55 protein-coding genes (2 of these 55 running past the window's edge) are annotated in these 56838 nt (G+C 68.0%); 23 read left to right on the forward strand and 32 right to left on the reverse strand.

Annotation, left to right across the window (positions count from 1 at the left end):
- Positions 1–1089, reverse strand: the 5' portion of a protein-coding gene (locus tag RF701_RS03510; RefSeq protein ID WP_282596513.1) for an isovaleryl-CoA dehydrogenase. The gene continues 39 nt to the left of window position 1, outside the view; only the first 1089 of its 1128 coding nucleotides appear in the window; its start codon is at positions 1087–1089; the stop codon falls past the left edge of the window.
- A gap of 171 nt (positions 1090–1260) precedes the next feature.
- On the opposite strand from RF701_RS03510, the gene RF701_RS03515 reads away from it, so the two are divergent.
- Genes RF701_RS03515 through fghA form a run of 3 tightly spaced genes read left to right on the forward strand, consistent with a single transcriptional unit; the run spans position 1261 to position 3616 of the window.
- Positions 1261–2373 carry an S-(hydroxymethyl)glutathione dehydrogenase/class III alcohol dehydrogenase gene (locus tag RF701_RS03515; protein WP_210358583.1) on the forward strand — a complete coding sequence of 371 codons (1113 nt, stop codon included), beginning with the start codon at positions 1261–1263 and terminating at the stop codon, positions 2371–2373.
- Between the two features lie 23 nt (positions 2374–2396).
- Complete coding sequence (locus RF701_RS03520) at positions 2397–2780, forward strand: VOC family protein (RefSeq protein ID WP_203309972.1); 384 nt, start codon at positions 2397–2399, stop codon at positions 2778–2780.
- Entirely contained in the window at positions 2780–3616 is an 837-nt protein-coding gene (gene fghA, locus RF701_RS03525; RefSeq protein WP_308814100.1) for an S-formylglutathione hydrolase, read from the forward strand. The genes RF701_RS03520 and fghA overlap by 1 nt, the downstream gene beginning before the upstream one ends.
- 3 nt (positions 3617–3619) lie before the next feature.
- Here fghA and RF701_RS03530 read toward each other — a convergent pair whose 3' ends face one another.
- The 4 genes from RF701_RS03530 to RF701_RS03545 all read right to left on the reverse strand — a co-directional run bounded on the left by RF701_RS03530 (position 3620) and on the right by RF701_RS03545 (position 6560).
- The gene (locus RF701_RS03530; protein WP_308814101.1) at positions 3620–4141 is read right to left on the reverse strand and encodes a GNAT family N-acetyltransferase; all 522 of its coding nucleotides are present in this window, start codon (positions 4139–4141) and stop codon (positions 3620–3622) included.
- Positions 4141–4563, reverse strand: a complete 423-nt coding sequence (ndk, locus tag RF701_RS03535; RefSeq protein ID WP_115381414.1) for a nucleoside-diphosphate kinase — start codon at positions 4561–4563, stop codon at positions 4141–4143. The genes RF701_RS03530 and ndk overlap by 1 nt, the downstream gene beginning before the upstream one ends.
- A gap of 99 nt (positions 4564–4662) precedes the next feature.
- Positions 4663–5103, reverse strand: coding sequence for a DNA polymerase III subunit chi (locus RF701_RS03540; RefSeq protein WP_308814102.1), 441 nt, complete (start codon positions 5101–5103; stop codon positions 4663–4665).
- Entirely contained in the window at positions 5103–6560 is a 1458-nt protein-coding gene (locus RF701_RS03545; RefSeq protein WP_308814103.1) for a leucyl aminopeptidase, read from the reverse strand. Before RF701_RS03545 ends, RF701_RS03540 begins: the two co-directional genes overlap by 1 nt.
- Positions 6561–6724: 164 nt before the next feature.
- Between RF701_RS03545 and RF701_RS03550 the strand changes: the two genes are divergently transcribed.
- The 4 genes from RF701_RS03550 to rsmA all read left to right on the forward strand — a co-directional run bounded on the left by RF701_RS03550 (position 6725) and on the right by rsmA (position 12317).
- Positions 6725–8980: an LPS assembly protein LptD gene (locus tag RF701_RS03550; RefSeq protein WP_308815609.1), complete on the forward strand. Its 2256-nt coding sequence runs from the start codon at positions 6725–6727 to the stop codon at positions 8978–8980.
- Positions 8981–9074: 94 nt separating this feature from the next.
- A complete protein-coding gene (locus RF701_RS03555; RefSeq protein ID WP_308814104.1) occupies positions 9075–10439 on the forward strand; it encodes a peptidylprolyl isomerase in 1365 nt (454 codons plus the stop codon).
- Between the two features lies 1 nt (position 10440).
- On the forward strand, positions 10441–11484 hold the full coding sequence (gene pdxA, locus RF701_RS03560) for a 4-hydroxythreonine-4-phosphate dehydrogenase PdxA (protein ID WP_308814105.1): 1044 nt from the start codon (positions 10441–10443) through the stop codon (positions 11482–11484).
- Entirely contained in the window at positions 11481–12317 is an 837-nt protein-coding gene (rsmA, locus tag RF701_RS03565; protein WP_308814106.1) for a 16S rRNA (adenine(1518)-N(6)/adenine(1519)-N(6))-dimethyltransferase RsmA, read from the forward strand. Before pdxA ends, rsmA begins: the two co-directional genes overlap by 4 nt.
- An 88-nt stretch (positions 12318–12405) precedes the next feature.
- Here the strand turns inward: rsmA and RF701_RS03570 are convergent, their stop codons facing one another.
- Genes RF701_RS03570 through guaB form a run of 3 tightly spaced genes read right to left on the reverse strand, consistent with a single transcriptional unit; the run spans position 12406 to position 15592 of the window.
- Positions 12406–12906, reverse strand: coding sequence for a tetratricopeptide repeat protein (locus RF701_RS03570; protein WP_308814107.1), 501 nt, complete (start codon positions 12904–12906; stop codon positions 12406–12408).
- Positions 12907–12937: 31 nt separating this feature from the next.
- On the reverse strand, positions 12938–14110 hold the full coding sequence (locus tag RF701_RS03575; protein WP_308814108.1) for an RsmB/NOP family class I SAM-dependent RNA methyltransferase: 1173 nt from the start codon (positions 14108–14110) through the stop codon (positions 12938–12940).
- Positions 14111–14134: 24 nt separating this feature from the next.
- Entirely contained in the window at positions 14135–15592 is a 1458-nt protein-coding gene (gene guaB / locus RF701_RS03580; protein WP_210358575.1) for an IMP dehydrogenase, read from the reverse strand.
- A gap of 161 nt (positions 15593–15753) precedes the next feature.
- Here guaB and RF701_RS03585 point away from each other — a divergent pair, with 161 nt between their 5' ends.
- The 3 genes from RF701_RS03585 to RF701_RS03595 all read left to right on the forward strand — a co-directional run bounded on the left by RF701_RS03585 (position 15754) and on the right by RF701_RS03595 (position 17660).
- Positions 15754–16719, forward strand: a complete 966-nt coding sequence (locus tag RF701_RS03585; RefSeq protein WP_308814109.1) for an SPFH domain-containing protein — start codon at positions 15754–15756, stop codon at positions 16717–16719.
- A complete protein-coding gene (locus RF701_RS03590; RefSeq protein WP_308814110.1) occupies positions 16716–17168 on the forward strand; it encodes an NfeD family protein in 453 nt (150 codons plus the stop codon). Before RF701_RS03585 ends, RF701_RS03590 begins: the two co-directional genes overlap by 4 nt.
- A gap of 75 nt (positions 17169–17243) precedes the next feature.
- Positions 17244–17660: a thioesterase family protein gene (locus RF701_RS03595; protein ID WP_308814111.1), complete on the forward strand. Its 417-nt coding sequence runs from the start codon at positions 17244–17246 to the stop codon at positions 17658–17660.
- A gap of 105 nt (positions 17661–17765) precedes the next feature.
- Here RF701_RS03595 and RF701_RS03600 read toward each other — a convergent pair whose 3' ends face one another.
- Positions 17766–19382, reverse strand: coding sequence for a phosphoenolpyruvate carboxykinase (locus tag RF701_RS03600; RefSeq protein WP_374758587.1), 1617 nt, complete (start codon positions 19380–19382; stop codon positions 17766–17768).
- 192 nt (positions 19383–19574) lie between these two features.
- On the opposite strand from RF701_RS03600, the gene RF701_RS03605 reads away from it, so the two are divergent.
- Genes RF701_RS03605 through RF701_RS03635 form a run of 7 tightly spaced genes read left to right on the forward strand, consistent with a single transcriptional unit; the run spans position 19575 to position 24724 of the window.
- Positions 19575–20285, forward strand: coding sequence for a response regulator transcription factor (locus RF701_RS03605; RefSeq protein ID WP_210358573.1), 711 nt, complete (start codon positions 19575–19577; stop codon positions 20283–20285).
- Positions 20254–21825 (forward strand): stimulus-sensing domain-containing protein, encoded by a 1572-nt coding sequence (locus tag RF701_RS03610; protein ID WP_203309987.1) that lies wholly within the window; start codon positions 20254–20256, stop codon positions 21823–21825. Before RF701_RS03605 ends, RF701_RS03610 begins: the two co-directional genes overlap by 32 nt.
- Positions 21826–21844: 19 nt before the next feature.
- A complete protein-coding gene (locus tag RF701_RS03615; protein WP_210358571.1) occupies positions 21845–22279 on the forward strand; it encodes an HPr kinase/phosphorylase in 435 nt (144 codons plus the stop codon).
- Positions 22276–23190: an RNase adapter RapZ gene (gene rapZ / locus RF701_RS03620; RefSeq protein WP_203309989.1), complete on the forward strand. Its 915-nt coding sequence runs from the start codon at positions 22276–22278 to the stop codon at positions 23188–23190. Before RF701_RS03615 ends, rapZ begins: the two co-directional genes overlap by 4 nt.
- A 14-nt stretch (positions 23191–23204) precedes the next feature.
- Positions 23205–23612 carry a PTS sugar transporter subunit IIA gene (locus RF701_RS03625; protein WP_308815610.1) on the forward strand — a complete coding sequence of 136 codons (408 nt, stop codon included), beginning with the start codon at positions 23205–23207 and terminating at the stop codon, positions 23610–23612.
- Positions 23609–23881, forward strand: a complete 273-nt coding sequence (locus RF701_RS03630; RefSeq protein ID WP_203309990.1) for an HPr family phosphocarrier protein — start codon at positions 23609–23611, stop codon at positions 23879–23881. The genes RF701_RS03625 and RF701_RS03630 overlap by 4 nt, the downstream gene beginning before the upstream one ends.
- Before the next feature lie 39 nt (positions 23882–23920).
- A complete protein-coding gene (locus RF701_RS03635; protein WP_210358570.1) occupies positions 23921–24724 on the forward strand; it encodes an RNA methyltransferase in 804 nt (267 codons plus the stop codon).
- A 9-nt stretch (positions 24725–24733) separates the two neighbouring features.
- Here the strand turns inward: RF701_RS03635 and RF701_RS03640 are convergent, their stop codons facing one another.
- The 5 genes from RF701_RS03640 to recR form a co-directional block, all read right to left on the reverse strand.
- Positions 24734–24958 carry a hypothetical protein gene (locus tag RF701_RS03640; RefSeq protein ID WP_374758588.1) on the reverse strand — a complete coding sequence of 75 codons (225 nt, stop codon included), beginning with the start codon at positions 24956–24958 and terminating at the stop codon, positions 24734–24736.
- Positions 24959–25070: 112 nt separating this feature from the next.
- Positions 25071–25838 carry an AAA family ATPase gene (locus tag RF701_RS03645; protein ID WP_308814113.1) on the reverse strand — a complete coding sequence of 256 codons (768 nt, stop codon included), beginning with the start codon at positions 25836–25838 and terminating at the stop codon, positions 25071–25073.
- A gap of 1 nt (position 25839) precedes the next feature.
- Positions 25840–27282 (reverse strand): DNA recombination protein RmuC, encoded by a 1443-nt coding sequence (rmuC, locus tag RF701_RS03650; RefSeq protein ID WP_308814114.1) that lies wholly within the window; start codon positions 27280–27282, stop codon positions 25840–25842.
- A gap of 127 nt (positions 27283–27409) precedes the next feature.
- Positions 27410–27934 (reverse strand): peptide deformylase, encoded by a 525-nt coding sequence (def, locus tag RF701_RS03655; protein ID WP_210358567.1) that lies wholly within the window; start codon positions 27932–27934, stop codon positions 27410–27412.
- 48 nt (positions 27935–27982) lie between these two features.
- Positions 27983–28579, reverse strand: coding sequence for a recombination mediator RecR (gene recR / locus RF701_RS03660; protein WP_210358566.1), 597 nt, complete (start codon positions 28577–28579; stop codon positions 27983–27985).
- 54 nt (positions 28580–28633) lie between these two features.
- Between recR and fmt the strand changes: the two genes are divergently transcribed.
- Positions 28634–29545, forward strand: a complete 912-nt coding sequence (fmt, locus tag RF701_RS03665; RefSeq protein WP_210358565.1) for a methionyl-tRNA formyltransferase — start codon at positions 28634–28636, stop codon at positions 29543–29545.
- Entirely contained in the window at positions 29542–30282 is a 741-nt protein-coding gene (truA, locus tag RF701_RS03670; protein WP_308814115.1) for a tRNA pseudouridine(38-40) synthase TruA, read from the forward strand. Before fmt ends, truA begins: the two co-directional genes overlap by 4 nt.
- Here truA and RF701_RS03675 read toward each other — a convergent pair.
- The 15 genes from RF701_RS03675 to dapA all read right to left on the reverse strand — a co-directional run bounded on the left by RF701_RS03675 (position 30273) and on the right by dapA (position 47989).
- Complete coding sequence (locus RF701_RS03675) at positions 30273–31484, reverse strand: class I SAM-dependent RNA methyltransferase (protein ID WP_308814116.1); 1212 nt, start codon at positions 31482–31484, stop codon at positions 30273–30275. The two genes, truA and RF701_RS03675, sit on opposite strands and share 10 nt — an antisense overlap.
- Positions 31481–32872: an NAD(P)H-hydrate dehydratase gene (locus RF701_RS03680; RefSeq protein ID WP_308814117.1), complete on the reverse strand. Its 1392-nt coding sequence runs from the start codon at positions 32870–32872 to the stop codon at positions 31481–31483. Before RF701_RS03680 ends, RF701_RS03675 begins: the two co-directional genes overlap by 4 nt.
- Positions 32869–33276 (reverse strand): hypothetical protein, encoded by a 408-nt coding sequence (locus RF701_RS03685; RefSeq protein WP_210358561.1) that lies wholly within the window; start codon positions 33274–33276, stop codon positions 32869–32871. Before RF701_RS03685 ends, RF701_RS03680 begins: the two co-directional genes overlap by 4 nt.
- Positions 33257–34975, reverse strand: coding sequence for a dihydroxy-acid dehydratase (gene ilvD / locus RF701_RS03690; RefSeq protein WP_308814118.1), 1719 nt, complete (start codon positions 34973–34975; stop codon positions 33257–33259). Before ilvD ends, RF701_RS03685 begins: the two co-directional genes overlap by 20 nt.
- A gap of 43 nt (positions 34976–35018) precedes the next feature.
- Complete coding sequence (locus tag RF701_RS03695) at positions 35019–35933, reverse strand: glycosidase (RefSeq protein ID WP_308814119.1); 915 nt, start codon at positions 35931–35933, stop codon at positions 35019–35021.
- 10 nt (positions 35934–35943) lie between these two features.
- Entirely contained in the window at positions 35944–36723 is a 780-nt protein-coding gene (locus RF701_RS03700) for an SDR family oxidoreductase (protein ID WP_308814120.1), read from the reverse strand.
- A gap of 66 nt (positions 36724–36789) precedes the next feature.
- Entirely contained in the window at positions 36790–37140 is a 351-nt protein-coding gene (locus RF701_RS03705) for a response regulator (RefSeq protein WP_203310003.1), read from the reverse strand.
- Between the two features lie 56 nt (positions 37141–37196).
- Positions 37197–39578 carry a response regulator gene (locus RF701_RS03710; RefSeq protein WP_308814121.1) on the reverse strand — a complete coding sequence of 794 codons (2382 nt, stop codon included), beginning with the start codon at positions 39576–39578 and terminating at the stop codon, positions 37197–37199.
- A gap of 106 nt (positions 39579–39684) precedes the next feature.
- Complete coding sequence (locus tag RF701_RS03715) at positions 39685–41706, reverse strand: M13 family metallopeptidase (protein ID WP_308814122.1); 2022 nt, start codon at positions 41704–41706, stop codon at positions 39685–39687.
- A gap of 65 nt (positions 41707–41771) precedes the next feature.
- Complete coding sequence (locus RF701_RS03720) at positions 41772–42056, reverse strand: M13-type metalloendopeptidase (protein WP_308815611.1); 285 nt, start codon at positions 42054–42056, stop codon at positions 41772–41774.
- On the reverse strand, positions 41987–43783 hold the full coding sequence (locus RF701_RS03725) for a M13 family metallopeptidase (RefSeq protein ID WP_308814123.1): 1797 nt from the start codon (positions 43781–43783) through the stop codon (positions 41987–41989). Before RF701_RS03725 ends, RF701_RS03720 begins: the two co-directional genes overlap by 70 nt.
- Positions 43784–43867: 84 nt before the next feature.
- Positions 43868–45934 (reverse strand): M13-type metalloendopeptidase, encoded by a 2067-nt coding sequence (locus RF701_RS03730; RefSeq protein ID WP_308814124.1) that lies wholly within the window; start codon positions 45932–45934, stop codon positions 43868–43870.
- 60 nt (positions 45935–45994) lie between these two features.
- Positions 45995–46558 carry a DUF2062 domain-containing protein gene (locus RF701_RS03735; protein WP_308814125.1) on the reverse strand — a complete coding sequence of 188 codons (564 nt, stop codon included), beginning with the start codon at positions 46556–46558 and terminating at the stop codon, positions 45995–45997.
- Positions 46559–46569: 11 nt separating this feature from the next.
- On the reverse strand, positions 46570–47052 hold the full coding sequence (gene smpB, locus RF701_RS03740) for an SsrA-binding protein SmpB (RefSeq protein WP_115380282.1): 483 nt from the start codon (positions 47050–47052) through the stop codon (positions 46570–46572).
- 52 nt (positions 47053–47104) lie between these two features.
- On the reverse strand, positions 47105–47989 hold the full coding sequence (gene dapA, locus RF701_RS03745) for a 4-hydroxy-tetrahydrodipicolinate synthase (protein WP_308814126.1): 885 nt from the start codon (positions 47987–47989) through the stop codon (positions 47105–47107).
- A 150-nt stretch (positions 47990–48139) separates the two neighbouring features.
- Here dapA and RF701_RS03750 point away from each other — a divergent pair, with 150 nt between their 5' ends.
- The 3 genes from RF701_RS03750 to RF701_RS03760 all read left to right on the forward strand — a co-directional run bounded on the left by RF701_RS03750 (position 48140) and on the right by RF701_RS03760 (position 53889).
- The gene (locus RF701_RS03750) at positions 48140–50140 is read left to right on the forward strand and encodes a lytic transglycosylase domain-containing protein (protein WP_308814127.1); all 2001 of its coding nucleotides are present in this window, start codon (positions 48140–48142) and stop codon (positions 50138–50140) included.
- Between the two features lie 4 nt (positions 50141–50144).
- Positions 50145–50627 carry a transcription elongation factor GreB gene (greB, locus tag RF701_RS03755; protein WP_308814128.1) on the forward strand — a complete coding sequence of 161 codons (483 nt, stop codon included), beginning with the start codon at positions 50145–50147 and terminating at the stop codon, positions 50625–50627.
- Positions 50628–50979: 352 nt separating this feature from the next.
- The gene (locus tag RF701_RS03760) at positions 50980–53889 is read left to right on the forward strand and encodes a TonB-dependent receptor domain-containing protein (protein WP_308814129.1); all 2910 of its coding nucleotides are present in this window, start codon (positions 50980–50982) and stop codon (positions 53887–53889) included.
- A gap of 77 nt (positions 53890–53966) precedes the next feature.
- Here RF701_RS03760 and RF701_RS03765 read toward each other — a convergent pair whose 3' ends face one another.
- A complete protein-coding gene (locus RF701_RS03765) occupies positions 53967–55364 on the reverse strand; it encodes a methyl-accepting chemotaxis protein (protein ID WP_210358549.1) in 1398 nt (465 codons plus the stop codon).
- Between the two features lie 121 nt (positions 55365–55485).
- Here RF701_RS03765 and RF701_RS03770 point away from each other — a divergent pair, with 121 nt between their 5' ends.
- Complete coding sequence (locus tag RF701_RS03770; protein ID WP_308814130.1) at positions 55486–56250, forward strand: NYN domain-containing protein; 765 nt, start codon at positions 55486–55488, stop codon at positions 56248–56250.
- 35 nt (positions 56251–56285) lie between these two features.
- Here RF701_RS03770 and RF701_RS03775 read toward each other — a convergent pair whose 3' ends face one another.
- Positions 56286–56714: a ribose-phosphate pyrophosphokinase gene (locus RF701_RS03775; RefSeq protein WP_246848271.1), complete on the reverse strand. Its 429-nt coding sequence runs from the start codon at positions 56712–56714 to the stop codon at positions 56286–56288.
- Positions 56714–56838: the final stretch of an energy-dependent translational throttle protein EttA gene (gene ettA / locus RF701_RS03780; RefSeq protein WP_203310016.1), read on the reverse strand. Its footprint extends 1555 nt past the window's final position; 125 of the gene's 1680 nt are visible here — the last part of the coding sequence; its start codon lies off the right edge, out of view; it ends in the stop codon at positions 56714–56716. Before ettA ends, RF701_RS03775 begins: the two co-directional genes overlap by 1 nt.

The raw sequence follows: 56838 nt of genomic DNA on the forward strand, positions 1-56838 counted from the left end.
CCCGATCAGCATGCGGCGGATCTCGTTGGTACCCGCGCCGATGTCGAGCAGCTTGGCGTCGCGCATGAAGCGCTCGACCGGCCAATCCTTCGTATAGCCCGCGCCGCCCAGCGCCTGGATCGCCTCCAGCGCCACCTTCACCGCATTTTCGGACGCATAGAGGATCGCGCCCGCTGCGTCGAAGCGCGTCGTCTTGCCGGCGTCGCAGCTTTTCGCCACCGCATAGACATAGGCGCGCGCCGAATTGAGCGCGACGTACATGTCGGCGACCTTGGCCTGCATCAGCTGGAACTGGCCGATCGGCTGGCCGAACTGCTTGCGCTCGCGGACATAGGGGATGACGACGTCGAGGCAGGCCTGCATGATGCCGAGCTGGATCGCGGCGAGCACCGCGCGCTCATAGTCGAGGCCGCTCATCAGCACGCCGACGCCGCCATTCAGCGGGCCCATGACGTTCTCGCGCGGGACCTCGCAGCCGTCGAACACCAGCTCCGCCGTCGGCGAGCCGCGCATGCCCATCTTGTCGATCTTCTGCCCGATCGAGAAACCGGGCATGTCCTTCTCGATCAGAAAGGCGGTGATGCCGCGGCTTCCCTCGCCGGTCTTCGCATAGACGACGAGCGTGTCGGCATAGGCCGCGTTGGTGATCCAGAATTTCGTGCCGTCGAGCACATAGCCGCGATCGGTCTCCCGTGCGCGCAGCTTCATCGACACGACGTCGGAGCCGGCGTTCGCCTCCGACATCGCGAGGCTGCCGACATGCTCGCCCGAGATCAGCTTGGGCAGGTATTTCGCCTTCTGCTCCGGATTGGCCCAGCGGCGGATCTGGTTGACGCACAGGTTCGAATGCGCGCCGTAGCTCAGCCCGATCGACGCGGATGCGCGCGAAACCTCTTCGACGGCGACGACATGTTCCAGATAGCCGAGACCGAGGCCGCCATCGGCTTCGTCGACCGTGATGCCGTGCAGGCCGAGCTCGCCCATCGCGGGCCAGAGCTCGTCGCGCGGGAACCAGTCGTCCGCGTCGATCCTTGCCGCGAGCGGCGCGATCCGGTCGGTCGCGAACCGCTGCGTGCTCTCGCGGATCATGTCCGCCGCCTCTCCGAGGGCGAAATCGAAATCGGGTGTCAAACCGCCACCTCTCCAAATGTCGTTTCAAATGCGACTAGCAGGACGGCCGCCCGGATCAACCCTCGACGCTTGCGGCGCGCGCGCGCCTTGCCTACCGCAAGCGTCAATAACGTACCGGAGCCTGCCGCCATGAAGACCCGCGCCGCCGTCGCCTTCGAAGCCAAGAAGCCGCTGGAGATCGTCGAGCTCGACCTGGAGGGCCCGAAGGCCGGCGAGGTCCTGGTCGAGATCATGGCGACCGGCATCTGCCATACCGACGCCTATACGCTCGACGGCCTCGACAGCGAGGGGCTGTTCCCCAGCGTGCTCGGCCACGAAGGCTGCGGCATCGTGCGGGAAGTCGGCGCGGGCGTGACCAGCGTCGCGCCCGGCGACCATGTCATCCCGCTCTACACGCCCGAATGCCGCCAGTGTAAATCCTGCCTCAGCGGCAAGACCAACCTGTGCACCGCGATCCGCGCGACGCAGGGCAAGGGTCTGATGCCCGACGGCACGACCCGCTTCAGCTACAAGGGCCAGCCGATTTTCCATTATATGGGCTGCTCGACCTTCTCGAACTTCACCGTCCTGCCCGAGATCGCGGTCGCCCGGATCCGCGAGGATGCGCCCTTCGACACCAGCTGCTACATCGGTTGCGGCGTCACCACCGGCGTCGGTGCCGTCGTCAACACCGCCAAGGTCCAGCCGGGCGAGAACATCGTCGTGTTCGGGCTGGGCGGCATCGGCCTCAACGTGATCCAGGGCGCGAAGCTGGCGGGCGCATCGCGGATCATCGGCGTCGACATCAATCCCGACCGCGAGGCATGGGGTCGCCGCTTCGGCATGACGCATTTCCTCAATTCGAAGGGGATGTCGCGCGAGGAGACGATCGCCGCGCTCCTGGCGCTGACCGACGGCGGCGCGGACTATACGTTCGACGCGACCGGCAATACCGAGGTGATGCGCACCGCGCTCGAGGCGTGCCACCGCGGCTGGGGCACGTCGATCATCATCGGCGTCGCCGAGGCGGGGAAGGAGATCGCGACGCGACCCTTCCAGCTCGTCACGGGGCGCAACTGGCGCGGCACCGCGTTCGGCGGCGCGCGCGGCCGCACCGACACGCCCAAGATCGTCGACTGGTATATGAACGGTCTGATCGAGATCGATCCGATGATCACGCACCGGCTGACGCTGGAGGAGATCAACAAGGGCTTCGACCTGATGCATGCGGGCGAGTCGATCCGCAGCGTCGTGATCTACTGACACCAAGGATAGGGAGAGGATTTATGTTCAGTCACGTCATGCTCGGCGCCAACGATGTCGAGGCATCCAAGGCTTTCTATGATGCGGCGCTCGGCGCACTGGGCGCGGCGCCGGGTCGTGGCGACGACAAGGGACGCGTCGTCTATGCCAATGGCGGCGCCCTGTTCATGCTGACGCGACCGATCGACGGTCAGCCGGCGTGCCACGCCAATGGCGGCACGGTCGGGTTCAGCGCGAAGAACACCGATGCGATCGACGCCTGGCATGCCGCCGGCCTGGCGCATGGCGGCAGCGCGTGCGAGGACCCGCCCGGCTGGCGCCAGACGCCCTTCGGGCCGCTGTACCTCGCCTATCTGCGCGATCCCGCCGGCAACAAGGTCTGCGCGGCATTCCGCGAGGCGCGCTGATGGATATCGTCTCGACCGCGCGTGCGCATGGCGGGACGCAGGGCGTCTACCGTCATGCCAGCGCGGCGACGGGCACTGACATGACCTTCGCGGTCTTCGTGCCCGATCACGCGCCAGGCGCGACCCTGCCCGTGGTCTGGTATCTGTCGGGCCTGACCTGCACCCATGCCAATGTCATGGACAAGGGCGAATATCGCCGCACCTGCGCCGATCTCGGCCTGATCCTCGTCGCGCCGGACACCAGCCCGCGCGGCGAGGACGTGGCGGACGACCCTGCCGGCGCCTATGACTTCGGCCTTGGCGCCGGTTTCTACGTCGACGCGACGGAGGCACCCTATGCGGCGCACTACCGGATGTGGTCCTATGTCACGGACGAGCTGCCGGCGCTGATCGGCAGTGCCTTTCCCGCCGACATGGCGCGCCAGTCGATCATGGGACATTCGATGGGCGGACACGGGGCGCTGACCATCGGCCTGACGTTCCCGGAGCGGTTCCGGGCGGTGTCCGCCTTCGCGCCGATCGTCGCGCCCAGCCAGGTGCCGTGGGGCGAGAAGGCGCTGGGCGGCTATATGGGCCAGGATCGGGCGGCATGGCGGCGGCACGACGCGGTCGCGCTGATCGAGGACGGCGCGCGCGTCCCCGCCCTGCTCGTCGACCAGGGGGATGCGGATCAGTTCCTGCGGGAACAGCTGCGGCCCGAGCTGCTGGCGGACGCCTGCGCCGCGGCGGGCATCGACCTGACGCTGCGGATGCAGGCTGGCTACGACCACAGCTATTTCTTCGTCTCGACCTTCATGGCGGACCAGCTCGGCTGGCACGCGGCACGGCTGCGCTGAGGTTCAGAGGTTCCGCGCGTAGACGAAGTCGTCGCACCAGGTCACGCCGACCTTGAAGCGGCGTTCGGCGACGACGGCGAAGCCGTGGCGTTCGTAAAAGGCGCGGGCGCGGGCATTTCCCGCGAACACGCCGAGCAGCATGCGCGTCGCGCCGATCGCGCGCGCATCAGCGACCGCGCGGGCCATGAGCGCCGGGCCGAGGCCGGTGCCCTGCATCCGGGACAGCGTGTAGATGCGGCGCAACTCGATGTCGCCGACGCGCGTCTCGCCCACCTCCTCCGGCGGGGTCAGCAGCGAATAGCCGATCGGCGCGTGACCGGACGCATGCTCCGCCAGCGTCAGGACGCTGGCCGGATCGCGGCTCCAGGCGTCGAACCGGTCCGCGCTGCTCTTGGCGGCGAGATGCGCCAGGATGTCGACGCCCGCCAGCACGCCGGCGAACGTCTCCAGGAAGCTGGCCTGCGCGACCAGCGCGACTGCGGGCGCATCCTCGGGAGACGCACGCCGCAGCCGCCAGTCGGTCATCAGCCGACGATCTCTTCGGGCTTGAAGAAATAGGCGATCTCGATCTCGGCATTCTCGTCCGAGTCCGAGCCGTGCACCGTGTTCGCCTCGATCGATTCGGCCAGTTCCTTGCGGATCGTGCCGGGCTCGGCGTTCGCCGGGTTGGTCGCGCCCATGATGTCGCGGTTGCGCTGCATCGCGTTCTCACCCTCGAGAACCTGCACGACGACCGGACCCGAGATCATGAATTCGACCAGGTCGTTGAAGAAGGGGCGCTCCTTGTGCACCGCGTAGAAGCCTTCGGCCTGTTCGCGGGTCATGTGGATGCGCTTCGAGGCGACGACGCGCAGGCCGGCGTCCTCTAGCATCTTGGTGACCGCGCCGGTCAGGTTGCGACGCGTGGCGTCGGGCTTGATGATCGAAAAGGTCCGGTTCGCGGCCATGATGGTCACGGAGCTCCTGTGGTTGGGCTGTCGTTGGAAGTGGCGCTGCCCTAGTGGCCGGAACGGGACTTGGCAACAATCAGCGATCGGCAGGCGCGATCAGGCGGCGCGCTCCCAGCGGCCGGTGTCCGACTGTTTCCAGTATCGCCGTTCGACATCCGCCGCGTCGCCCAGTCCCCGCCAAGCCGTTCGGGCCGCCTGGATATGGTCTTCGCCGAAGAAGTGGAACGCGCGGTCGAAGGTCAGCGCCTCGTCGCGCCAGCGGCCGTCGACGATGGCGACATGGCGCGCGCCGTTCGCCGCATCGACGCTGCCCGCGATCAGCACCGGCTGCAGCGCATCCCCACCCCCGCCGGCCTGGGCATGCGGCAGAAAACTTTCGGGATCGTAGATCCAGAGCAGGCGGTCGAGCTGCGCCCGCTGCTCCGGATCCTCCGCAACGATCAGCAGCCGCGCGCCGCTCGCCACCACCTTCTCGGCGATCTGCGGCAGCGCGCGGTCGAGCGGCGTCGTGGTCAGGTGATAGAAATCGACCTGCATCAGCCCTCGAAATTGGCCGAGACGAACCGGTCGAGCAGGCGGACGCCGTAGCCTGTCGCACCCTTGTCGTGGTGGCTGCCAGGCTTGTCCGCCCACACCACGCCGGCGATGTCGAGATGCGCCCACTTCACGCCGTCGTCGACGAACCGCTTGATGAACTGCGCGGCCGTGATCGAGCCGGCGCCGCGCGGTCCGACGTTCTTCATGTCGGCGATCGGGCTGTCGATCAGCTTGTCATAGGCATCGGCGAGCGGGAAGCGCCACAGCTTGTCGCCGCTCGCGCTGGCCGCGGCAAGCAGCTGCTCGGCAAGGCCGTCGTCGTTGCTGAACAGCCCGGCATGCTCGTTGCCCAGGCTGATGATCATCGCGCCGGTCAGCGTCGCGAGGTCGACCAGCGTGGTCGGCTTGAACGTCCGCTGCGTCCAGGTGATCGCGTCGGCGAGCACGAGGCGCCCCTCGGCGTCGGTGTTGATCACCTCGATCGTCTGTCCCGACATCGACGTCACCACGTCACCGGGCCGCTGTGCGTTGCCGTCGGGCATGTTCTCGACGAGCCCGCAGACGCCGACGACGTTGACCTTCGCCTTGCGCAGCGCGAGCGTCTTCATGACGCCGGCCACCGCGCCGGCGCCGCCCATGTCCCATTTCATGTCCTCCATGCCCGCCGCGGGCTTGATGGAGATGCCGCCGGTGTCGAAGGTCACGCCCTTGCCGACGAAGGCGATCGTCGGCGCGCCTTCGCCGCCGCCGTTCCACTTCATTGCGAGGATGCGGCCGTCGCGCACGGAGCCCTGGCTGACGCCGAGCAGCGAGCCCATGCCGAGATCGCGCATCGCCGCTTCGTCGAGCACCGTGATATCGAGCCCGAGGCCGTCGACGTCCCGCCGGACATGATCGACGAAGCTTTCCGGATACAGGATGTTGGGCGGCAGCGTGACGAGCGTGCGCGTCAGCGCCATGCCCGCGGTGACCGCGGCGGCATCCGCCCAGGCGGCGTCGGTCCCCTGCGCCGAGCCGGCAATCGTCACGACGCGCAAAGTCGGCTTCTGCTTCTCGGGCAGCCTGGTCCGATAGGCGTCGTAGCGCCAGGCGCGCTGTGCGGCCGCGGCCGCGAAGGCGGTGACGGCGGCGGCCGTAACACCCGAGGCGGATACGTCGACCGCGACCTCCTCCACGCCCGACGTCAGCAGCTTGGCGACGAGCGCACCTCCGGCCTTCTGCCAATCCACTTCGCTGCCCGCGCCGGTGCCGACGAGCAGCACATGACGCGCGCCGGACCCGGCGGGCACGAACACGTCGACCACCGCGCCCGCATCGCCCTCGAACCGCGCCGCCCTTGCGGCCGCGGCGACGACCGCGCCGCCGCCGGCCAAGTCGGGCAGCCCGGCGCCCTTGGCGACGGGAACGGCCACGACGACGGCGTCGGGCGAAACGGCGGGAGCGAAACGAACGTCCATGCGAACAAATCCTGTGTCTTTATCGTTGAACGCCGATCTAGGACCCGCCGGCGATAAGCACAACGATTGCAGGGCCGCACGGGTGGTGCGATAGGCGAAAACCGCATGCGTGCCGTTCAGGGCGGCGCAACTGCGGCGTATTGAAGGGGTGAGTGTTTATCATCGTGTCGCGTCTGCAACTCCTGGCCGGCTGTGCGCTGCCGCTCGTCCTGTTCGCCGCGCCGGCTGTCGCCCAGTCGCTGAGCGACAGGCCCGTCTCCCCTGCCCCGGTCTCGGACGCAGCTTTGGCCAAACCCGCGCCGCCGCCGGCGGCGGGTGAGGACCAGATTCGCTTCAGCGCGGACGCGCTGGAGTATGACACCAACACCGACATCGTGACCGCGAGCGGCGAAGTGCGCATGTATCGCGAGACGGAACGGCTGCGCGCCGACCGCGTGGTGTGGAACCGCAAGACCGGCCGGGTGACCGCGACGGGCAATATCGCGGTGACCAACCCGCAGGGCGATACCGCCTATGGCGATTCGATCGAGCTGACCGACTCGCTCAAGGATGGCGTGGTCGACAACATGCTGATCGTGCTAAACCGCGGCGGACGCCTCGCCGCCGAAAAGGGCACGCGCGACGCCAATGGCGTGGTGGAGCTGCAGACCGCCGCCTACACGCCCTGCGCGGTCGCGACCTCGGCCGGCTGCCCGAAGGAACCGTCGTGGAAGATCACGGCGGTGCGCATCACCTATCGGCCGGACCGCAAGCGGCTCTATTACGGCGGCGGGTCGTTCCACCTCTTCGGCCTGCCCGCGCTGCCGCTGCCCGCCTTCTCTACGCCGGTAGGCGGCGGATCGGAGAGCGGGTTGCTTATGCCCGATTTTCAGATCAGCCAGTCGAACGGGCTGGAACTGATCGCGCCCTATTACGTCAAGCTCGCCCCCAACAAGGGGCTGACGCTGACGCCGCATATCTTCTCCAGCGAAATCCCCATGATGCAGGCGCAGTATGAGGCGCTGGGACAGACGGGCGCCTTCCGCATCACGGGCTATGCCACCGAAAGCCGGCGCAGCGACGACCTGACCACGATCACCGCCAACCAGACCGAACGCGCGTTCCGCGGCTATCTGGACGGCGTCGCCCGCTATCAATTGACCCCCGACTGGACGCTGAGCGGATCGCTGCGGCTGACGACGGACCGTACCTTCCTCCGCCGCTACGACATCTCGCGCGACGATCGCCTCCGCACCACGGCGTCGCTCGAACATATCGATGCCGACAGCTATTTCGCGATCACCGGCTGGTATGTGCAGACGCTCCGCGTGGGCGACGTCCAGGGGCAGCAACCGATCGCCCTGCCCGAGATCGACTATCGCCGCCGGCTCGACCTGTTCGGCGGCAAGTTGCAGCTGCAGGGCAATTCGCTCGCGATCACCCGCACCGCGGGCCAGGATACGCAGCGGGCCTTCGTTGCCGGTCAATGGGACCTGCGGCGGCTGACCAACTGGGGCCAGGAGGTGACGCTGACGGCCTATGCGCGTGCCGACGTCTACAATACCGACAATATCGCGAGCACCGCCGTCGCAAGCTATCGCGGCCTCGACGGTTTCCACGGCCGCGCGATCGGCGCACTGGCCGCGGACGTCAAATGGCCGTTCGTCGGCAGCTTCCTCGGCGGCACGCAGGTGCTGACACCGCGGGTACAGATCGTCGCTTCGCCCAAGGTCGCCAATCTCGACGTGCCCAACGAGGACGCGCGCGCGATCGACCTGGAGGATTCGAACCTCTTCGCGCTCAACCGCTTCGCCGGCTACGACCGGTTCGAGGACACGACGCGCGTGACCTATGGCGCGGAATGGGCGGTCAACATCCCCGGCGTGTCGTTCAATGCCGTCATCGGACAGAGCTATCGCCTGACGCAGCGTCCCACGATCCTGCCGCAGGGTACGGGTCTGTCGGACCGTTTCTCCGACATCGTGGGAAGGACCGAACTGCGCGTCCACGATTTCGTGTCGATCACGCATCGCTATCGCCTGGACAAGGACAGTTTCGCGGTACGCCGCAACGAGGTGGACGCGACGGTTGGCTCGCGCAGCACCTATGTCCTCGTCGGCTACCTCCGCCTCAACCGCAACATCACGCCCAGCATCGAGGACCTGCAGGATCGCGAGGAACTGCGCCTCGGCGGCCGCGTGCAGGTCACGCGGTTCTGGTCCGCCTTCGGCTCGACGGTGATCGACCTCACCAACAAGTCGGAGGACCCGCTGTCGCTGTCCGACGGATTCTCGCCGGTCCGGCATCGGTTGGGCGTGCAATATGAGGACGACTGCCTGCGGCTTGGCGTGACGTGGCGGCGAACCTACCAGGACACGGGCGACGCGCGCGGGGGCAACGCCTTCCTGTTGTCGCTGGCGTTGAAGAACATCGGTCGCTAAGCCCGCATTCAGCCGGCCGAGGGCATAGGTCGGATTCAAGCGGACGGATCAAGGCGCGCGGCCTGCGCGCACAGCTGTAGGATAACGGGAACACGTGACGCATCGAATTCGACCGGCGGCCCGGCTGGGCCGGATCATGGGGTGGGTGGCGCTGACGGCGATGGCCGGCGGCGCGGTGGCGCAAACGGTGACCGATCAGAGCACGCCCGAAACCGCGCTGGACATCCCGGCCAATCTGCAGATCTTCGGCAAGGTCGATCCCAACGTCCGCAAGCCGACGGCGATCGTCAACGACTTCGTCATCACCGGCACCGACGTCGACCAGCGGCTGGCGCTGATCATCATGAGGAACGGTGGAAAGGCGCCGCCAACGGAGCAGCTCGAACAGCTCAAGCTCGAGATACTTCGGCAGCTGATCGACGAGACGTTGGAGATTCAAGAGGCGAAGAGCGCCGATATCACCGTCACGCAGGCAGAAATCGAACAGGCAATGAACGGCCTGGCGAAACAGATGGGACGGTCCGTCAGCCAGCTACGCGGCGACTTGCGCGCTGCGGGCTCTTCGGAACGCTCTGCCCGCCGCGCGATCGAGGGCGAGCTTGCCTGGACCCGGTACCTGCGCCGCAAGGTCGAGCCCTTCGTCAACGTCGGCGACGAGGAGGTGAAGGCGATCATCGACCGCCTGCAGGCGTCGAAGGGGGCGGAGGAATATCACCTCCAGGAGATCTACCTCAGCGCCAACGACGCCAACCGCGAACAGATCGCGGCCAATGCGCGGCAGATCATCGGCGAGCTGCAGAAGGGGCAGCAGCCGTTCGAATTCTATGCTCGCAGCTATTCCGAAGCCTCGACCAAGGCGGTCGGCGGCGATCTCGGCTGGCTACGCTTGGCGACGCTGCCGCAGCCGCTCGCGGAAGCCGCGCAGCAGATGCAGGTCGGCCAGGTCGCCGGCCCGATCGCGACGCCCGGCGGCTTCTCGATCCTCTACCTGCTCGACAAGCGCACCGTCGGTGCGGCGGACCCGCGCGACGCGCGGCTCAGCCTCAAGCAGCTGACCATCCATTTCCCCGCCAACACGACGATGGCGCAGGCGCAGGCGCGCGCGGGTACGTTCGCCCAGGCGCTCAAGCAGATCCAGGGCTGCGGCAGCGTGGAGAAGGTCGCCGCATCGGTCGGCGCGGAGGTCGTCGACAACGATTCGGTGCCGGTGCGCAGCGTCCCCGATCCGCGGCTCCAGCAGATCCTGCTCGGCCTGCAGGTCGGTCAGGCGACGCCGCCCTTCGGCTCGCCGCAGGACGGCGTTCGCTCGCTCGTCCTCTGCGGTCGCGACGATCCGCAGCAGAGCAATCTGCCGAGCGCGAATCAGATCCAGGGCCAGCTCGAGCAGCAGCGTGTAAACCTGCGCGCGCAGAGCAAGCTGCGCGACCTGCGGCGCGACGCGGTCATCGAGTATCGCTGACGTGACCGACCCGGGCACAGCGCGCGTGGGATCGGCGACCGCCCCGCTCGCGGTGCCGCTGGGCGATCCCGCCGGGGTCGGGCCGGAGATCATCGGCAAGAGCTGGGCGGTGCGGGGAGTCCGCCGCCTGCCGCCATTCATGGCGGTGGGCGACCGGCGCGCGATCGCGCGGGTCTGGGACGGTCCGATCGCGACCGTCGCGGACGCCGCGGAAGCCCTGGCGGTGTTCGACCGCGCGCTGCCGGTGCTGCCCGCGCGCGAAGCGGGCGAGATCGTAGCCGGTGAGCCCGACGTCGCCGGGGCGCACGCCGCCTTCGACGCCCTGGAAGTCGCGACGCGCGCGGTGCGGACCGGCGAGGCGCGCGCGCTGGTGACCGGACCGGTATCCAAGGCGCAGCTGTACGGCGTCGGCTTCGACTGGCCGGGCCAGACCGAATTCGTCGCGGAACGGTGCGGCGTCGCGGAGGAGGACGCCGTGATGATGCTGGCCGGTCCGTCGCTTCGCGTCGTGCCGATCACCACGCACGTTCCGCTGGCCGAGGTTAGCCGCCTGCTGACGGTCGACCTGATCCTCGCCCGCGCGCGCGTCACGGCCGCCGGCCTGCGGACGGGGTTCGGCATCAAGGGACCGCGGCTCGCCTTCGCGGGCCTCAACCCGCATGCCGGAGAGGGCGGCGCGATCGGACGCGAGGAAATAGAGGTGATGGCGCCCGCGATCGCACAGCTGCGCGCCGAGGGGATCGAGGCGACCGGCCCCTTCGCGGCCGACACGCTGTTCCACGCCCGCGCGCGATCCGCCTATGACGTGGTCCTGTGCCCCTACCACGACCAGGCGCTGGTGCCGATCAAGACGCTGCATTTCGACGAAGGGGTCAACGTGACATTGGGCCTGCCGATCGTACGCACGTCGCCCGATCACGGCACCGCGTTCGGCCTTGCCGGGCGCGATACGGCGCATCCCGGCGCGATGATCGCGGCGATCGCCATGGCGGGCCAGATCGCCGACCGTCGCTTCCCCGCCGGCGTCGCCGCGGTCGCGGCGTGAGTGCGTCACCGGTCGGGGGTCCCCTCCCCCCGCTGCGCGAGGTGATCGCGCGCTACGGTCTCTCGGCCAGCAAGGCGCTGGGCCAGAATTTCCTCTTCGACGGCCAGCTGCTGGCGCGGATCGCGGCGGTGCCCGGCGACCTCGACGGCGCCGAGGTGCTGGAGGTGGGGCCGGGCCCGGGCGGTCTAACCCGGGCACTGCTGCTCGCGGGCGCGCAGGTCACCGCGATCGAGCGCGACCGCCGCTGCATCCCCGCGCTCGAGGAGCTGGGCGCCGCCTTCCCCGGCAAGCTGCGCCTGATCGAGGGCGATGCGCTCGCGGTGGACGCCCCCGCCCTCTTCACAGGGCGGCCGCACATCGTCTCCAACCTGCCCTACAATGTCGGAACCGCGTTGCTGGTCGGCTGGCTGACGGGACCGTGGCAGCCATGGTGGCAGTCGCTGACCCTGATGTTTCAGAAGGAAGTCGCCGAGCGGATCGTCGCGACGCCGGGAAGCGACCATTACGGCAGGCTCGCGGTGCTGGCGCAGTGGCGCAGCACGGCGAGGATCGCGATGCCGGTCCATCGCTCCGCCTTTACCCCGCCGCCAAAGGTGATGTCCGCTGTCGTTCATATCACCCCGACGGAGCCGCCGGCGGGCGTCGACGTGGCGGTGCTGGAAAGGGTGACAGCCGCGGCTTTCGGCCAGCGCCGCAAGATGCTGCGGCAAAGCCTGAAGGCGGTACCGGGTGCGCTCGCGGCAGCGGAGGCGATCGGGATCGACGCGTCCCGACGCGCGGAAACGCTGACCGTGGCCGAATTCGTCGCCATTGCGCGCGCGGCGGACGGCTGATCGCATCCTCCGCCCCGCTGCTAACAATCGCGAGATCGCGATACCCGATCCCGCCACCGCCTGCCCGCACACTCATACGGCGACAGCGTCAGTCCTTGGCGGCGGTCGGCTTCGCTTGCGTCTGCGCGGTGGTGACCGGCGGCCCCTTCGCGATGGCGGCCGCCAGCTGGTTCGCCTCCGGGCAGGCGCCCTTGCACAAGGTCCGGATCTTCGCGAGATTGGCCTTTGCCAGCGTCACCGCCCCCTTGGCGACCAGCGCCTCGCCCTGGCCCTGCAACGCGGCCACGTCGTTGGGTTCAAGGGACAGCGCCTCGCGGTAGAGGCGGATCGCGGTGCCGGGCAGGCCGCGTGCGTCCGCCGTCTCGGCCAACACGACATAGGCCTGGCGATTGCGAGGATCGACCGCGAGCGCGGTCTCCAGCAAGTCCGTGGCGCCGTCGAGATTGCCGGCCGCCTTCGCCGCCTTGCCCTGAGCCAGCAACTGCATCGAACGGGCGTCGATCTGGTCGTCCGGCCGCTGGCCGTGCAGCGAGGTCGACACGCACACCAGGGTCAACGTGGCGGCGATGGCGACGGAGGTCACGCGCATGAAGGTCTCCACAGGGGGCACGGCCCGCAAGCTAGCAAAGCCGGATCAGCCGCGCGACAAAAAAGCCGTCGGTCCCGTCGTGCGCGGGATCGAGGCGCAGGCCGCTGCCGCGCGGCCGGCCGGCCGGCAGATCGAGCGGCTCGGCACGCCAGCCGGGAGAGGTGGCGAGGAAGGCGTCGACCTGTGCCGCCCCCTCCGCATCAAGGAGCGAGCAGACGATGTAGACCAGCGCCCCGCCCGGCCGCACGAGCGGCGCCGCGAGCTCCAGGACGTGGCGCTGCTGCTGCGCGAATCGTTCCAGCCGCTGTGGCGTGAGGCGCCAGCGCGCCTCGGGATTGCGACGCCACGTCCCGGTCCCCGAACAGGGCGCATCCACCAGGACCGTATCCGCGGCGCCTGCAAAGGGCGCGAGCGCTGCCGCCTCGCGTCCCGCATCGAGCAGCAGCGGCCTGGCGATCGTGACCCCCGCCTTTTCCGCGCGCGGCGCCAGCCTCGACAGCCGGGCGCGGTCGACGTCGCTCGCGATCAACTCGCCGCGATTGTCCATCGCCGCGGCGAGCGCGAGCGTCTTGCCGCCGCCACCTGCGCACAGGTCGATGATGTTCTGGCCGGGCTCCGCGCGGGCGGCGAGGCTGACGATCTGGCTGCCCGCGTCCTGCACCTCCACGCGCCCGGCGAGCGGTTCGACGTTGGTGCCGTTGGGCAGGCGCAGCGCGTCGGGCAACCCGGCCACGGCTTCACCGCCGATCTCCGCACGGATCGACGCGACGTCCGTGCGAAGCCGGTTGACCCGGATATCGAGCGGCGCGCGGGCGACCAGCGCTTGCTGAGCCGAAACCGGGACGTCCGATGCGATCAGCGCCGCGCTGAGCCATGATGGCATGACCCCGGCAGCGGCGGCGGGCTCGGCCGGATCCAGCGAGGCCGGTCCATGCGCCGATCCGTCGAAAGTGGCAGCAAGCGCGTCGTCCTCCCGCGCCAGCCCGACCAGCGCGGCGCGACCATTCTCGGGCAGTTCCCCGGCGCGGCGGATCGCCGCATAGACGAGGTCGCGCACCGCGCGCCGGTCCTTGGCGCCGGCATAGCGACGGCTCGCGAAATAGCGCGCGACGAGCGTGTCCGCCGCCGCACCGCCGCCGCGTGCCGCGTCGACGACCTGGTCGAGAATGTCGATCGCGGCCTGGCTGCGCGCCGCGGGCGTCATCGGCCGACTCCCGTCACCGCTGCCTCATCGGGTCGGATAGTTCGGCGCCTCGCGCGTGATCGTCACGTCGTGCACGTGGCTTTCCTTCAGCCCCGCGCCGGTGATCTGCACGAATTGCGCGCGGCTCTTCAGGTCGGGGATCGTCGCCGAGCCGGTATAGCCCATTGCCGCCTTGATGCCGCCGACGAGCTGGTGGATGACGTCGCGTGCCGGCCCCTTATAGGCGACCTGCCCTTCGATCCCCTCCGGCACCAGCTTCATCTGGTCCTTGATATCGCCCTGGAAATAGCGGTCGGCGGAGCCGCGACCCATCGCGCCGACCGACCCCATGCCGCGATAGGATTTGTACGCCCGTCCCTGGTACAGGAAGGTTTCGCCCGGCGCCTCTTCGGTGCCGGCCAGAAGCGATCCGACCATGCAGGTGGCGGCCCCAGCGGCCAGTGCCTTGGCGAGGTCGCCGGAGGTGCGCAGGCCGCCGTCCGCGATCACCGGTACGCCCGACTTGGCGGCCTCTTCGGCGCAGTCCATGACCGCGGTGAGCTGCGGCACGCCCACGCCGGCGACGACTCGCGTCGTGCAGATCGATCCCGGACCGATACCGACCTTGATGCCGTCCGCGCCCGCGTCCACCAGCGCGCGCGTCGCCGCCGCGGTCGCGACGTTGCCCGCCACGACCTGAACCGAATTGCTCAGCTGCTTCACCCGCTCGACCGCCCGCGCGACGTCGCGATTGTGGCCGTGCGCCGTGTCGATCACGATCAGGTCGCATTCCGCGTCGACAAGGGCCTCCGTCCGCTCGAAACCCTTGTCACCGACCGTGGTCGCCGCGGCGACGCGCAGGCGGCCGGCCGCATCCTTGGTCGCGTCGGGATAGGTGACCGCCTTTTCGATATCCTTGACCGTGATCAGCCCGACGCAGCGATAGGCGTCGTCGACGACGAGCAGCTTCTCGATGCGGCGCTGATGGAGCAGGCGGCGCGCCTCGTCCTGGCCGACGTCGGTCGAAACCGTCGCGAGATTGTCGCGGGTCATCAGTTCGGCGACCGGCTGCTTCGGATTGCCCGCGAAGCGGACGTCGCGGTTCGTGAGGATGCCGACGAGCCGTCCGTCCGCCTCGACGACCGGGATGCCGCTGATCCGATGGTTGGCCATCAGCGCCTGCGCCTCCGCCAGCGTCGCGGTCGGGGCGATGGTGATCGGATTGACGACCATGCCCGACTCGAAGCGCTTGACCTGGCGCACCGCCGCCACCTGTTCCTCGACGGTCAGATTGCGGTGGAGGACGCCGATACCGCCGAGCTGGGCCATGACGATCGCCATGTCCGCTTCGGTCACCGTGTCCATGGCCGAGGACAGGATCGGGATGTTGAGCGCGATGCCCCGCGTCACCTGCGTGCGCGTATCCGCGCTGCTCGGCAGGATATCGGACTCCTGCGGCACGAGCAGGACGTCGTCGAAAGTGAGGCCGAGCCGGATATCCAAGATGCCGTTCCTCGCATGGCGTGGGGAAGTGGCGGGCCATGTAACCGCGGTCCGCCCGATTAGCTAGGGGGTCACCGACATGGCCTTACGGTTCGGCCGCGCGGGGTGCTATAGAGATATGGGGCACCGGCGCGTGAGTCGGCATCCCGGGGAGGGCCGACATGGGGATTACCATCGCAGCATTCGCCTTGGCACTGGTGCTGTTCTACCTGATGACCAGCATCAAGATCGTGCGCCAGGGCTACCAGTACACGATCGAGCATTTCGGCCGCTACACCACCACCGCCGCGCCGGGCTTCAACTTCTACCCGGCGTTCTTCTATCGCGTCGGCCGCAAGGTGAACATGATGGAGCAGGTGATCGATATCCCCGGACAGGAGATCATCACCAAGGACAACGCGATCATCTCGACCGACGGCGTCGTCTTCTTCCAGGTGCTCGACGCGGCAAAGGCCGCCTATGAGGTTTCGGATCTGTACGTCGCGCTGCTCCAGCTGACGACGACGAACCTGCGCACCGTGATGGGGTCGATGGACCTGGACGAGACCTTGTCGAAGCGCGACGAGATCAATGCGCGCCTCCTGTCGGTGGTGGATCATGCGACGGTGCCGTGGGGCGTCAAGATCACCCGCGTCGAGATCAAGGACATCCGCCCGCCGGCCGACATCGTCGCCGCCATGGGCCGCCAGATGAAGGCGGAGCGCGAGAAGCGCGCCAACATCCTCGAGGCGGAGGGCACGCGGGCCAGCGAGATCCTGCGGGCCGAGGGCCAGAAACAGGCGCGCATCCTGGAGGCGGAAGGCCGGCGCGAGTCTGCCTATCGCGACGCGGAAGCGCGCGAGCGCGCGGCGGAGGCCGAGGCGAAGGCGACGCAGGTCGTGTCCGACGCGATCGAGAGTGGGTCGACGCAAGCGATAAACTATTTCATCGCACAGAAATATGTCGAGGCCGTCGGCAAGTTCGCGACCAGTCCCAACGCTAAGACGATCCTGTTCCCGGTCGAGGCGACCAACTTGATCGGCACGCTGGGTGGCATCGGCGAACTTGCCAAGGAGGCCTTGGGCAAGCCGTCCGCGGCGGCGTCCGCCGAGCCGCGGCGCGGACCTTTCGAGCTGCCCAAGCCGTGACGCTCGACGGGATCGGCGGAGCGGCGGGCGCTTGGCTGATCGCGGCGCTGGCCCTCGGGCTCGCCGAGCTGGTTATCCCGGGCGTGTTCGCCGTCTTCCTGGCGATCGCCGCCGGGATCGTCGGGCTGACCCTGCTGGCTCTGCCCGAGTTGCCCGCCGCGGTGCAGATCGCTGCCTTCGCCGCGTGGAGCATCGTTTCGGTGCTGATAGGCCGTCGCTGGTATTGCGACTATCCGGTCGAAACCAGCGATCCGCAGCTCAACGACCGTGCCGCCCGCATGATCGGCCAGGTGGTGGTCGTCGAGCAGCGCGTCGATGCGGAGGGCGGCCGCGTACGGGTGGGCGACGGCAGCTGGCCCGCGCGCGGTGCCCCGGCGGACCGTGGCGCACGCGTCCGCATCAGCGCGATCCGCGACGGCGTCGCAATCGTCGAACCGCTGGCCGATTGATCGACAATTCCTCCACTTGGCGCATTCTAACCGATTGTCGCTGCGCTGCCATCAATGCGATGCTATATAAGACGGGTGAGCGACAGCATCCCCTTCGACGTGCCGATCGGCGTCGACCCCGCCGACATCGACTTCATGGGTCACGTCAACAACGCCAGCTATCTGAAGTGGGTGCAGGAAGCCGTGGTCAGCCACTGGCAGAAGCTCGCGCCCGCCGACGCGGTCGCCACCCACCTTTGGGTCGCGCTGAAGCACGAGATCACCTATCGCAAGCCGACCTTCCTCGGCGATGACGTGATCGCCACGGTGTTGCTCGAAAAGGTGCAGGGCGCGCGCGCGTTCTACGACACCGTCATCCGGCGCGGCGAAGAGGTGCTGGCGGAAGTGAAATCGAGCTGGTGCTGCCTGGACGCCGAGACGCTGAAGCCGGCGCGCCTCGCGCGCGAGGTCATCGACCGGTTCTTTCAGCCACCCGATCAGGCCAAGGCCTGACGGCGCGTACGCCGCCGCGACGGGCGGGCCGAAGCACCGTTCCCCTCCTCGTGCCGGCCAAGGGGAACAGCGCTTCGGTTTTCGACCGGCAGGCGGCGCCGAGGATCAGGCCGCCTCGGTGCTCCGGGGCGCAGCCTGGCGTACACCGTCGTCGACGTGATCGGCGAACTGCGCGAAATTCTCCACGAACAGATCGACGAGCCTTGCCGCCGCGGCGTCATAAGCGGCCTTGTCCGCCCAGGTCGCCCGCGGATCGAGGATCGCGCTGTCGACTCCCGGGACCGCGACCGGCACCTTGAACCCGAAGTTCGGATCGGTACGGAACTCGGCGTCCTTCAGCGACCCGTCTAGCGCGGCGTTGAGCAATGCTCGCGTGGCCTTGATCGGCATGCGATGCCCGACACCATATTGGCCGCCCGTCCAGCCGGTATTGACCAGCCAGCAATCGACCCCGCCCTTGGCGATCCGCTCCTTCAGGAGATTGCCGTAGATCGAGGGATGGCGCGGCATGAAGGGGGCGCCGAAGCAGGTCGAGAAGGTCGCGTCCGGTTCCGTCACGCCGATCTCCGTACCGGCGACGCGCGCGGTATAGCCGGACAGGAAGTGATACATCGCCTGATCGGGCGTCAGCTTTGCGATCGGCGGCAGGATGCCATAGGCATCCGCGGTCAGCATCACGATGTTGCGCGGCACGCCGCCCATATTCTCGTCGGACGCGTTCGGGATGAAATCGATCGGATAGGCGCCGCGGCTGTTTTCCGCGAGGCTGTTGTCGTCCAGATCGAGCTGGCGCGTGACCGGGTCCATCACGACATTCTCCAGCACGGTGCCGAAGCGCTTGGTCGTCGCGAAGATCTCGGGCTCGGCCTCCGGCGACAGGCGGATCATCTTGGCATAGCAGCCGCCCTCGAAATTGAAGACCGCGGTATCAGACCAGCCATGCTCGTCGTCACCGATCAGGGTGCGCTGCGGATCGGCGGAGAGCGTCGTCTTCCCCGTGCCCGACAGGCCGAAGAACACGGCGGTCGATCCGTCGGCGCCCATGTTCGCCGAGCAATGCATCGGCATCACGCCACTCGTCGGCAGCAGATAGTTGAGGATGCCGAACACAGACTTCTTCATCTCGCCGGCATAGCGGGTCCCGCCGATCAGGATCAGCTTCTCGGTGAAGTTTACCGCGATGACGGTTTCGCTGCGGCAGCCGTGGCGGGCCGGATCGGCGCGGAAGCTGGGCAGGTCGATGATCGTATATTCCGGCTCGAACCCCTTCAGCTCGTGCTCCTCCGGGCGGACCAGCATCGTCCTGATGAAGAGGTTGTGCCACGCGAGCTCGTTGATGACGCGCACCCGCACGCGGTGCTCGGGCTGGGACCCGCCGTACAGGTCCTGCACGAACAGGTTTTCCTTGTCGCGCAGCGCGGTCAGGAAATCGGCCTTCAGCGCTGCGAACGCGTCCGGGGTCATGCCCTTGTTGGTCTTGCCCCACCAGACCGTGGCGTCGGTCTCCGCATCGCGGACGATGAACTTGTCCTGCGCGGACCGGCCGGTGTGCGCGCCGGTTTCCACGACCAGGGGCCCGTCGGCGCTGAGCTTGCCCTCGCCGCGCGCGACGGCGGCTTCGACCAGCCTCGCGGTGACCATGTTCCAATGGAGATCGGCGCGCGTCTCGATACCCTGCCGGTCGAGACCTGCGTGCGGAATACGCTCGTTCACAGGCAACATCCTCCCACGTCAAAATCGCCTGCGCGCGCGTCCTGGGGAGGGAAAGTACGCGCGCCGGCCTGTACCTTCCCGCTTACGCAGCAAAACCGCAGGCGTCAAACCGGCGGTTTCCGTAACGTCATGTCCGATACGGTTGAGCCGGGCGCCGCTTTGACGTACCGCGGAGGCGATGATCAGCAAGGCCTGCCCCGCATGACCGCGACGATCGCGCTGGTCGACGACGACCGCAACATCCTGACCTCCGTCTCGATCGCGCTGCAGGCGGAGGGCTTTTTGACCCGCGTGTATAGCGACGGAGAGGCCGCGCTGAAGGCGTTGACCGACAATCCCCCCGACCTTGCGATCTTCGACATCAAGATGCCGCGGATGGACGGTTTGGAGCTGCTGCGGCGACTGCGCGAGAAGAGCCAGATCCCCGTCATCTTCCTGACCAGCAAGGACGACGAGCTGGACGAGGCGCTCGGCCTCGCCATGGGTGCGGACGACTATATTGCCAAGCCGTTCAGCCAGCGGCTGCTGATCGCCCGGATCCGTGCCATTTTGAGACGGACGGACCTGGCGATGCCGCAGGAGAGCGGCAACGAGACCGTGGAGCCGACCCAGCCGATCGAGCGGGGACGGCTGAGCATGGATCCGGCGCGGCACCGCACCACCTGGGCCGGCGACGTGGTGACGCTGACGGTCACGGAATTCCTGATCCTGGAGACGCTCGCGCAGCGCCCCGGCATCGTAAAGACGCGCAACCAGCTGATGGACGCCGCCTATCACGACGACATCTACGTCGACGACCGGACGATCGACAGCCACATCAAGCGCCTGCGCCGCAAGTTCCGCCAGGTCGACCCCGAATTCGACGCGATCGAGACGCTCTATGGCGCCGGATACCGATTCTCCGAAGAGTGACGGCGGCGAAGGGCGCGACCTCGCGCTCCGCTGGTCCGGCCACATCTCGCTCACGCGGCGTATCCTCGCCGTCAACATTGTTGCGCTGCTGCTGCTCGCGGGCGGCTTCTTCTATCTCGATTCCTACCGCAGCCGCATCGTCGACAGCCGCGTCGCGCAGACGAGCCGCGAATCGGAGCTGATCGCTGAGTCGCTGGCGATGGTGGAGCCGGCACAGCGCGACGCGTTGATCGAACGCCTGTCGCGCGACACCGGCACGCGCCTGCGCATCTTCGACCGCAACGGCGCGACGGTGGCGGACAGCCGAGCGCTCGGCGTCCGCAATGCCGTGCTGCTCGATCCCGACAAGCAGCCCTGGAACCAGACGGTCGCACGTTTCCTCGATGCCGTGATCGACACCGTCGTGGGCGCGGCCCGGGCGCCCCTGTACCGCGAACGGACCGATGGGCGGCAGTGGCCGGACGTCGCCGCGACCGCCCGCAACGTCGTGTCGACCAGCGTCTGGCGTGCGCCGGACCGTACGCCGGTGATCACCTCCGCCGCACCGTTGCCGCAGGGACAGGCGGTGATGACCACCGTCAACGCGCGCGACATCACCCAGACGGTGCGCATCGAGCGGTTCCGCCTCAGCCTGGTGCTGGCCGGCGTGACGCTGGTCTCGATCCTGCTGTCGCTGTTCCTCGCGCGGACGATCGTGCGCCCCTTGCGGCGCCTTGCCCGTGCCGCGGTGCGAGTCCGGCTGGGACGTGCGCGCGAGGTCGTCGTTCCCCGCCTTCCCTCACGACGCGACGAGATCGGCAGCCTGGCGCGCGCGCTGTCCGACATGAGCCTGGCGCTGCGGGCGCGGATCGACGCCACCGAAGCCTTTGCCGCGGACGTGACGCACGAGCTGAAGAACCCGCTGGCCTCGCTGCGGTCGGCGGTCGAGGGGCTGGGCCATGTCAAGGACCCGGCCTTGCAGGAGCAACTGCTCGCGATCGTGCGTGACGACGTCCATCGGCTGGACCGGCTGATCACCGACATTTCGGAAGCGTCGCGGCTGGACGCGCAGCTCAGCCGGGCCAAGTTTGAGGCCGTCGACGTCGGTGCGATGATCGCAGGGCTGGTCGCGCAGCGTCAGGCACGCGGGCTCGCGCACGGCGTGCGCCTGGTCTTCGATCGCGCGGAGGGCGACTTGGTCGCGAACGGCGAAGGCGCGCGGCTGGAGCGCGTATTCGACAATCTCATCGACAACGCCCTGTCCTTCTCTCCCGACGGGGGCCTGGTCGCGATCTGGGCCGGCCGGCAGGATGCGATGATCGTCGTGCGCGTCGAGGACGAGGGCCCCGGCGTCCCCCAGGAGGCGCGCGACATGATCTTCCGGCGCTTCCAGTCGATCCGGCCGTCGACCGAGGCGTTCGGCCAGCATTCGGGACTGGGCCTTGCCATTGCGCGCACCATCGTCGAGGCGCATCAGGGCACGATCGCGGTCGAATCGCGCGAGGATCGCCTGAGCGGCGCGCGATTCGTCGTCCGCTTGCCGGGCGCCGAGGTTCAGTAGAGGCGATTGAACGAAGAGCATGGCCATCCTTTCGTCGGAGACGCTTCACGCGACCGCGGTCGCCATCGATGGGCACGCCGTGCTTCTCGAAGGGCCGTCCGGCGCGGGCAAGTCGGATCTCGCGCTGAGGCTGATCGACCGCGGCGCGGTCCTGGTCAGCGACGATTACACGCTGCTGGTCCGACGGAACGGCGATCTGGTCGCGCGCGCACCTGACACCATCCGCGGCAAGATGGAGGTCCGCGGAGTCGGCATCGTAACCTTGCCGCACGTCGAGGACCTGCCGGTCCGCCTGGTCGTGCGGCTGGACGGGCAGCCGGTCCGCTTGCCGGAACGCCGAATTCGGCGGATCGCGGGCGTCGCTGTTCGCGAGATCAGTCTCGACCCGCACCACGCGTCGACCCCGATCAAGGTCGAAATGGCGCTGCGCCAGCCCGAAGCGACACCGGCATGACCGATCGCAAGGACATCCTGCTCGTCACGGGCCTCTCCGGCGCGGGCAAGTCGACCGTTCTGAAGACGCTGGAGGACATCGGCTGGGAGGTCGTCGACAATCTGCCGCTGCTGCTGCTCGACCGCCTGCTCGACGCGCCGCTCACCGAGGGGACCGGCGACGCCGGACAACCGCTCGCGATCGGCATCGGCACCCGCACGCGCGACTTCGATCCCGTGCGGATCGTCGAGCGTATCCGCAGGCTGCGGGACGTGCACGACCTCGACATCGGCATGTTGTTCCTCGATTGCGCCGGCGCGGAGCTGGAGCGGCGCTATTCGGAAACGCGGCGCCGCCATCCGCTCGCGCCGGATCGACCGGCGAGCGACGGCATCGGCCGGGAGCGCGAATTGCTCGCACCGCTGCGCGACTGGTCGAATCGCCTGATCGACACGACCAATCTGTCCAGCCACGCCCTGGCGCAGCAGATTCGCGAGACGTTCGCACGCGCCGGCAACGACGAACCCGTGCTTTCCGTCCTGTCCTTCGGTTTCGCCCGCGGGCTGCCGCGCAACGCCGATCTCGTCTTCGACATGCGTTTCCTGCGCAATCCGCATTGGAACGCCGCGCTTCGCCCCGGGACAGGGCTCGACGCGGACGTCGCCGCCTATGTCGCGGCGGATCCCGCCTATCCCGAGGCGATGGACCGGATAGAGGGGCTGCTGAAGCTGCTGCTGCCTCGATATCGGGCGGAGGGAAAAGCCTATGTCACCGTCGCGATCGGCTGTACCGGGGGACGCCACAGATCGGTCCATGTCGCGGAGACGCTCGCCAGCCGGTTGCGCGCGGACGGTTTTTCGCCCACCATCACGCATCGCGACCTGGGGGCCGCGCCGCAGGACTCGCTCGAAGGGCCACCGGCCAAAGCATGAGTAATACGTCTGAGATGATTGGTCTTGTACTGGTGACCCATGGGCGGCTTGCCGAGGAATTCGTCGTGGCGATGGTCCACGTCGTTGGTCCGCAGGAGCGGATCGCGACGATCTCCATCGGCCCCGACGACGACATGGAGACGCGGCGCGCCGACATCGCGGCGGCGATCGCAGCGGTCGATGCCGGTCGCGGCGTGATCCTCCTGACCGACCTGTTCGGCGGTACGCCGTCGAACCTCGCCATCTCGCTGATGGAACGCGGACGCGTCGAGGTCATCGCGGGCATGAACCTGCCGATGCTGATCCGGCTGGGTTCGGCGCGCAAGTCGATGAAGGTCGTCGATGCGGTTGCCGCGGCACGCGAGGCTGGCCGCAAATATATCTCGGTCGCGTCCGAGGTCTTGGGGGAGGCCGCCGCATGAGCGCGGTGGAGCGCACGGTGCTGATTACCAACAAGCGCGGGCTGCATGCCCGCGCCAGCGCCAAGTTCGTCACCCTTGCCTCAACGCAACCGTGCGAGGTGCAGGTGCGCAAGGACGATGGCGCCGTCACCGGCACGTCGATCATGGGCTTGATGATGCTGGGCGCGGCCAAGGGCGATTCGATCACGATCAGCGCCGCGGGCGACGGCGCGGATCAGGCGGTCGCAGCGCTCTGCGAGCTGGTCGAAGCGAAGTTCGGCGAAGATTGAGCTTGCGGACCCGCCCGCCGATGCGGGAGGGACCCGGACATGCCGCGAGAGATCACCGCCTTTTCAAATCCCCTCGTCAAGCGGGTCCGGGACCTGCGGGACAAACGCCATCGCCGCGCCGCGCGCCAGTTTCTCGCCGAGGGCCTGCGCATCCTGACGGAGGCGCGCGAGACGGGGCGCATACCCCGGCTGCTCTTCTATGCGGTGCAGAGCGCGGGCCATCCGCTCGTCCATGCCCTGTCCGTCGAGGTGGAGGCGGCCGGCGGCGAGTCGATCCAGACCACACCGGACATCCTGTCGAAGCTGAGCGGCAAGGATAATCCCCAGGCGGTGGTCGGCGTGTTCGACGAATTCGACGTGGCGCTGTCCGATCTCGACCGTACCGAATCGGGCATCTGGCTGGTCGCGGAGCGCCTTCGCGACCCCGGCAACCTGGGCACGATCCTGCGGACCGGGGACGCGGTCGGTGCGGGCGGGCTCATCCTGATCGGCGAATGCGTCGATCCCTTTTCGGTGGAGGCCGTCCGCGCGAGCATGGGGGCGCTGTTCACCATGAAGGTGGTGCGCAGCGAATGGGCACCGTTCCTCGCCTGGCTGCGCGCGGGATCAGGACAATTGGTCGGACTGAGCCTGGATACGGAACAGGATTATCGCCGCGCGGTCTATGCCGCGCCAACCTTCCTGCTGACCGGCAACGAGGCGCAGGGCATGCCCGCGGATTATGCCGCCGCGTGCGACACGCTGGTCAAGATTCCGATGCTGGGCAAGGCGGACAGCCTGAACGCCGCGGTGGCGACGGCGGTCATGGCCTATGAGGTGCTGGCGCAGCAGCGCGGCGGCTGAATCGTCGGGTCAGGCGAGCCCGGTCACGAGCACGCGCCCGCCGTCCTGCATCACGCGCCCGGCGATGAGGCCCGATACCTCGGCCTGCGCGCCCTGCTCGACATGCAGGTCGCCGCTTATCATCGCCGAGATCCTGACTCTGCAACCGCGTCGGACGATGACGTCGCCGACGATGCGACCCTCCAATTCGCCGTCGTGATCCATGACGACGGTGTCCCGCTGCATCCCGCTCACATCGCTCTCCTAAACCGTCAGAATTGCTGACTGGTCACCGTCGAGAACGTCGGTTGCGGCAAAAATATCCGGCAGCTGCGGAGCCTTTTGCCTTGAGCGAAGTTATGGCGCGCTATTCGTCGAGCATCGCGGCGATCGTCCCGGCGGGATCCAGCGCGAATTCCCGAATCAACCGGTAATGCGGCGTCTCCGCCAGGATCATGCGATCAAACCCACCACGCGTCATGCCGACGAGGTCCGCGCCGGGAAGGGCCATCAGGATCGGCGAATGCGTCGCCATGATCACCTGCGTTTCGCCCCCGGGCTGCATGCGTCGCAGCAGTTTCAGGAAGTCGAACTGGCGCGTCGGCGACAGCGCCGATTCGGGTTCGTCGAACAGAAAAATGCCCCGCCGCTCGCAGCGCTCTTCGAAGAAGCGAAGGAAACCCTCGCCATGGGAATGGGAGAGGAAGTCGGGCGGCGCGGCGTTAGAGTCGCGTGCCGCCTCGTCCAGATAACGCGCAACCGCGAAGAAGCTTTCCGCGCGGAAGAACCACCCCTGCCCGACCTTCGGCAACCAGCTCGCCCGCAGAACCGAGGCAAGCGCGTCGCCGTTGCATTCGACGGCACGCGAATGATCGAGCGGCCTATACCCCTGGCCGCCACCCGCCTGATCGAAGCCCGCAAGCGCGGCCACCGCCTCCAGCAGCGTCGATTTGCCGACTCCATTTTCGCCGACGATGATCGTCACCGATTGTTCGAAGGTGAATTCAAAATCGTCATCCCGCAGGACAGGCAGCGAAAAGGGATAGGCGCGGCGATCGATCGCGACGTCGGGGCGGAAGGCGATGCGCTTCAGGAACGGGGGCGGCAACCGCGCCGGCCGCTGCCCCCTCGCCATGTCACGCAGCCTCGTCCGACAGCGGCACCAGCTTCGTCAGCGGCCGCGCGGTCTGTTCGCCGACGGGAAGCGCGTCGATCGCCTTACCGCCGGTATCGATGTTCAGCGCCTCGAAGCGCTTTGCGCTGGTGAGCACCTGGCTCTCGAGGCTGCCGACAAAGGCGTTGTACGCCCCCATCGCGGTATCGAGGTTCTTGCCCAGCCGCGCGACATGCCCCCCCATCACCGCGAGGCGCTGGTACAATTCCTTGCCGAGGGCACCGATCTCACGTGCCTGGCTCGCGAGCTTTTCCTGCCGCCAGACCGCGGACACGGTGCGGGCGATCGCGATCAGGTTGGTCGGCGTCGCGAGGAGCACGCGCTTGTCGAACGCAAAGTCCCACAGCGTCGGATCATGTTCCAGCGCTGCGGAGAGGAAATGCTCGCCCGGCACGAACATGATGACATATTCGGGCGTGTCGTCGAATTGCGACCAATAGGCCTTGTTGCCTAGGCCGTTGACGTGGACGCGCATCGACTGCGCATGGGCGGCCAGGCCGATCTGACGCTCCGCCTCGTCCACCGCGCCAAAGGCGTCCTGATAGGCGTTCAGCGAAACCTTGGCATCGATAATCAGCGACTTGCCGCCGGGAACGCGGACGATGGCGTCGGGGCGGAGCCGGCCGCCGTCGCCGTCGGCAACGCTGACCTCCATGGCGAAATCGGTATGCTCGGCGAGCCCGCACGTCTCGAGCACGTTGCGCAGCTGCTGCTCGCCCCAGCGACCACGCGCCTTGGGGGCATTGCGCAGCGCATTGACCAGCTTGGCCGCCTCACCCGACACACGCTCCTGGCCGAGGCGCATCTGCTCGATCTGTCCCTTGAGGTCGCCGAACGCGTCGCGGCGCTCCGCCTCGACCTTGGCGACGCCCTCCTCATAGCGTGCGAGGCGCTCGTTGACCGGCTGCAGCAGCGCCTTGAGGTTCTGACCGGCCGATTCCTCCGACTGGCGAAACCGCGCGTCGGCGCGCTCGAGGAATGCCTTCTGCGCGTCCGAAAGCAGGCGGTTGGCCACCTCGCCGAACTGCGCGGACAGCACCTCCTTCGCCTCGCGCAATTCGACCAGCCGCGCCTCGAACGCCTCAGTCTGCGCCCGCAGCCCGGCGATCTCCGCGCGGGCCGCATCGCGATCGGTCCGGATTGCCGCGAGTTCGGCATGGAGCCGATCGGCGAGCCCCGCGCGCTCTTCGTTCTGCGCACGCAGCGACGCGGCATCCCGCATCGCGTCGTTGCGTTCGCGCTCGACCGCGTCGCGCGCCTGCCGGACGAGGTCCGCGTCCCGTGCCCGTGCCTCGGCGACGGCGAGATCGGCGGCAATCCCGGCAGCGCGACGACCGGCAATCAGCCAGCCGAGAAGCAGCCCGACAGCCAGCGCCAATATCGCCACGACGACCAGTTGCTCCACGCCTATTCCCCAAAAGTCTCAAAAGTCACGGTGACCGGACACTCTCCACGCAGCCGAACCGCGTTGGAGCATGCCGGACCAGCGAGAACATAGATCGAACGACGGGACGGGGACAGCGGTTTTTGGATCAGCCTGCCTTGCGCGTCTTGTTCAGCTTCTTGAGCAGCATATCGCGCTTCAGGCGGCTGATGTGATCGATGAACAGCACGCCGTTCAGATGGTCGATCTCATGCTGCATGCAGGTGGCGAGCAGGCCGTCCAGCTCTTCCTCGTGCGCCGTCCCCGTCTCGTCCTGCCAGCGGACGCGACACCGCGCCGGGCGCTTCACCTCGGCATATTGCTCCGGGATCGACAGGCAACCCTCGTTGTACGTCGACAGTTCGTCCGAGGTGGATAGGATTTCGGGATTGATATAGGCATGGGGCTTGCGGACCGGCTTGCCCTCCTCGTCCTCTTCCTCCTGCAGGTCGATGACCAGGATGCGGCTGTCGACGCCGACCTGGATCGCGGCAAGACCGATGCCATGGGCATCGTACATCGTATCGAGCATGTCCGCGACGAAGGCGCGGGTTTCATCGGTGACCGCCTCGACCGGCTTGGAAACGAGGCGGAGACGCGGGTCGGGAATTTCGACGATGGGAAGAACGGCCATGGCGGGTCAGCTATGGCGCGGCCGGCGGGGCGTCAAGCCGTGCGGCGGTCACGCGACCGGGCGACGCGCACGCAACGCCTGGGCAAGCGTGCCCTCGTCGAGATAGTCGAGTTCGCCGCCCACCGGCAGGCCATGCGCGAGTTGCGTCACGCGGACGGGAAATCGCTCGATGCGATCCGCCAGATAATGCGCCGTCGTCTGCCCCTCCAGCGTGGCGTTCATCGCCAGCACGACCTCGTCGATTCCCCCGGCCTCGATCCGGCGGACGAGCGCGTCGATGGCGAGATCCTCCGGCCGGACGCCCTCGAGCGCGGACAACCGCCCCCCGAGGACATGGAAGCGACCCGGGAACAGGCGCGAGCGTTCGAGGGCCCAGAGGTCGGCGACCTCCTCGACCACGCACAGCGCGCGCTGGTCGCGGCGCGGATCGGCACAGATCGCGCACGGGTTCGCCGTGTCGACATTGCCGCAGACGGCGCATGTCTCGAGCCGTTCATCGACAGCCTCCAGCGCGGCGCGCAGCGGCCCCAGCGCCGCCTCGCGCTTCTTCAGGAGATGCAGCACCGCCCGTCGTGCCGAGCGGGGGCCGAGGCCGGGCAACCGCGCCAGCGCCTGGGTCAGGGCTTCGATTTCGGGAGACGCCATGAAGGAACAGATAGGGGGTTGCGCCGTCCGCCGCCAGCGCGTTGAAGGGCGGCCATGCGGATCGTTTTCATGGGCACGCCGGAGTTCGCGGTGCCGACGCTCGACGCGCTGGTCGCGGCTGGTCACGATGTCGTGGCGACCTACAGCCAGCCGCCGCGGCCAGGCGGACGGCGCGGCAGGGAATTGGTCCCGTCCCCTGTGCATCGCCGCGCGGAGGCGCTCGGCATCGTGGTGCGTACGCCCACGTCGCTGAAGGATGCCGATGCGCAGGCGGCCTTCGCCGCGCTCGCGCCCGATATCGCGGTCGTCGCGGCTTATGGCCTGATCCTTCCCAAGGCGGTGCTCGCGGCGCCCGTACATGGCTGTCTGAACGTCCATGGCTCGCTGCTGCCGCGCTGGCGCGGGGCGGCGCCGGTCCAGCGCGCGATCCTGGCGGGCGATGCGGAAACGGGTGTCGGCATCATGCAGATGGAGGCCGGGCTCGACACGGGCCCCGTCCGGCTGGAGGGGCGCGTCGCGGTCGACCGAAAGACGACCGGCGAACTGACGGCGGAACTCGCCCAACTCGGCGCGCGGCTGATGGTGACGGTGCTCGCCGACCTCGACGGCCACCCCCCGGTCGCGCAGCCCGAGGAGGGCGTCACCTATGCCGCCAAGATCGACAAGGCGGAGGCGCGGATAGACTTCACCCGAAGCGCAGTGGCGATCGAGCGATTGGTGCGCGCGATGAACCCGGCGCCCGGTGCGTGGTTCGAGCTGCGCGGCGAACGGATCAAGGTGCTGGCGTGCGAGGCGCTACCCTTCACCTTTCCCGGCGGCGCCGGAGAGACGGTGGACGATCGGCTGACCATCGCCTGTGGCGATGGCGCCATCCGGCCGGTGCTGGTGCAGCGCGCGGGGCGGGGCGTGACGAGCGCCGAAGAGCTGTTGCGCGGATTTCCGATCGCGTCGGGCACCGTGCTTTGACGCGGTTCGCGCTGACGGTGGAATTCGACGGCCGCCCCTTCATGGGCTGGCAGCGGCAGGCGCATGGGCCGAGCGTGCAGGGCGCGATCGAGGCTGCGGTGCTCGCGGTGACCGGCGAGCCGGCCGGCGTCCATTGCGCGGGGCGGACCGATGCCGGGGTGCACGGCCTGGCGATGCGCGCGCATGTCGACATCGACAAGGCCATTGCGCCGTTCCGCCTGATGGAAGCGCTCAACGCGCGGCTTCGCCCCGCCCCCGTCGCCATCCTCGCCTGCGACACCGTCGCGACGGATTGGCATGCGCGCTTTTCCTGTGTCGGCCGGGCCTATGCATATCGCATCGTCAACCGGCGCGCGCCGCTGACCTTCGAACGCGGGCTCGCCTGGCAGGTGCCGCAGCCGCTCGACGAGGTGGCCATGCAGCACGCCGCGCAGCGACTGGTCGGTCGTCATGACTTCACCACGTTCCGATCCGCGCATTGCCAGGCGGACAGCCCGATCCGCACGCTCGACCGGCTAGACGTGGTGCGCGCGGACGACCGCATCACCGTCCATGCGGAGGCGCGATCCTTCCTGCATCATCAGGTGCGCTCGATGGTGGGCTGCCTGGCGATGGTCGGCATGGGGCGATGGAACGGGGACGATCTCGACGCGGCGCTGGCGGCACGTGATCGCGCGCGCCTGGGCCTGAACGCGCCGCCTGACGGCCTGTTCTTCGTGCGGGCCGTCTATCCTTGAGGTCGGCGGACGAATCGCGCTGCTAGCTCCACATGCGTCGACCAGCGGAACTGGCCGACGGGCTTCACCCAGTCCAGTCGCCAGCCGCCGTCGCAGAGGATCTTCGCATCGCGGGCGAAGCTGCTGGGATTGCAGGAGACATAGCCGATCACTTTGGTCTGGCAGGCGGCCAGTGCCTCGACCTGTTCGCGCGCGCCGCTGCGCGGGGGATCCAGGACGATCGCATCGAACCTGTCGAGCTCCGCGACGGTGAGCGGGCGGCGATAGAGATCGCGATGTTCGGCGAAAATCGGGCGCTGGGCGAGTGCGGCTGCCGATTTGAGCGCCATGATCGCATCGCGCGCGCCTTCGGCGGCATAGACGCGACCGAGCATGGCGAAGGCGAATGTGCCCAGCCCGCTGAACAGATCGGCGACGGTCCGCGCGCCATCGACCGCCTCGCGCATGGCGGCGACCAGCGCCGCCTCCCCCTCCCGCGTCGCCTGCAGGAAGGACGCGGGCGGCAACGGCACGGGCACGCCACCCAGCGTGACCGTCACCGCCTGCGGCTCCCAGCGCGTCTCCGGCCCCATGCCGTCGTCGAGCGCGAACCGCGCGATCCGCTGCGCCTCGCAGAAGGCGGTGATCGCCTCCGCTGCCGCAAGCCCATCAGCCGCGATGCCACGGACGAGCACGTCGACACCCTGGTCGGCGAGCGTCAGGTGAATGTCGGCGCGACGCCGCAGGCCGAGCCGCTGCAACAATCGCCGCAACGGCGCGACGAGCGCGAACAGTTCGGGCAGCAACACATGGCATTCGACGATATCGACGATGGCATGGCTCTTCTCGCCGGTGAAGCCGAGCTGGATGCGGCCGCCCTTCGCCTCCGCATGGAGGGTCGCGCGGCGGCGGGTGCCGGGCGGCGATACCAGCGGGGCGCGCAGCGGCGCGGCGAGCCCCTGCGCATCCAGCGCCGAGGCGATGCGATCCGTACAGAAGCCGGCGTAGCTCGCCTCGTCGAGATGCTGGAGCTGGCATCCGCCGCAGGCGGGGAAATGACGGCAGGGCGGCGTCTGATGGTGCGGGCCGGGAAGGACGAGGCCATCGCCGGTCAGCGTGTCGCCGGGCGCGGCGAAGGCGGCGTGGCGCCCGTCGGCGGTGATTCCGTCGCCGCGCGCGGCGACGCGCAGGATCGTGCTGCTGTCGGAGGTCTTGTCTGTCACGCCCCCGCTCTGGCGGGGGTGAGCGCGCTTGCCAAGTCGTCAGCGATGAAGCTTTTGCCTGCGATCTGCGCGGCGCGTGCATGCAGCCAAACGCCCGCGACCGCCGCCTCGAAGGGATCGGCGCCGGGATGGGCAAGTTGCGCGGCGATGGCGCCGGCCAGAACATCGCCCGTTCCGGCCGTCGACAGCCAGGGATTGCCGGTCTGCGTGACGATCGCGCGCCTGCCATCGGCGATCACCGTCGTCGGCCCCTTCAGCACGACGACGGCGCCTGCGCGGCGCGCGGCGGCGGCGGCACGGTCGATCGCGCTGCCTTCCCCCACGCCGAACAGACTGGCGAATTCACCGGCGTGCGGCGTCAGCACCGTCGGCGCGCGCCGGCGGCTAAGCGCCTCGGGCGTGACCAGATGGAGCGCGTCGCCGTCGACGAGCAGAGGGGTATCCGCACGCGCGAGGGCGGTTTCCACCCTGCGTCGCGCCTCGTCATCGCGGCCGAGCCCCGGTCCGATCACGCATGCACCGATGCGGCGATCGTCCAGCGCGTCGGGCGCATAGGGGCGGTGGACGATCGCGGCAGGTCCTCCCTGCCCCGTATCACCGTAAAGCGCGACATAGCCTGCACCCGCGCGCAACGCCGCCTCGCCGGCGAGCCGCGCGGCCCCCGCCATGCTGCCGGTGACGATCGCGACCATGCCACGACTGTATTTATGCGAATTCGGTCCCGGTTCCGGCAAGCATGGGTGCCCGGCGACGTACGTGGTCGCATCATGGTCAGAGAGGCCGATGTCGATGAGGCGCACCGTGCCGCAGGCGCGGGCGCCGGGCTGAAGAACGTGTGCCGGCTTCACCACGCCGAGCCCCAGCGTCAGGTCGACCGACGCTTCTGCCAGCCACGGGGGGAGGCGCCCGCTGTCCGCCTCGACCCCGGTCGGCAGATCGACCGCGATCATGAATCGGGCCGCCGCCCGACAGCGGGTGAGCACGCCGTCGAGCGCCGGATCGAGCGGCCGGTCGGTGCCGATGCCGAGCAGGGCGTCGACGACGACGGGCGCGGCGGGGGCATCGGCGAGCCTTTCGATCCGGCCGGACCAGGCAGCGCGCGCGCGGGCCGCGCAGGGCGTGCGAGGCTCACCAGCCGCCGCGACACGGACGGCATGGCCCATGTCGGACAGCCGGCGCGCGGCGACATAGCCATCGCCGCCGTTGTTGCCGTTGCCGCACAGAACGAGGATTTCGTCGCCGCCCGCGAAGCGGCGAGCGGCCCGCGCGATCCCCTCGCCCGCCCGGTCCATGAGCGTATCTGCATCGGTGCCGGCGGCGAACAGCCGAGCCTCGGCGTCGCGCGTCGCGGCCGCAGTCAGGATCGGCCGACCGGCAACGTCGATCATCGCGCGCGCCGGACCGTCGCGGGTAGACGATAGCGGTCTCCGCCGATCACCACCTCGATCCCGTCGCCCGCGATGGCGACGACGGCACGCTCCGCCCCGTCCGCCGCGACAACCCCGCGTCCGTCGCGGGTGACGAGCAGACGGTGAAAGCGCCCGTCGTCCGCGTGGCGCACGGTCAGCATCAGCCCGCTGCCCGTCTGCATCTGCTCCACCGTGCAAGTACGCGCCAATCCGGCATCGCCGTGCGCGCAGAGAATGCGACCGTCGTCGCTCGCGGCCTCGCGCTGCTGCGTCTCGAAGCGGGCGACCGCCTCGGTATTGGCGGTGCGGTCGGCGGGGCCGGAACAGGCGGCGACCAGCAACAGGCCGCTGCCCGCGACGAGGTCAGATATCCGCGTAGACATGGGTTTCGGCGCGCGCTCCCGGGTGGGTGACGGCGCCCTTGTAGGCCGGGCCGACATTCTGGGCATAGCGCCACAATGCGCCCGAGCCGTAATCGTTCACCCGTCGTGTCCACTGCGCACGGCGTTCGGCGAGTATCGCGTCGTCGACCAGAAGGTCGATCGTCCCGGCTTCCGCATCGATGCGGATCGCGTCCCCGTCCTCGACCAGCGCGATCGGACCGCCCTCCGCCGCCTCAGGCCCGACATGGCCGATGCAGAACCCGCGCGTGCCGCCGGAAAAGCGACCGTCGGTGATCAGCGCGACCTTCTCACCCATGCCGAGGCCATAGAGCGCCGCCGTGGTCGACAGCATCTCGCGCATGCCGGGACCACCCTTCGGCCCTTCATACCGGATCACGATGACCTCGCCCTCCCGGATCGCGCGCGCCTCGACCGCGGCAAAGGCGTCCTCCTCGCGATCGAAGCAGCGCGCCGGCCCTTCGAACTGGAGCCGGTGCATGCCGGCGACCTTCACGATCGCGCCGTCCGGCGCGAGGCTGCCGCGCAGACCGACGACGCCGCCGGTCGGCGTGATCGGCGTGCGGACGTCGTAGATCACCTTCTGGTCGGGATTCCAGGTCACCTGGTCGATGTTCTCGCCCAGCGTCCTGCCGGTGACCGTCAGGCAGTCGCCGTCGAGCAGGCCGCCTGCCAGCATCGTCTTCATCAGCATGTATACGCCGCCCGCCTCGTACATGTCTTTCGCGACATACCGGCCGCCGGGCTTGAGGTCGGCAATATAGGGCGTCGATCTGAACGCCTCCGCCACGTCGAACAGGTCGAAGTCGATGCCGGCCTCGTTCGCCATCGCCGGCAGGTGGAGCGCGGCATTGGTCGATCCCCCCGTCGCGGCCACGACACGCGCCGCGTTGACGAAGGCCGCGCGGGTACAGATGTCGCGCGGCCGCAGCTGGCGCGCGACAAGCTCCATCACCTGCGCGCCCGCCGCCACCGCGATCTGTTCGCGGCTGGTATAGGGTGCGGGCGTCATGTTGCTGTTGGGCAGGCTGAGGCCGATCGCCTCGCCGACGCAGGCCATGGTATTGGCGGTGAACTGCCCGCCGCAGGCGCCATGGCCGGGGCAGGCGACCTTTTCCAGCTCGTGCACCTCGGACAGGGGACAGGCACCGGCGGCATATTTCCCCACCACCTCGAACACGTCGACGACCGTGACGTCGCGATCGCGGAAGCGGCCCGGCAGGATCGACCCGCCATAGACGAAGATCGAGGGGATGTTGAGGCGCAGCATCGCCATCATCATGCCGGGCAGGGACTTGTCGCAGCCTGCGAAGCCGACGAGCGCGTCGTAGCAATGGCCGCGCACCGACAGTTCGACCGAATCGGCGATGACCTCGCGGCTGACGAGGCTGGCCTTCATCCCCTGGTGCCCCATGGCGATGCCGTCCGTGACGGTGATGGTGTTGAAGCGACGCGGCAGGCCGCCGCCCTGCACCACGCCGGACTGGGCCGCATCCGCCTGCGCATCGAGCGTCGTGTTGCACGGCGCCGAATTGTTGCCGGCGCTGGCCAGCGCGACGAACGGCTTGGCGATGTCCTCTTCGGGAATGCCCATTGCATAGTAATAGGACCGGTGCGGCGCACGCTCCGGGCCGACGGACACATGGCGACTGGGCAGGCGGGACTTGTCGAACTGGGTCATGGCGCAGCCCTATGTCGCGGGACCGCCCCTCAACGCAAGCTTATTACGCGTAATAGCGTATGCGCGCCCGCCGCAGCGTGCGATCCTCGAGCGAATAATAGAGCGAGATCATGCCGTCCTCGACCACGGTCGACGCGGCGAAGGCGATATCGGTCTTGCTCCGCTCCACCGGCGGCGGCGGCAGGATCACCGGTTCGAGCCCGCGTCCGGTCACCGTCGCGAAGTCGGCCGAGAAGCTGACCCATCCGATGCGCCAGCGGGCGTCGAGGGTCGCGCCGTTGTAGAACATTACCGGATCGGCGCCCGGCAGCTGACAGATCGGGCCCGTCGACAGGTGCCAATTGTCCCAAGAATCCGTGCGGATCGGGAAGGGATCGGCGAGCGACACCCAGCGATCGTGAAGCTGCGCCGCGCTCGCGACGCCAACGCGGGATGCACCGATCCCCTGCTCTTCCGCCGCGGCATATTCGTAGAACAGCCGCCAATCCCCGGCCGGTGTCCGGACGACGGTGGCTTCCTTGATGTTGCCCTCTCCGGGCGGCGCGGCGAGCACGATGCGCTGCTTCTTCAGGCTTTGCAGCGTCGGACCGGTCGCGACGATCATCACGCCCTGCGAGCGTGCGGCATCGACGCCCGTGTAATAGACGACGTAATCGCCGTTACCGTCGATCAATACGGTGGGGTCCTCGCACCCGCCGGCATCCGCATCCGCCGGGTCGTCGCCGGGCGCGATCGCGATCGTGTCGTCCAGCGTAAAGGCCAGCCCGTCGTCGCTCCAGCCGCTGGCGATCAGGCCGGTGGGATCGTGCGGGCCGAGCGGGTCCGGCACGCCGCGCACCAGCATCCGGTAACGTCCGCCTTCGCGCCAGACGAAGGGGCTCATCAGATCCATGCCGTCGAGCGGCGATCCGGCGGCGATCGAGACGGTGTCGAGCTGTTCTACGGCATAAGTCGGCATTGTGTCGCGCTCAGGCTCCCTGTGCGATCACCAGCGACAGCGCGCCGTCGATCGTGACGGTGGTGCCGGTGATATAGTCCGCCGCCGGCGACAGGAGGAATGCGACCAGCGTCGCGACCTCGTCCGCCGTCCCCGCACGACCCCAGGGTATGTTCGCCTCCAGCTTGTGCCGATAATCCTGGTCCTCGACGGCGTGCTGGTTCATCGGCGTGAGGATCATGCCCGGCGCCACGCCGTTGACCGCAATGCGCTGCGGCGCGAGCTCCAGCGCGAGCGTCGCGGTCAGCTGCGCGAGGCCGCCCTTCGCCGAATCGTAATCGACCCCGCCAGGCCGTGGTGCGCGCTCGTGGATCGACGAGATGTTGACGATCCGCCCGCCGGTCTTCGACGGCGTCAGCGCGCGGACGAAGCGACGACTGGTGAGGAACGGGCCGACGAGATCGGCGTGCAGCACGCGGTCGAACTGCGCGAGTTCCATGTCGACCAGCTTGACACCGCTCATGTTTAAACCGGCGGAATTGACCAGCCAGGTGACCGGCCCGAACGCCCGCTCCGCGGCGGCGAACAGCGCCTCTACCTGCGCCTCGTCGCCGACATCGCATTGCACGGCCAGCGCCTTGCCGTCACCGCCCGCGGCGGATGCGACCTTGGCCGCGGCATCGGCGTCCTTGAAATAGGTGAAGGCGACGCGCGCGCCGGCAGCCGCCAGCGCGTGGACGCAGGCGGCACCGATGCCCGATTCGCCGCCGGTGACGATGGCGACGGGCTGTGGCTTGGATGGCTCGGTCATGTCGGCCGAGCGAACAAGGTCCCCTGCCGGTTCCGTGACATTCACGTCACGAGCCGGCGAAGGCGATCAAAGCGCTTCGAGGGCCTTGGCGACACCGTCCATGGTGAACGGCTTCTGCAGCACGGGCCGATCGCGGAACTGGGCGTCGACGCTGTCGTCGCCACCGCCGGTCGCGAACACGAATGGAATGTTCTGCGCCGCCAACGCCTCCGCGACGGGCGTACTCTTCTCGCCGCCACGCAGATTGACGTCGAGGATCGCCGCGTCGATGCCGCCGCTCGCCACGCGGTCGAGCGCGCCCGCGACCGTGTCGACGGTGCCGACGTGTTGCTTGTCGAGCACCTCGAGGAAATCCTCGAGCATCATGGCGATCAGCGGTTCATCCTCGACGATGAGGATCTGTGTCGGCGATGGCATCTGCCGGCCTTACCGTCGCCGACCACGCATTGCCACCATCTTGTTGCGCAGCCGGTTCAACGCGCCGCGAGCACGTCCCGCGCGGCTTCGGCCAGCTGCTGCACCGAAAAGGGCTTCGGCAGAAAGGCGACAGCATCGATGTCGATCGACTTGCGCAATTGCTCCTCGGCATAGCCCGACATGAAGATGACCGGCAGGTCGGGATAGCGGTCGCGCGCATGCCGGACCATCGTCGGCCCGTCCATGCTGGGCATGACCACGTCGCTGATCAGCAGGTCGGGCCGCCCGTTCTGGTCGAGGAGGTCGAGCGCGGCCTCGCCGTTCTCCGCGGTCATGACCGTATAGCCCTGCCGGGTGAGCGCGCGCTCGGCGACGGCCCGGACCATGTCCTCGTCCTCGACCAGCAGGATCGTGCCCGTACCCCACATTTCGACCGGCTTGGCCGCGGGCTTCGGCGGTTGCGGCCTCGCCACCGTCCCGGCCGCATGGACTGGCAGGTAGATGGAGAAGGTCGCGCCCTGGCCGGGCTTTGAATCCGCGAAGATCCAGCCGCCCGACTGCTTGACAATGCCGTAGACGGTGGAGAGGCCGAGGCCCGTGCCCTTGCCCACTTCCTTGGTCGTGAAGAACGGCTCGAAGATCTTCGGCAGGACGTCCGGCGAGATGCCGGTACCGGTGTCGCTGACGACGAGCGCGGTATAGTCCGCCACGGGCAGGATGTCGGACGCCATCGCCCGCACCTCGGCGGCGGTCACCGCCTTGGTCTGGATGGTCAGCGTCCCCCCGCCACGCGGGTTCGCCGCGAGCATCGCATCGCGCGCGTTGACCGCGAGATTGACGACGACCTGCTCGAGCTGTCCGGGATCGGCGCGAACCGCGCCAAGGCCACGGCCATGGCTGACGTCGAGCCGGATCTGCTCGCCCATCAACCGCTTGAGCAGGTTCGATACCTCGGCCACCACGTCGGGGAGTTGCAGGACCTGCGGCCGCAGCGTCTGCTGACGGCTGAAGGCGAGCAGCTGCCGGGTCAGGCTGGCCGCGCGGTTCGAGTTGGTGCGGATCTGCTGAATGTCGTCGTAATCGCTGTCGCCCGGCGAGTGGCGCATCATCATCAGATCGCAATGGCCGATGATCGCGGTCAGGATATTGTTGAAATCGTGTGCGACGCCGCCGGCGAGCTGGCCGACGGCCTGCATCTTCGTGGCCTGCGCGACCTCGCGCTTCAGCCGGCTTTCCTCGCTATTGTCCTTCAGGCTGAGCAGGACCGCCGCATCGCCGAGGCCGCGCGCGCCTGCGATCGTCAGCGCAACGGGTTCCTCCGGATGGTCCTTCAGGCGCACCGCCATGTCGGACGAATGCGTCGCGCCCCCCGCGAAGCGGCGGATCGCATCCGCGACCGCCGCCTTGTCCTCGCGCACCACCAGATCGCCGGGGTAGAGCGGCGCCGCCTTGGGATCGACCTGCGCGGCGCGCAGGAAGGCGTCGTTCATCTGGAGGAACCGCCCCTCGCGATCGACGAGCGCCATGCCGAACGGCATCAGGCTGACGAGACTCCGGACGTGCGCGGACGCGCTTGCGCCGATCGCGGGCGCGGTATCCTCGTCGTCGAGCAGGGCGACCAGAACCGGGGCGTCCTGGCCATCCAGAAACGGTATCTGCAGCACGCGCAGCGGCGTGCCGTCGAGACCCTCGCGCTCGAAGCGGACGAGGCCGCGACTGTCGGTGATCAGCAGGCGCCCGAAATCGCGCCCGATCAGCGTGCCCGGCTCGCCCAGTGCGCGCAGCGCGAGGACGCGATTGGCGGCCCGGACGCGGCCGTCCGGTCCGAGCAGCGCGGCCATGACGCCTGCACCCCCCAGCCGATCGCCGGTTGGTCCGCCGATCAGCTGCTCCGCCGAGGCGGCAAGGTCACGTTCCTTGACCACGGTAAACCGCCACACCAGCATGTCGCCGTCCTCGCCGGCGCGCATGACCCTGGCGACCAGTTGGCGGTCGTCCGTTCGCAGGCCGGCCGTCTCGCCCTGCCCCTCCCGCCAGGCGGTGCGGCCGGCATCGCCCAGCCGCGCCACGCCTTCGTCGCCCAGCGGCAGTCCCGGCGGGGTCGGAAAGCCCGCGAACAGCTGTTCATAAGCATCGTTGGCGCAGACCAGCCTGCCGGCGCGATCGGTGATCGCCACCGCGTCCGCGCTCGCCTGCGCAACCGCCCGGGTAAAGTCGCAGTCGACGCTGCGCACCGGCGCGACGGGCCGCGGGACCAGCAGCCGCAACGCGATCGCGATGCCCGCGACGACCAGCGCCGCGGCGAAGAAACCGGCGGCAAGGACCGCGTTGCCGACGAGCGCGAAGACGACGAAAGTCGCCGCCACCGCCGCTCCGCCCGCGACGGCAAGCGCGATACGGGTCGATGAGGAACCGGCGGAAAGCGGAAGCGAAGCCATCCCCGCGTTCTTCGGGTGGATCATGGCGATCCGTCAAGCGATTGCAGGCGATCACGATCCGGACGCGCCCATGGCGGACACATCCGGATCGCTCGTCGCGACATGCTTACCAGATCCGAACGCGCTTCTCCGGCGGCAGGACCAGCTTGCCGGTCGGGGCAGGATTGAACGCCCCGTACCAGGGATCGAGATTGCGCACGACCCAGGCGCGCTGCTGCGACGGCGCATGCGGATCGGTCAGCAGCCGCTGCTTCAGATTGGCCTCGCGATAGTTGCGCCGCCAGACCTGCGCCCAACCCAGGTAGAAGCGCTGATCCGCCGTATAGCCGTCGATCACCGGCGCGGCCTTGCCGCCCAGCGATGCCTTGTACGCATCATAGGCGACCGAGAGGCCGGCGAGATCGGCGGTATTCTCGCCCAGCGTCAGCGCGCCCTTCACATGCATGCCCGGCAGTGGCTCATAAGCGTCATATTGATCGACGAGCTGCTGGGTCAGCGCCTTGAAGCGCGTGACGTCCTCCGGCATCCACCAGTCGGTCAGCTGGCCGTGCGCATCGTATTTCGAACCCTGGTCGTCGAAATGATGGCTCAGCTCGTGGCCGATCACCGCACCGATGCCGCCATAGTTGACCGCGGGATCCGCCTTCGGGTCGAAGAACGGCGGCTGCAGGATGGCGGCCGGGAAGACGATCTCCACCATGCCGAAATTGGCATAGGCGTTGACCGTCATCGGCGTCATGCCCCATTCCCACCGCTGCAGCGGCTTGCCGAGATGCTGCACGTTATAGTCGTGTGCCCATTGCCGCGCGCGTTGCGCGTTGCCGAAGGCGTCGCCGGGCACGATCTTCAGCGCGGCATAATCGCGCCACCGGTCGGGATAGCCGATCTTCGGCGTGAAGGCGGCGAGCTTGGCATGCGCCTTGACCTTGGTCTCCGGCGCCATCCACTGCAGCGCGTCGATCCGCTTGCCCATCGCGGCAATGACGTTGCGGACCAGCTGGTCGGCCGCCGCCTTGGTCTCCGGCGGGAAATAGCGCTGAACGTAGAGCTTGCTGACGTCGTCCGACAGCGCGCCGCTGGTGAAGCCGACCGCGCGCTTCCAGCGATCCTCCTGCTGCGGCGTCCCCGACAAGATCGTGCCGTAGAAGGCGAACTGTTCCTGATCGAAGGCGCTCGGCAGCACGCTGGCATAGCCGTCGAGCGTGCGGAGCAGCAGCTGGTCCTGCAACACCGCGATCGGCGCCGCGCCGACGAGCCGCGCGATCCCCTGGATCGCGCTCGGCTGCGAGACGATCAACGTATCGACGGGCGTGCCGATGCCCTTCAGATAGGTGACGAAATCGAAGCCGGGCGCGGACTGTGCCAGCTGCGCGACCGTCATCTTGTTATAGGTCTTGGTCGCATCGCGGCTGTCGATCCGCGTCCAGCTGACCTGCGCGATCTGCGTCTCGAAATCGACCAGCGCCTTGGCGCGCGCCGCGGCATTCGGCTCGCCCGCCAGCGTGAACATCTTGGCGATGTGCGCCTCGTACGCCGCCTTTTCCTTGGCGTTCTTGGCGTCGAGATAATAGTCGCGGTCCGGCATGCCGAGGCCCGACTGGCGCATCTCGACGACATAGGTCTCCGGCGCCTTGTCGTCCTGGCCGACGCCGGCGCCGAACGGCACGCCGATGCCGTTGCGATCCGCCTCGGCCAACAGGGCCGCGTAGTTCGACCTGGTCGCCGCCTTGATCTTCGTGAGCCACGGCTGGACGGGCGCGAGCCCCTTCCTGTCGATCGTCGCGGTGTCCAGATAGGTCGCATAGGCGGTGCCTATCTTGGACCCGCGCTGCTTCGCCGCCGCCTCGAGGATCGTGCGCGTCCGATCGCGCGACAAGTCGGCGAGCGTGTCGAACGCGCCGAAACTCGCCTTGTCCGCGGGGATCGCCGTGGTCCTGGTCCAGCTGCCGTTGGCGAAGGCGTAAAAGTCGTCGCCCGGCGCAACCGACTTGTCCATGCCCTGTTCGTCGAAGCCGAAGCGGCCGATCTGCGGCGCGTTGGCGGGCGCGGTCTGCGCCATGCCGATGGTCGCGCCGACCCCGGCGATCGCCGACCCTGCGAGCAGGCCGGCGAGGACGATCATTCTCATATTCTCTCCCAAACACTGTGGTCTTGTTGACCCATCGTGTTGGCCGATAACGGAAAAGCAGGGAGTTACCAAATCCTGATGCGTTGATCCGGCGCCAGATAATATCTTTGCCCCGGCCGTGCCCCGAAGGCGGCATACCAAGCGTCAATATTGCGAGTCGTTAGCGCCCGTTGATGGTCGGGCGCGTGGAAGTCGATCGTTACCTGCTGCCGCAAGGCCGATTCGCGGATCTTCGTGCGCCACACCTGTGCAAAGCCCAGGAAGAAGCGCTGGTCGCCGGTCAGACCGTCGATGATCGGTGCCGGCTTGCCTGCGAGCGTGGCATGATAGGCGTCATAGGCGATCGTGATGCCGGCGAGGTGGCGATATTCTCGCCCAGCGTCAGGTCGCCTTGGACGTGCACGCCCCGCAGGACTTCGTAGCCGTTCGCTTGCACGACCAGCCGGTCGGTCAGCGTCTTGAACCGCTTGACATCCTCGGCCGTCCACCAGTCGACCAGTGCGCCGTTCTTGTCGTACTTGCGCCCCTGGTCGTCGAAATGGTGGCTGATCTCGTGGCCGATGATCGCGCCGATCCCGCCATAATTGACCGCCGGATCGGCATGCGGATCGAAGAACGGCGGTTGCAGCACCGCGGCCGGGAAAACGACCTCGTTGAGCGACGGATTGGCATAGGCGTTGATTTCCATCGGCGTCATGAACCATTCCGCGCGATCAATGGGCTGGCCTAGATGGTTCAGCTGCCGCTGGTGCTCGAAGCGGCTCGCGCGCATCACGTTGCCGACCAGATCGTCCCGTCGGATGACGAGCGCGGAATAGTCGCGCCAGCGGTCCGGATAGCCGATCTTGGGCGTGAAGCTCGCGAGCTTGGCCACCGCCTTGGCCCGCGTCGCGGGCGCCATCCAGTCGAGCCGCCGCAGGCGCCCGTCCATCGCCGCGATGAGGTTGCGGACCAAAGTATCGGCCGCCGCCTTGGTCGCAGGCGGGAAATGGCGGGCGACATAATCCTTGCCCACGGCTTCGCCCATGAAGGATTCCACGGTCTGCACGCCGCGTTTCCACCGGGGCTGATCCTCGGGGACGCCGTTCAACGCCTTGCCGCGATAGGCGAACCGCGCGGCGACAAAGTCCTGCGACAGATAGGGCGCATACCCATCCAGCAGGCGCAGCGCCGCATGGTCCTTGAGCGTCGCCAGCGGCGTGGCCGCGTACAGCCGCGCCTCTCCCGCAAAGGCGGTGGGCTGGCAGGCCAACAGGGCGGCGGACGCCTCCGCGCCCACAGCACGGAAATACGCGACCCATGGATAGCCCGGCGCCTTGGCCGCGAAATCGGCGGGTGTCCATTTGTTGTAGGCCTTGTCGACGTCGCGCGTATCGGCCCGCGTCCAGTGGGCAGCGGCGAGCTGCCGCTCGAAATCGAAGACCGCCTTTGCGCGCGCCGGAGCGTCCGCCGCGGACGCGCGGCCCGACAAGGTCAGAAGCTGCGTCGGGTAAGTCAGGTACGCAGCCCGGTTGGCGGCGGTCGCCGCATCGTCCTTCAGATAATAGTCGCGATCCGGAAGGCCGAGGCCACCCTGCCAAAGCTGCGGGATATACTGGTCGGGCGCCTTGTCGTCGGGCCCGATGCGAAAGCGGAAGAAAGCGGAAACGCCCATCCGCTCCATCGTGCCATGTTCCGCCGCCAGCGCCTCGCGCGATGCGGCGGCATCGATCGCCGCCAGCGCGGAATGAAGCGGCGCGACGCCCTTCGCATCCGCGGCCGCCTGATCGACAAAGCTGGCGTAGAAATCGCCCGGCTTGCTTCCGGGCGTGCCGGTGTCTTCCTCCAGGATGGCGCGGGTATCGCGCAACGCCTTCTCGTCGAGCTCGTCCCAGACGCCGTAATAGGCGCGGTCGGCGGGGATCGCGAGCCGGCGCTCCCAGGCTCCGCTGGCGAACAGAAAGAAATCGTCGCCTGGCTGCACGGAGCGGTCCATGCCCGCGGTGTCGAACCCGAAGCTGCCGATCGCGGGTCGGACGCTATCGCCAGCCAGTGCGCCGGTCGCGCAGGCCCCACTCAGCAGCGCGGCGGGATCCATCCCCTCATGCTCTTTCCCCCCGAAAAGACATCCGCCCGCCGAATCGATCGGCGGGCGGCGAGAGGCTATCAAATCCGATAACGCTTACCAGATGTGGATACGGTCGTTGGGCGCCAGATAATAGGTCTGGCCCTGCTTCACGTCGAAGGCCGGATACCAGGCATCGAGGTTGCGCACGACATAGGCACGCCACTGGCCCGGCGTGTGCGGGTCGGTGGTCAGCTGGTTCTTGATCGAGGCCTCGCGTGCCTTGGTCTGCCAGACCTGGCCGAAGCCCATGAAGAAGCGCTGGTCGCCGGTATAGCCGCCGACCACCGGCGCGGGCTTGCCCTTCAGCGACAGCTTGTACGCGTCATAGGCGACGTTGATGCCGGCGAGGTCGGCCATGTTCTCGCCCAGCGTCAACTTGCCGTTGACGTGCGTGCCCGGGATCGGCTCGTACGCGCCATATTGCGCCACCACCTTGTCGGTCAGCGCATTGAAACGCTCGACGTCCTGCGGGGTCCACCAGTCGGAGAAATTGCCCTTCGGGTCGAACTTGCGCCCCTGGTCGTCGAAGTGGTGGCTGAGCTCGTGTCCGATGACCGCGCCGATGCCGCCATAGTTCACCGCCGGATCGGCATTGGGATCGAAGAACGGCGGCTGCAGGATCGCGGCCGGGAACACCACCTCGTTCATCAGCGGATTGGCGTAAGCATTCACCGTCTGCGGCGTCATGAACCATTCGCTGCGGTCGACGGGCTTGCCGATCTTGTTGCGCTGGCGATTGTATTCGAACTCCGCCACGCGCTGCGCATTGCCGAGCACGTCGCCCTTGACCACCTGCAGCGACGAATAGTCGCGCCACTTGTCCGGATAACCGATCTTGGGCGTGAAGGCGGCGAGCTTGGCCCGCGCCTTAACCTTCGTCTCGGGCGCCATCCAGGCCAGGTTCTGGAGGCGGATGTCCATCGCGGCGATCAGGTTACGCACGAGCTCGTCCGCCTTGGCCTTCGCCTCGGGCGGGAAATACTTCTGCACATAGACCTGGCCGACCGCCTCGCCGAGGCTGCCGTTGACGAGGCCGACGCCGCGCTTCCAGCGATCCTTGAGCTGCGGCGTGCCGTTCAGCGTCGTGCCGTAGAAGGCGAACTGCGTATTGACGAAGGGCGACGACAGCAGCGGCGCGGCGTTCGAGATGGTGTGGAACGCCAGATATTCCTTCCACACCGGCAGCGGTGTCGCGGCGATGATCTTGGCGGTGCCGGTCAGTGCCGAGGGCTGGCCGACGATGACGCGGGTCTGGCTGCCCAGCCCCTGCGCGGCGAGCATGCCCTGCCAGTCGAAGCCCGGCATCGCCGTCGCGAGCTGCGCGACCGGCATCGGGTTGTAGCCCTTTTCGACCTGGCGCAGCTCGGCGCGATCCCAATGGACCTGCGCGATCTGCTTTTCGAGATCATAGATGCGCTGCGCCGCGCCCTGCGGATCGGGCTGGCCGGCGAGGCGCATCATGTCGGCGATATAGGTGACGTACTTGGTGCGCGCCTCGGCGAACTTGGGGTCGTCCTTGAGGTAATAATCCTTGTCCGGCAGCCCGAGGCCGCCCTGGCCGAGGTAGACGGCGTAGACGGTGTTGTCCTTGAGATCCTGCTCGATCCCCGCGCCGACCGGCACGTCGATGCCGTGGATCGTCGCATCGGCGAACGCCTTGGCCAGATCGCCCTGCGTGCGGATGGCGGCGATCTTCGCCAGATAGGGCTTGAGCGGCGCAGCGCCCGCCTTCTCGATCGCGGCCTGGTCCATGAAGGTCGCGTAGGTGATGCCGATCTTGTCCTTGACGCTCATCGGCCCGCTGGCGACCGGCGATGCGGCAGCCTCCTCGATCACGGCGCGGGTGCGCTTCTCCGACAGGTCGGCGAGGATGGCGAAACCGCCCCAGCTGGCGCGATCCGCGGGGATTTCGGTACGCTTCATCCACGCGCCGTTGACGTAGTTGTAGAAGTCGTTGCCGGGCAGCACCGACTTGTCCATTGCGGTCAGGTCGACACCGAAATCGCCAAGCTTGGGCTTGCCCGGGGCGGTCGTGCCCATGTCCGAGATTGCAGTCTGAGCATAGACCGCGCCGGTGGCGGCGGAGGCGAGCAGAAGGGCGGCGAGAACCGTTTTGCGCATCGTAGGTCCTTGGAAAAGAAACTCAGGATGACGCGTGTTGTACCCGGTTAAGACGCCTCGTCAACGTCCAGTTTTTTCGTGTCGAAACCGCCACTTGCGCGCAATCCACAGCCGCCAGCCGAGCGCGGAGGCGCCATAGCCGGCGACCGCGCAGAGACTCGTCAGCACGATCAGCCCCAATGCGAACGAGGGCCCCTGCGCCCACAGCCACTGGAACGCGCCGGTCACCCGATGCAGCCATCCGGTCGCCGCCTCGGTGGCGGGCTGGACGATCGTTGCCGCCTCGCTGTGCAGCAGCCAGGCGCCGATCCGGTAGGCGACGTACCACAGGAACGGCGTCGTCAGCGGATTGGTGATGAAGGTCGTGAGGGCGGCGACGGGAACGTTCGCGCGGAACGGCAGCGCAAACAAAGCGGCGATCGCGATCTGCGCGACCGGGAAGAGGAAGCCCGCGACCACGCCCAGCGCGACACCGCGGGGCACCGATCGGCGGGTGAACCGCCACAGACCCGGCTCCAGCACCCGGTGCGCGACCGGACGCAGCAGCCGGTTGGCCTCCATCGACTCGCGGGTCGGCAGGTTGCGATGCCCCCAGGCGACGAGGCGCTGCCAGGGGGACGGCATGCCGCGCGCCGTCAGCCGCGATCGCGCAGGATGCGCGCGGCGTCGCGCTTCCAGTCGCGTTCCTTGATCGCCTCGCGCTTGTCGTGCGTCTTGCGCCCCTTGGCGAGCGCGAGCTCCACCTTTGCCCGCCCGCGACTGTTGAAATAGACGGACAGCGGCACCAGCGTCATGCCCTCGCGCGCCACCGCGCCATGGAGCTTGTTGATCTCTCGTTCGTGCAGCAGCAGCTTGCGCGGCCGCTTCGCCTCGTGATTGAAGCGATTGCCGTGGCTGAATTCCGGCACGTTGGCGTTGACCAGCCATACCTGCCCGTCGCGGACCTCCGCATAGCTTTCCGCGATCGACCCTTCGCCGAAGCGGAGCGACTTCACCTCGGTGCCGGTCAAGGCGATCCCCGCCTCGTAGACGGTGTCGATGCTATACTCGAATCGCGCCTTGCGGTTTTCGGCGACGATCTTCTTCTTGTCGAAGGTTGCGGGCTTGGGACGTGGCATGGACGGCCGGATGTAGGGATGTCCGCGCTCCAGGGGAAGCGCGCAACGCCCCTTAGATCAGTCCTGCGTGCGTCAATGCCGCATCGACCGCGGCACGCGCGGCCTCCGACGGCCAGGTCATCGGCAGGCGAAGGCCGGCCGGGAAGCCGGGACGCACGCGCGTCATCGCATATTTGACGGGACCCGGCGACGCATCCGTGAACAGCGCGTCATGGAGCGGGTAGAGGCGATCCTGATAGCGCAGCGCGGCGGCATAGTCGCCGGCCTGGCAGGCCGCCTGGAATTCGGCGCACAGACGCGGCGCGACATTGGCGCTGACCGAGATGCAGCCCCTGCCCCCCATGGCGTTGAAGGCGAGCGCCATGTCGTCGTTGCCGGACAGCTGGACGAACGCGTCCGGGCAGGCGGCGCGATGCTGCGAGACGCGGGCGATCGCGCCGCTCGCATCCTTTACCGCGACGAAGACGTCGGGATGGGCGTTGACGATCCGCGCGAGCGTGGCGGGCTGGATATCCGTCACGGTGCGGGCGGGTACGTTGTACAGCACGATTGGCAGCGGCGCGTCCTTCGCCAGGAACGCGAAATGCTGGAAGATCCCGTCCTGGCCGGGACGATTGTAATAGGGCGGCACCATCAGCGCGGCGTCCGCGCCCGCGTCCTTCGCGCGGCGCAGGTTCGCCGCCGCGACCATCGTGTCGTTGGACCCGGCGCCCGCGATCACCGGGACCCGCCCCCTCGCCTGGTCGACGCAGATCCGCACGATGCCGAAATGCTCGTCGGCGGTCAGCGTCGCCGCTTCCCCGGTGGTGCCGCACGGCACCAACGCCGAAGATCCTTCCGCGATCTGCCACTCGATCAGGTCGCGATACGCCTGTTCGTCGAATTGCCCGTCGCCATCGAAGGGCGTGACGAGCGCGGGGATGGAACCGGAGAACATGCCCCGCGCCGTGCGACGCGACCAACAACCTGTCAAGCGGCGGCGCGGCGTCTCCCGGCGTTGCGACGAACCGTTGCGCGGGGCGACGAACCGTGATCGCACCCGCTCTTTATTCAGGACAGATTACGGCGGAATCTCTATTCTTTGCCCATGCATCCGACCAGCGCGCCGATTGCCCTCCTGTTCGCGACCCTCGCCGGCGTGGTCGCCGTCCCCCAGCAGGACAGCAGCGACCAGCTCGACCGCTATCGGACGCAGATGGCCAATATGTCGCCGGTGGCGCCGCAGTCCCCCACCGACGGCGCGATGGCGGCGACGATCGCCCAGTGGCGCGCGCTGCGTCAGACGGACGCGCTGCCGTTCGACAGTTATGCCGGTTTCCTCGCCGCGCATCCCGGCTGGCCGGGCGAAAACGCCAACCGTCGCGCGGCCGAGCGCCAGGCGGCGATGGCCTCGCCGTCCAGCGTCGTCGCCTTCTTCGCGCGCTTCCCGCCACAGACCGCGACCGGCCTGGTCGCGCAGGCGCGGGCGTTGCAGTCGCTGGGACGGTTGCAGGAGGCGCAGGCTGCCGCGCGCGCCGCGTGGCGGATGGGCACGCTGACCCCGACGGACGAAAGCTTCGTCCAGGCGACGTTCGCCGGCGCCTTGTCACCCGACGACCATGACGCGCGGATGGACGCCCTGCTGTGGCAGAACGCGACCGGCGCGGCGCAGCGACAGATCGCCTGGACCAGCCCGGCGCGACGCCCTGCATTTGCCGCGCGCCTTTCGTTCCGTACGAACGCACCCGACGCAGCGACGCTCGCGACCACCACCCAGGATGCGTATGCGGGCGACCCGGGCTATATCGCCGACCGGGCGGCATGGCTGCGCAACGCGGGCGCGGCGCCCAGCGTGCGCAGCTATCTCGCCAGCCGGCGCCCGCTCGCGAGCCTGCCGGGCAATGTCGAGAAGTGGTACGAGGGGCTGCTCACCGTCGCGCGCGAGGCGGAACACGACGGCCAGTATCAGATCGCCTATGACATCGCGCGGCAGGTCGACGACGCCTATCCGGCGGGCACCGACGTTTCGAAGAAGCCCTATGGGGAGCGGGACGACTATACCAGCCTCGTGTGGCTGGCGGGGCAGACCGCGCTGCGCAAGCTTGGCCGGCCGGCCGATGCGATGGTCATGTTCGAGCGCTACGGCCGCGGCAGCATGTCGCCGCAGACGCGCGCCAAGGGCTTCTACTGGGCCGGGCGCGCCGCGGAGGCTGCCGGCAAAGCCGCGGACGCGGCGGGATTTTTCGCACAGGCGGCCGGCTACCGCGACCAGTTCTACGGCCAGCTCGCGCTCGAGCGGACGGGACGGCCGCTGGTGGCGCCGCCGGCGCTCGGCACGCCGCTGATCGCCGCCGCGACGCGACAGGCCTTCGCCGACCGCGAGACGGTGCGCGCCGCGCGCTTCCTGGGCCAGATCGGCGACTGGCAGGACCAGACCGCCTTCGTCCGCCAGATCGCGAGCGATGCCGAAAGCGAGACGGACCACCTGCTGGCGGCGGAGCTGTCGCGGCAGATCGGGCGGCCCGACCTGGGCGTGCTCGTCGGGCGCAGCGCGATGCAGAACGGGCTGACGGATTATTCCGCCACCGGTTTCCCGACCGTCAGCATACCGGCGGGCTATGAGGACAATTGGACGCTGATCCACGCGATCGCGCGGCAGGAAAGCCAGTTCGACCGGATGGCCGTCAGCCATGCCGGCGCGCGCGGGTTGATGCAGCTGATGCCGGCGACGGCGCGCGAGCAGTCCGCAAAGATCGGCGTGACCTACGCCGCCTCCGCGCTGACCGAGGATCCCAAGATGTCGATCATGCTGGGATCGAGCTATTTCCAGCGAATCTACGGCCTCTATGGCAGCTACCCGCTCGCCATCGCGGCGTACAACGCGGGCGGCGGCAACGTGAACAAATGGCTGCGCGCCAACGGCGATCCGCGCACCGGCAGCGTCGACATGGTCGATTGGATCGAGGCGATCCCCTATCAGGAAACGCGCAACTACGTGCAGCGCGTGCTCGAGAACGCCGTGGTCTACGACCTGATCAACCCGCCGCGCGCGAAGAGCCACGGGCCCGCCAACCTCAGCTGGTACCTCGGCAAGAACCGACCGGGCTGATCGAATGGACCGCCCCAACTACATCACGCCGGCCGGATTCGCGGCGCTGCGGCGCGAATATGAGCAACTGTTCGCGTCCGAGCGCCCGCAATTGGTCGAGACGATATCCTGGGCGGCGGGCAACGGCGATCGCTCGGAGAATGGCGACTATATCTATGGGCGCAAGCGGCTGCGGGAAATCGACCGGCGGCTGGGCTGGCTGTCGAAGCGGATGAAGGCGGCGAAGGTGGTCGATCCGGCGCAGCAACAAGACCGCGGCCGCGTGTGGTTCGGCGCCTGCGTGACGATCGCGGACGAGGATGACAACGAGCGGGTGCTGACGCTGGTCGGCGACGACGAGGCGGATGCCGGAGCGGGCCGGGTCGGCTGGAATGCGCCGCTGGCACGGGCCCTGCGCGGCGCCGCCGTCGGCGACCTGCGCCGCGTGACATTGCCCGCGGGCGAACGCGAATATGAGATCGTCACGATCGCCTATCCGACGGTGTGACGGCACGGGACCGATTCCCGGCGCGGCCGGCGTCGCTCATGGCCGATGACGCTTCCGTGACATTATTCTGTCACAGATTCCGATGCGCCGAATTTGGACATTGATTATCTATTGTTATCAGTGACTTGGCCCTTCATTTCACCATGTTGCAAGCGTCAGTCGATGACGGTTAGGTCATAATCTGTGACTGTTTGAGCACGGCCGATTTCGATCGCTCCGCGGCCCGCCCGCCGCCATTTACACCTGCCCGGCGCGCCGCAATCCTCCCCTCACCACGTACCCTTTCGCGCAGCATGCGGGCCCGTCCGGTCCAAAAGGCAATTCGGTCGCGTAAGGCTTTGAGGAGTTGAGCATGACGAATTTTTCGGCCCTTCGCGCCCTGTTGCGGTGTGGCGTCGCCGCCGCGCCGGTGGTGCTGGCGGGTAGTGCGTTTCTGACCGCCCCGGCGTTCGCGCAGGATGCGCAACAGGCGCCGACCGCGGCGTCGCAAGGTACGTCGCCCGCTCAATCGACCCCTGCGCCGACGGCGGGTCAAGCCACCGGCGACATCGTCGTGACTGGCACCCTGTTCCGTCGCACCGATACCGAAACCCCCTCTCCCGTCACTGTCCTGACCGCCGATGCGCTGCAGAAGGCGGGCATCACCACCGTCTCCGACGCGATCCGGTCGATCTCCGCGGACAGCAGCGGCTCGATCCCGACCGCCTTCTCCTCGGGCTTCGGCGCGGGCTCGTCGGCGGTGTCGCTGCGCGGCCTGACCGTCAACTCGACGCTGACGCTGATCGATGGTCTGCGCACCGCCAATTACCCGCTGTCGGACGACGGCCAGCGCTCGTTCGTCGACCTCAACACGGTTCCCGACGCGATCGTCGACCGGGTCGAGGTGCTGAAGGACGGCGCCTCGTCGAGCTATGGCGCGGATGCGATCGGCGGCGTCGTCAACATCATCATGAAGAAGGAGATCACCGGCGTCTACGGCACGGTCGAGGGCGGCGTCAGCCAGCGCGGCGACGGTGGCGAACAGCGCGCGACGCTGACGCTCGGCACCGGCAAGCTGAACGACAAGGGATACAATTTCTACATCAGCGGCGAATATCAGCACGACGGCACGATCTACGCGCGCAACCGCGGCTTTCCGTTCAACACCGCCGACCTGACGTCGATCGGCGGCGACAATAATCAGGCGGGATCGGTGGTGCCCGGCACCACGACGAGCGCCATCGTCGCGCCATCGCAGCAGCTGACGCCCGGCAACATCCTATCCGGATCAGGCGTGGTCACCGGCCCTTGGCAGGTGCTCAACCCCAATGGCTGTACCGGCACGACGACCCCCGTCAGCGGTGCGGCGGGCAATGGCTGCACGCAGAACACCGTCGCGGACTATGGCGTCATCCAGCCCGAGCAGACCCGCTTCGGCGTCACCGCGCATGCGACGGTGCAGGTCAACGACCGATCGCAGGCCTACCTGCTCGCGTCCTATTTCCAGAACGAGGTCTTCACCCCCGGCGGTCCTCCGAACATTCGTTCGACCAACCCGATCAATACGCAGAACATCATCCTGCCCGTGCTGCTCAGCAACGGCCAGCTCAACCCGAACAATCCCTTCGCGGCGGCGGGTCAGCCGGCCGCCATCCGCTACAGCTTCGGCGATATCCTGGGATCGTCCGACTATAAGAGCCATGTGCTGCGCGGCTCGGCGGGCATCGATGGCGCGTTCGGCGACGGATGGACCTACTCCGTTTCGGGCACGGTAGCGCATTCCTGGCTCGACATCACGCAGAACGGCTATCTCAACCTCGCCGCGCTGACCAATGCCGTAAACACCGGCAGCTACAACTTTGTCGACCCGACCCAGAATACGGCGGCCGTGCGCAGCGCGCTGTCGCCAGCTGTCCATACCCAGGCCACGAGCGACCTGGACATGATCCAGGGTGTCATCACGAAGTCCCTGTTCCAGCTCCCGGGCGGCCCGCTGCAGCTGGGTGTCGGCGGCTCCTTCCGCTACGAGGCCCAGAACGACCCCAACCAGAACCCGAACCTCACGACGATCGGCCTCAACCAATATACCGCGGTGGGCCATCGTACCGTCGAGTCGGGCTATTTCGAGATCAACGCGCCGGTGCTGACCAGCCTCGAGATCAACGGCTCCGGTCGCTTCGATCACTATGAGGAGGGCTACAACAAATTCTCGCCCAAGATCGGTGCCAAGTTCACCCCGATCAAGCAGGTCGCGATCCGCGGCACCTTCTCGAAGGGGTTCCGTGCGCCAAGCTTCGCAGAGTTGTCGGGCTCGGTCATCGGCTTCACGTCGGCCAAGCCGCCGTGCTCGCTCCAGCTTCAGCATGGCGCAACCGCGACGGCAACGGGCTGCACCGGCGGCAGCGCGTACAACCAGAGCTATTCGATCGGCTTCGCCACGGTCGGCGATCCGAACATCAAGCCGGAACTGTCGACGAGCTTCACCGCCGGCGTCGTCGTGCAGCCGACGCGCTGGCTCAGTTTCACCGCGGACTATTACAACATCAAGAAGACCGACGTGATTTCCGGCGGACCGCTGTCGAACCAAGCGCTTGCCGCCTATTACGGCAACGGCACGATGCCCGCGGGCTATTCCGTCACGCCCGACGTGATCGATCCGGCCTATCCGAATGCGCCCGCCCGCGCATTGTTCGTGAATTCGCCCTTCGCCAACGCCGCGGCGCTCAAGACGTCGGGTATCGACGCGTCCGCGCTCGTCACGCTCAAGCCGGCACCGGACGTGAAGTTCACGAGCCGAGCCGAGGCGACGTACATCCTGCACTATCTGTTCAAGTCGAGCGCGGATCAGCCCTATTCCGACTTCGTGGGGACCCAGGCGCCGTACATCACCTCGTCTGGCGCGGGCACGCCGCAATGGCGCGGCAACTGGCAGAACAGCATCGATGCGGGACCGTACTCGCTCACCGCAACGGCCTATTACGTATCGGGCTACAAGGCGGTCGCCTATGACCAGTTCGGAACCACGGATTGCAACGGCGGCAGCACCTATGGCGGCAGCGATCCCAACTTCAACTGCCACGTCCGCCGCTTCATCGACGTCGACCTGACCGGCAGCGTCAAGGTCAACGACCGCTTCACCTTCTACATGAACGTCATCAACCTGACGGACGCCAAGGCACCGCTCAACGGCGGCAATTACGCGGCGACCAACTACAACCCGACCTATACGCAGATCGGCGCGATCGGGCGGACGTTCCGCTTCGGTGCGAACATCCACCTCTAAGGCGAACGGCGGCGCGGCGAGCAAGGTTCGCCGCGCCGATCCGGAAATCCTGCGTCAAGAATGCCCGACGACGCGCCTCAGCCCTGGTCCTCATAGGCGAGTTGCAGGACGCCCCAATGCTGACCGCCGATGCGGATCGAGGCGATGACCTGCTTGAGCAGCATCACCCCGCCACCCGCCAGCGGGCGGCGGTATGCCTTGAGGCAGAAGGGGTCGGTCATCGTGACCTGTTCCATCGTCTCCGGGTAGCGGAAGAACAGGCCGCAGCGCGCATGTTCGGCGTTCCACGCCGCATCGCCGGGCCGCTGTGGCTGCGATCGCTCGGGCATCGCCACCGAACCGTGGCCGCGTCGGTCGGTGAAGCTGATCCCGAAGAACCCCGGAAGAGACCGCGCCGCATCCTGCAGCGGCCTTGCCCCTGCCGTCATCGCCGGTTGGATGGGATGCGTGAACAGCGGCGGATCGGACTCGGCGATCTGTCGATAATCCTCGCCCATCGCGGCATCGAGCGACAGCTCCCCCCGTGCGATCGCGTCGTGCACCGCGGCAGCGGCCTTGGCCGCGGCGTCGAGCGCGAAGCGGATGTAGCGCGAATCGGGGATCTCGACGCCGCTTTCCGCCAGCATCTGCAGCATGCCGTTGGTATCGTTGCTGACGACATTGACGCGTTCGGACAGGCGTTGCAGCCCGCTGGCATTGTCGGTGGACGTGGTCGACAACGCGCCGAGGCCAAGGCCGACCTGATCGAGCGCGGTCGCCATGGACCGGATGCGGTCCGCGACGTTTTCGCTGTTGCGGGACAGCCCTTCCATCAGGCTGCCGAGCCGACCCACCGTGGATTCGATGTCCATCGTGCCGCGGTGCGCCGAGCGGGCCTTGGCGACACCCTTTCCGATGCTGTCGAGCATGGCCTGCGCCTCGGCGGTCAAGGTGGCGATCGACTGCTCGATCCGCTGCGTCGCGCCGGCGGATTGCGTCGCGAGCTTCTTCACCTCGGACGCGACGACCGCGAAGCCGAGCCCCGCATCGCCCGCACGCGCCGCCTCGATCGTGGCGTTGAGCGCGAGGAGATTGGTCTGCTGCGCGATCGCCTGGATCGTCGCGGTGACCTGTCCTACCTCCGCAAGGGCTCGATCGAAGTCGCCGAGCCCGTCGTGGAGCCGCGTGACCTCCGCGATCAGGCTGACGACGTCCGAGGTCGCCGCGTTGATCTGCGTGGTCGAATCGCCGATGACGGCATGCGCCGCCGCCGTCTGGTTGCGGGCTTCCGCCGCAGCACCGGCGACCTTGTCGATGTCGCCGGTCAGGCGGTTCATCTCGCCGCCGATCTGGTCGAGCGTCGAGGCCTGCTCGCTCACCCGGCCGGCGAGCGCCGCGATGTCCGCCTGGAGATCCAGCGTGCGGATACCGAGCTCGCCGGACATGCGCGCGGCGGAGAGAACGACCTGGTTGAGCGATCTTTCGGAGCCGATCATACACAAACGACTAGGGGTTCGTGGTTAAGGAACCTTCAACGGACGTCCATGCCGGCCGCGAAAGCGGTCAGGGTGCCGCGCGGCCATTGACGGACCGCGCCGGAGCGGCGACGCAGGATCCATGTCCGACACCCCTACCCGCAACATCGCGCTGCTGATCGATGCCGACAACGCCAGCTGGCACGCGATCGACCCGGTCCTCACCGTGCTTGCCGAGCTCGGGACGGTCAACGTCCGGCGCGTCTATGGCAACTGGAGCAAACCCGGCCTCAAGGGCTGGCGCGACATGACGGTGCGGCACGGCATCGAGCCGCAGCAGCAGTTCGACCTGACCAAGGGCAAGAATGCGACCGACATGAAGATGACGATCGATGCGATGGACCTGCTGTTCCGCGGACGGATCGAGGGTTTCGGCATCATGTCGTCGGACAGCGACTTCATGCCGTTGGCGACGCGGATCCGGCAGGACGGCATCCCCGTCTATGGCTTCGGCAGCGCCAAGACGCCGGAGGCGTTCAAGCAGGCGTGCACGCGGTTCATCGACGTGGACGCGCTGATGACCCCCGTGCAGCCGCAAAAGCCCGTCGCCGTCGAGGTGCCGATCGGCGAATCGCTGCCAGTCGCGATCGGGGCGGCCGCCCCCGCGAAGGCCAAGCCGATCGATCCCGACCTCGTCGCGCTGCTCATCGACACATATGGTTCGGTGAAGCGCGACGAGCGGGGCTATGCCAGCCTGTCGGCGATGGGACAGCTGGCGGGGAACCGCTCCAGCTTCGACGTGCGGAACTACGGCTATCGTCGCTTGTCGGACCTCATCCAGGCGGTGCCGAATTTCCAGAGCGAGCGCCGCGACGACGGGCGGGTCTTCGTCAAGCGCGTGCGCTGAGGGCCGGCACCGCTTCACGGCGCCTGGGTCAGGCTCTAACCGCGCCGCCGCCAGAAGGCGAAGGCGGCGCGCTGCCGCTCCTCGATATGGGCGACGGCGTCGGGGCCGTCCCAGGATCCCGCATAGCCGCGCGCGGCCGATCCGACCCACCAGCCTTGCCCCGGCAGTCGGTCGCTTTCGCGGACCACGAGCACGGCCAGCCCCGGCTCGCCGTCCTGCGCGCCGGCCGTATCGATCGCATCGAGCGTCTTGCACAAGGCGCGCATCTTGGGGCGCGTGAAGCGATGACCGAGCGCGCGAAGCAGTTCGCTGTAACTCAACGACCGCCCATCGCGCGCGGCAGCGACGAGAAGGGTCCGGACGAGCGCCGCGTCGGCGATCGTGCCCGGTCCTTCCGCCGGCTCGAAGCCGTTGGCGGCGAGCCAGCTGCCCAGGTCATCCCCGTGCGGCCGGCTCGTCCCCATCAGCGCGTCAGCTTCTTGTAAGCAAGCCGCGTCGGACGGTCGGCCGCATCGCCCATGCGGCGACGCTTGTCCTCCTCGTACGATTCGTAATTGCCCTCGAACCATTCGACGTGGCTGTCGCCTT

Origin of the sequence: Sphingomonas sp. GV3, assembly GCF_031082075.1 — a bacterium.
Lineage (GTDB): Bacteria > Pseudomonadota > Alphaproteobacteria > Sphingomonadales > Sphingomonadaceae > Sphingomonas > Sphingomonas beigongshangi.

What these genes read in the sequence shown, in the direction of transcription:
- RF701_RS03515 (WP_210358583.1), top strand. Translation starts at nt 1,261, where the DNA reads ATGAAGACCCGCGCCGCCGTCGCCTTCGAAGCCAAGAAGCCGCTGGAG.
- RF701_RS03520 (WP_203309972.1), top strand. Translation starts at nt 2,397, where the DNA reads ATGTTCAGTCACGTCATGCTCGGCGCCAACGATGTCGAGGCATCCAAG.
- fghA (WP_308814100.1), top strand. Translation starts at nt 2,780, where the DNA reads ATGGATATCGTCTCGACCGCGCGTGCGCATGGCGGGACGCAGGGCGTC.
- RF701_RS03530 (WP_308814101.1), bottom strand. Translation starts at nt 4,141, where the DNA reads ATGACCGACTGGCGGCTGCGGCGTGCGTCTCCCGAGGATGCGCCCGCA.
- ndk (WP_115381414.1), bottom strand. Translation starts at nt 4,563, where the DNA reads ATGGCCGCGAACCGGACCTTTTCGATCATCAAGCCCGACGCCACGCGT.
- RF701_RS03540 (WP_308814102.1), bottom strand. Translation starts at nt 5,103, where the DNA reads ATGCAGGTCGATTTCTATCACCTGACCACGACGCCGCTCGACCGCGCG.
- RF701_RS03545 (WP_308814103.1), bottom strand. Translation starts at nt 6,560, where the DNA reads ATGGACGTTCGTTTCGCTCCCGCCGTTTCGCCCGACGCCGTCGTCGTG.
- RF701_RS03570 (WP_308814107.1), bottom strand. Translation starts at nt 12,906, where the DNA reads ATGCGCGTGACCTCCGTCGCCATCGCCGCCACGTTGACCCTGGTGTGC.
- RF701_RS03575 (WP_308814108.1), bottom strand. Translation starts at nt 14,110, where the DNA reads ATGACGCCCGCGGCGCGCAGCCAGGCCGCGATCGACATTCTCGACCAG.
- RF701_RS03585 (WP_308814109.1), top strand. Translation starts at nt 15,754, where the DNA reads ATGGGGATTACCATCGCAGCATTCGCCTTGGCACTGGTGCTGTTCTAC.
- RF701_RS03600 (WP_374758587.1), bottom strand. Translation starts at nt 19,382, where the DNA reads ATGTTGCCTGTGAACGAGCGTATTCCGCACGCAGGTCTCGACCGGCAG.
- RF701_RS03605 (WP_210358573.1), top strand. Translation starts at nt 19,575, where the DNA reads ATGACCGCGACGATCGCGCTGGTCGACGACGACCGCAACATCCTGACC.
- RF701_RS03610 (WP_203309987.1), top strand. Translation starts at nt 20,254, where the DNA reads ATGGCGCCGGATACCGATTCTCCGAAGAGTGACGGCGGCGAAGGGCGC.
- RF701_RS03615 (WP_210358571.1), top strand. Translation starts at nt 21,845, where the DNA reads ATGGCCATCCTTTCGTCGGAGACGCTTCACGCGACCGCGGTCGCCATC.
- rapZ (WP_203309989.1), top strand. Translation starts at nt 22,276, where the DNA reads ATGACCGATCGCAAGGACATCCTGCTCGTCACGGGCCTCTCCGGCGCG.
- RF701_RS03625 (WP_308815610.1), top strand. Translation starts at nt 23,205, where the DNA reads ATGATTGGTCTTGTACTGGTGACCCATGGGCGGCTTGCCGAGGAATTC.
- RF701_RS03630 (WP_203309990.1), top strand. Translation starts at nt 23,609, where the DNA reads ATGAGCGCGGTGGAGCGCACGGTGCTGATTACCAACAAGCGCGGGCTG.
- RF701_RS03635 (WP_210358570.1), top strand. Translation starts at nt 23,921, where the DNA reads ATGCCGCGAGAGATCACCGCCTTTTCAAATCCCCTCGTCAAGCGGGTC.
- RF701_RS03645 (WP_308814113.1), bottom strand. Translation starts at nt 25,838, where the DNA reads ATGGCGAGGGGGCAGCGGCCGGCGCGGTTGCCGCCCCCGTTCCTGAAG.
- def (WP_210358567.1), bottom strand. Translation starts at nt 27,934, where the DNA reads ATGGCCGTTCTTCCCATCGTCGAAATTCCCGACCCGCGTCTCCGCCTC.
- recR (WP_210358566.1), bottom strand. Translation starts at nt 28,579, where the DNA reads ATGGCGTCTCCCGAAATCGAAGCCCTGACCCAGGCGCTGGCGCGGTTG.
- fmt (WP_210358565.1), top strand. Translation starts at nt 28,634, where the DNA reads ATGCGGATCGTTTTCATGGGCACGCCGGAGTTCGCGGTGCCGACGCTC.
- RF701_RS03680 (WP_308814117.1), bottom strand. Translation starts at nt 32,872, where the DNA reads ATGATCGACGTTGCCGGTCGGCCGATCCTGACTGCGGCCGCGACGCGC.
- RF701_RS03685 (WP_210358561.1), bottom strand. Translation starts at nt 33,276, where the DNA reads ATGTCTACGCGGATATCTGACCTCGTCGCGGGCAGCGGCCTGTTGCTG.
- ilvD (WP_308814118.1), bottom strand. Translation starts at nt 34,975, where the DNA reads ATGACCCAGTTCGACAAGTCCCGCCTGCCCAGTCGCCATGTGTCCGTC.
- RF701_RS03695 (WP_308814119.1), bottom strand. Translation starts at nt 35,933, where the DNA reads ATGCCGACTTATGCCGTAGAACAGCTCGACACCGTCTCGATCGCCGCC.
- RF701_RS03700 (WP_308814120.1), bottom strand. Translation starts at nt 36,723, where the DNA reads ATGACCGAGCCATCCAAGCCACAGCCCGTCGCCATCGTCACCGGCGGC.
- RF701_RS03705 (WP_203310003.1), bottom strand. Translation starts at nt 37,140, where the DNA reads ATGCCATCGCCGACACAGATCCTCATCGTCGAGGATGAACCGCTGATC.
- RF701_RS03710 (WP_308814121.1), bottom strand. Translation starts at nt 39,578, where the DNA reads ATGGCTTCGCTTCCGCTTTCCGCCGGTTCCTCATCGACCCGTATCGCG.
- RF701_RS03715 (WP_308814122.1), bottom strand. Translation starts at nt 41,706, where the DNA reads ATGAGAATGATCGTCCTCGCCGGCCTGCTCGCAGGGTCGGCGATCGCC.
- RF701_RS03725 (WP_308814123.1), bottom strand. Translation starts at nt 43,783, where the DNA reads ATGGATCCCGCCGCGCTGCTGAGTGGGGCCTGCGCGACCGGCGCACTG.
- RF701_RS03730 (WP_308814124.1), bottom strand. Translation starts at nt 45,934, where the DNA reads ATGCGCAAAACGGTTCTCGCCGCCCTTCTGCTCGCCTCCGCCGCCACC.
- RF701_RS03735 (WP_308814125.1), bottom strand. Translation starts at nt 46,558, where the DNA reads ATGCCGTCCCCCTGGCAGCGCCTCGTCGCCTGGGGGCATCGCAACCTG.
- smpB (WP_115380282.1), bottom strand. Translation starts at nt 47,052, where the DNA reads ATGCCACGTCCCAAGCCCGCAACCTTCGACAAGAAGAAGATCGTCGCC.
- dapA (WP_308814126.1), bottom strand. Translation starts at nt 47,989, where the DNA reads ATGTTCTCCGGTTCCATCCCCGCGCTCGTCACGCCCTTCGATGGCGAC.
- RF701_RS03750 (WP_308814127.1), top strand. Translation starts at nt 48,140, where the DNA reads ATGCATCCGACCAGCGCGCCGATTGCCCTCCTGTTCGCGACCCTCGCC.
- greB (WP_308814128.1), top strand. Translation starts at nt 50,145, where the DNA reads ATGGACCGCCCCAACTACATCACGCCGGCCGGATTCGCGGCGCTGCGG.
- RF701_RS03760 (WP_308814129.1), top strand. Translation starts at nt 50,980, where the DNA reads ATGACGAATTTTTCGGCCCTTCGCGCCCTGTTGCGGTGTGGCGTCGCC.
- RF701_RS03765 (WP_210358549.1), bottom strand. Translation starts at nt 55,364, where the DNA reads ATGATCGGCTCCGAAAGATCGCTCAACCAGGTCGTTCTCTCCGCCGCG.
- RF701_RS03770 (WP_308814130.1), top strand. Translation starts at nt 55,486, where the DNA reads ATGTCCGACACCCCTACCCGCAACATCGCGCTGCTGATCGATGCCGAC.
- RF701_RS03775 (WP_246848271.1), bottom strand. Translation starts at nt 56,714, where the DNA reads ATGGGGACGAGCCGGCCGCACGGGGATGACCTGGGCAGCTGGCTCGCC.